This is a genomic window from Microbacterium sp. P5_B6 (assembly GCF_056400345.1).
Genome location: NZ_JBFULL010000007.1, coordinates 56,798 through 112,905 on the forward strand (window position 1 = coordinate 56,798; position 56,108 = coordinate 112,905).

At 68.9% G+C, this 56,108-nt stretch carries 56 protein-coding genes and 2 tRNA genes (2 of these 58 running past the window's edge); 18 read left to right on the forward strand and 40 right to left on the reverse strand.

What is annotated here, in order from left to right:
• On the forward strand, positions 1-873 hold the 3' portion of the coding sequence (locus AC1DP3_RS11550) for an FAD-binding dehydrogenase (protein ID WP_477293664.1). 795 nt of this gene lie to the left of the window's left edge; the window shows 873 of its 1,668 coding nt (coding positions 796-1,668); its start codon lies off the left edge, out of view; the stop codon is at positions 871-873.
• 35 nt (positions 874-908) lie between these two features.
• Here the strand turns inward: AC1DP3_RS11550 and AC1DP3_RS11555 are convergent, their stop codons facing one another.
• Both AC1DP3_RS11555 and AC1DP3_RS11560 read right to left on the reverse strand, forming a co-directional pair.
• Positions 909-1,937, reverse strand: a complete 1,029-nt coding sequence (locus AC1DP3_RS11555; RefSeq protein ID WP_477293379.1) for a magnesium and cobalt transport protein CorA — start codon at positions 1,935-1,937, stop codon at positions 909-911.
• Positions 1,938-2,052: 115 nt separating this feature from the next.
• Positions 2,053-2,733 (reverse strand): DUF8185 domain-containing protein, encoded by a 681-nt coding sequence (locus AC1DP3_RS11560; protein WP_477293381.1) that lies wholly within the window; start codon positions 2,731-2,733, stop codon positions 2,053-2,055.
• A gap of 56 nt (positions 2,734-2,789) precedes the next feature.
• On the opposite strand from AC1DP3_RS11560, the gene AC1DP3_RS11565 reads away from it, so the two are divergent.
• Complete coding sequence (locus AC1DP3_RS11565) at positions 2,790-3,680, forward strand: acyl-CoA thioesterase (protein ID WP_477293383.1); 891 nt, start codon at positions 2,790-2,792, stop codon at positions 3,678-3,680.
• Between the two features lie 15 nt (positions 3,681-3,695).
• Here AC1DP3_RS11565 and AC1DP3_RS11570 read toward each other — a convergent pair whose 3' ends face one another.
• The 4 genes from AC1DP3_RS11570 to AC1DP3_RS11585 form a co-directional block, all read right to left on the reverse strand.
• On the reverse strand, positions 3,696-4,223 hold the full coding sequence (locus AC1DP3_RS11570; protein WP_477293385.1) for an acyl-CoA thioesterase: 528 nt from the start codon (positions 4,221-4,223) through the stop codon (positions 3,696-3,698).
• A gap of 72 nt (positions 4,224-4,295) precedes the next feature.
• Positions 4,296-5,975, reverse strand: a complete 1,680-nt coding sequence (ettA, locus tag AC1DP3_RS11575) for an energy-dependent translational throttle protein EttA (RefSeq protein WP_477293387.1) — start codon at positions 5,973-5,975, stop codon at positions 4,296-4,298.
• A 98-nt stretch (positions 5,976-6,073) separates the two neighbouring features.
• Complete coding sequence (locus AC1DP3_RS11580; RefSeq protein ID WP_477293389.1) at positions 6,074-6,643, reverse strand: DUF6993 domain-containing protein; 570 nt, start codon at positions 6,641-6,643, stop codon at positions 6,074-6,076.
• A 40-nt stretch (positions 6,644-6,683) separates the two neighbouring features.
• The gene (locus tag AC1DP3_RS11585) at positions 6,684-7,211 is read right to left on the reverse strand and encodes a single-stranded DNA-binding protein (protein ID WP_477293391.1); all 528 of its coding nucleotides are present in this window, start codon (positions 7,209-7,211) and stop codon (positions 6,684-6,686) included.
• Between the two features lie 244 nt (positions 7,212-7,455).
• Here AC1DP3_RS11585 and AC1DP3_RS11590 point away from each other — a divergent pair, with 244 nt between their 5' ends.
• Positions 7,456-7,719, forward strand: coding sequence for a hypothetical protein (locus AC1DP3_RS11590; protein WP_477293393.1), 264 nt, complete (start codon positions 7,456-7,458; stop codon positions 7,717-7,719).
• Between the two features lie 2 nt (positions 7,720-7,721).
• Here the strand turns inward: AC1DP3_RS11590 and yczR are convergent, their stop codons facing one another.
• A complete protein-coding gene (yczR, locus tag AC1DP3_RS11595) occupies positions 7,722-9,146 on the reverse strand; it encodes a MocR-like transcription factor YczR (protein ID WP_477293395.1) in 1,425 nt (474 codons plus the stop codon).
• Between the two features lie 61 nt (positions 9,147-9,207).
• Between yczR and yczE the strand changes: the two genes are divergently transcribed.
• The gene (gene yczE / locus AC1DP3_RS11600; RefSeq protein WP_477293397.1) at positions 9,208-9,846 is read left to right on the forward strand and encodes a membrane protein YczE; all 639 of its coding nucleotides are present in this window, start codon (positions 9,208-9,210) and stop codon (positions 9,844-9,846) included.
• Here the strand turns inward: yczE and AC1DP3_RS11605 are convergent.
• On the reverse strand, positions 9,806-10,018 hold the full coding sequence (locus tag AC1DP3_RS11605; protein ID WP_477293398.1) for a methyltransferase: 213 nt from the start codon (positions 10,016-10,018) through the stop codon (positions 9,806-9,808). The genes yczE and AC1DP3_RS11605 overlap by 41 nt on opposite strands.
• A gap of 177 nt (positions 10,019-10,195) precedes the next feature.
• Here AC1DP3_RS11605 and AC1DP3_RS11610 point away from each other — a divergent pair.
• The 6 genes from AC1DP3_RS11610 (at position 10,196) to AC1DP3_RS11635 (ending at position 12,298) form a co-directional block, all read left to right on the forward strand.
• A tRNA-Arg gene (locus AC1DP3_RS11610) sits at positions 10,196-10,268 on the forward strand.
• 112 nt (positions 10,269-10,380) lie between these two features.
• Entirely contained in the window at positions 10,381-11,007 is a 627-nt protein-coding gene (orn, locus tag AC1DP3_RS11615) for an oligoribonuclease (RefSeq protein ID WP_477293400.1), read from the forward strand.
• Positions 11,008-11,047: 40 nt separating this feature from the next.
• Positions 11,048-11,123, forward strand: a tRNA-His gene (locus AC1DP3_RS11620).
• Between the two features lie 7 nt (positions 11,124-11,130).
• Complete coding sequence (locus AC1DP3_RS11625; protein WP_477293402.1) at positions 11,131-11,496, forward strand: metallopeptidase family protein; 366 nt, start codon at positions 11,131-11,133, stop codon at positions 11,494-11,496.
• The gene (gene clpS / locus AC1DP3_RS11630; protein WP_477293404.1) at positions 11,496-11,795 is read left to right on the forward strand and encodes an ATP-dependent Clp protease adapter ClpS; all 300 of its coding nucleotides are present in this window, start codon (positions 11,496-11,498) and stop codon (positions 11,793-11,795) included. The genes AC1DP3_RS11625 and clpS overlap by 1 nt, the downstream gene beginning before the upstream one ends.
• A complete protein-coding gene (locus AC1DP3_RS11635) occupies positions 11,792-12,298 on the forward strand; it encodes a DUF2017 family protein (RefSeq protein ID WP_477293406.1) in 507 nt (168 codons plus the stop codon). Before clpS ends, AC1DP3_RS11635 begins: the two co-directional genes overlap by 4 nt.
• 9 nt (positions 12,299-12,307) lie before the next feature.
• On the opposite strand, the gene AC1DP3_RS11640 is transcribed toward AC1DP3_RS11635, so the two are convergent.
• The 6 genes from AC1DP3_RS11640 to gatC form a co-directional block, all read right to left on the reverse strand.
• Positions 12,308-12,901 (reverse strand): nucleoside/nucleotide kinase family protein, encoded by a 594-nt coding sequence (locus AC1DP3_RS11640; protein ID WP_477293408.1) that lies wholly within the window; start codon positions 12,899-12,901, stop codon positions 12,308-12,310.
• A complete protein-coding gene (locus AC1DP3_RS11645; protein WP_477293410.1) occupies positions 12,876-13,196 on the reverse strand; it encodes a hypothetical protein in 321 nt (106 codons plus the stop codon). Before AC1DP3_RS11645 ends, AC1DP3_RS11640 begins: the two co-directional genes overlap by 26 nt.
• A gap of 83 nt (positions 13,197-13,279) precedes the next feature.
• Positions 13,280-14,539 carry a DNA polymerase IV gene (locus tag AC1DP3_RS11650; RefSeq protein ID WP_477293412.1) on the reverse strand — a complete coding sequence of 420 codons (1,260 nt, stop codon included), beginning with the start codon at positions 14,537-14,539 and terminating at the stop codon, positions 13,280-13,282.
• 110 nt (positions 14,540-14,649) lie between these two features.
• The gene (gene gatB / locus AC1DP3_RS11655; RefSeq protein ID WP_477293414.1) at positions 14,650-16,164 is read right to left on the reverse strand and encodes an Asp-tRNA(Asn)/Glu-tRNA(Gln) amidotransferase subunit GatB; all 1,515 of its coding nucleotides are present in this window, start codon (positions 16,162-16,164) and stop codon (positions 14,650-14,652) included.
• On the reverse strand, positions 16,164-17,684 hold the full coding sequence (gatA, locus tag AC1DP3_RS11660; protein WP_477293416.1) for an Asp-tRNA(Asn)/Glu-tRNA(Gln) amidotransferase subunit GatA: 1,521 nt from the start codon (positions 17,682-17,684) through the stop codon (positions 16,164-16,166). The genes gatB and gatA overlap by 1 nt, the downstream gene beginning before the upstream one ends.
• Positions 17,684-17,983 (reverse strand): Asp-tRNA(Asn)/Glu-tRNA(Gln) amidotransferase subunit GatC, encoded by a 300-nt coding sequence (gene gatC / locus AC1DP3_RS11665; RefSeq protein ID WP_477293417.1) that lies wholly within the window; start codon positions 17,981-17,983, stop codon positions 17,684-17,686. Before gatC ends, gatA begins: the two co-directional genes overlap by 1 nt.
• A 55-nt stretch (positions 17,984-18,038) precedes the next feature.
• On the opposite strand from gatC, the gene AC1DP3_RS11670 reads away from it, so the two are divergent.
• A complete protein-coding gene (locus tag AC1DP3_RS11670) occupies positions 18,039-19,739 on the forward strand; it encodes a long-chain-fatty-acid--CoA ligase (protein ID WP_477293419.1) in 1,701 nt (566 codons plus the stop codon).
• A 14-nt stretch (positions 19,740-19,753) separates the two neighbouring features.
• Here the strand turns inward: AC1DP3_RS11670 and AC1DP3_RS11675 are convergent, their stop codons facing one another.
• From AC1DP3_RS11675 to AC1DP3_RS11690, 4 genes are read right to left on the reverse strand one after another with little or no spacing between them, the layout of a single operon-like run.
• The gene (locus AC1DP3_RS11675; RefSeq protein WP_477293420.1) at positions 19,754-20,248 is read right to left on the reverse strand and encodes a DUF4262 domain-containing protein; all 495 of its coding nucleotides are present in this window, start codon (positions 20,246-20,248) and stop codon (positions 19,754-19,756) included.
• A gap of 44 nt (positions 20,249-20,292) precedes the next feature.
• Positions 20,293-22,644 (reverse strand): NAD-dependent DNA ligase LigA, encoded by a 2,352-nt coding sequence (gene ligA, locus AC1DP3_RS11680; RefSeq protein WP_477293422.1) that lies wholly within the window; start codon positions 22,642-22,644, stop codon positions 20,293-20,295.
• A gap of 29 nt (positions 22,645-22,673) precedes the next feature.
• Positions 22,674-23,771 (reverse strand): tRNA 2-thiouridine(34) synthase MnmA, encoded by a 1,098-nt coding sequence (gene mnmA / locus AC1DP3_RS11685; protein WP_477293424.1) that lies wholly within the window; start codon positions 23,769-23,771, stop codon positions 22,674-22,676.
• 9 nt (positions 23,772-23,780) lie between these two features.
• Positions 23,781-24,971, reverse strand: a complete 1,191-nt coding sequence (locus AC1DP3_RS11690; protein ID WP_477293425.1) for a cysteine desulfurase family protein — start codon at positions 24,969-24,971, stop codon at positions 23,781-23,783.
• 59 nt (positions 24,972-25,030) lie between these two features.
• Between AC1DP3_RS11690 and glgX (AC1DP3_RS11695) the strand changes: the two genes are divergently transcribed.
• The 3 genes from glgX (AC1DP3_RS11695) to glgB all read left to right on the forward strand — a co-directional run bounded on the left by glgX (AC1DP3_RS11695) (position 25,031) and on the right by glgB (position 31,460).
• Entirely contained in the window at positions 25,031-27,115 is a 2,085-nt protein-coding gene (glgX, locus tag AC1DP3_RS11695) for a glycogen debranching protein GlgX (RefSeq protein WP_477293427.1), read from the forward strand.
• A gap of 65 nt (positions 27,116-27,180) precedes the next feature.
• Entirely contained in the window at positions 27,181-29,283 is a 2,103-nt protein-coding gene (locus AC1DP3_RS11700) for an alpha-1,4-glucan--maltose-1-phosphate maltosyltransferase (protein WP_477293429.1), read from the forward strand.
• Positions 29,280-31,460 carry a 1,4-alpha-glucan branching protein GlgB gene (gene glgB, locus AC1DP3_RS11705; RefSeq protein WP_477293431.1) on the forward strand — a complete coding sequence of 727 codons (2,181 nt, stop codon included), beginning with the start codon at positions 29,280-29,282 and terminating at the stop codon, positions 31,458-31,460. The genes AC1DP3_RS11700 and glgB overlap by 4 nt, the downstream gene beginning before the upstream one ends.
• Before the next feature lie 48 nt (positions 31,461-31,508).
• Here glgB and AC1DP3_RS11710 read toward each other — a convergent pair whose 3' ends face one another.
• Entirely contained in the window at positions 31,509-32,447 is a 939-nt protein-coding gene (locus AC1DP3_RS11710) for a tetratricopeptide repeat protein (RefSeq protein ID WP_477293433.1), read from the reverse strand.
• Entirely contained in the window at positions 32,444-34,303 is a 1,860-nt protein-coding gene (locus tag AC1DP3_RS11715) for a DUF8094 domain-containing protein (RefSeq protein ID WP_477293435.1), read from the reverse strand. Before AC1DP3_RS11715 ends, AC1DP3_RS11710 begins: the two co-directional genes overlap by 4 nt.
• Positions 34,304-34,466: 163 nt before the next feature.
• Between AC1DP3_RS11715 and AC1DP3_RS11720 the strand changes: the two genes are divergently transcribed.
• Entirely contained in the window at positions 34,467-35,507 is a 1,041-nt protein-coding gene (locus AC1DP3_RS11720) for an AI-2E family transporter (protein ID WP_477293437.1), read from the forward strand.
• A gap of 3 nt (positions 35,508-35,510) precedes the next feature.
• On the opposite strand, the gene AC1DP3_RS11725 is transcribed toward AC1DP3_RS11720, so the two are convergent.
• The 9 genes from AC1DP3_RS11725 to rpsB form a co-directional block, all read right to left on the reverse strand.
• Positions 35,511-36,245 carry an alpha/beta hydrolase gene (locus tag AC1DP3_RS11725; protein ID WP_477293438.1) on the reverse strand — a complete coding sequence of 245 codons (735 nt, stop codon included), beginning with the start codon at positions 36,243-36,245 and terminating at the stop codon, positions 35,511-35,513.
• A gap of 21 nt (positions 36,246-36,266) precedes the next feature.
• Complete coding sequence (locus AC1DP3_RS11730) at positions 36,267-36,551, reverse strand: hypothetical protein (protein WP_477293440.1); 285 nt, start codon at positions 36,549-36,551, stop codon at positions 36,267-36,269.
• A 4-nt stretch (positions 36,552-36,555) separates the two neighbouring features.
• Entirely contained in the window at positions 36,556-37,287 is a 732-nt protein-coding gene (locus AC1DP3_RS11735) for an aggregation-promoting factor C-terminal-like domain-containing protein (protein ID WP_477293442.1), read from the reverse strand.
• Positions 37,288-37,365: 78 nt separating this feature from the next.
• On the reverse strand, positions 37,366-37,944 hold the full coding sequence (locus AC1DP3_RS11740) for a DivIVA domain-containing protein (RefSeq protein ID WP_477293444.1): 579 nt from the start codon (positions 37,942-37,944) through the stop codon (positions 37,366-37,368).
• Positions 37,945-37,947: 3 nt separating this feature from the next.
• Complete coding sequence (locus AC1DP3_RS11745; protein WP_477293446.1) at positions 37,948-38,988, reverse strand: phosphatidate cytidylyltransferase; 1,041 nt, start codon at positions 38,986-38,988, stop codon at positions 37,948-37,950.
• 8 nt (positions 38,989-38,996) lie between these two features.
• The gene (frr, locus tag AC1DP3_RS11750; RefSeq protein WP_477293448.1) at positions 38,997-39,551 is read right to left on the reverse strand and encodes a ribosome recycling factor; all 555 of its coding nucleotides are present in this window, start codon (positions 39,549-39,551) and stop codon (positions 38,997-38,999) included.
• A 50-nt stretch (positions 39,552-39,601) separates the two neighbouring features.
• Positions 39,602-40,321 (reverse strand): UMP kinase, encoded by a 720-nt coding sequence (pyrH, locus tag AC1DP3_RS11755; protein WP_477293450.1) that lies wholly within the window; start codon positions 40,319-40,321, stop codon positions 39,602-39,604.
• Between the two features lie 122 nt (positions 40,322-40,443).
• On the reverse strand, positions 40,444-41,271 hold the full coding sequence (tsf, locus tag AC1DP3_RS11760; protein ID WP_477293451.1) for a translation elongation factor Ts: 828 nt from the start codon (positions 41,269-41,271) through the stop codon (positions 40,444-40,446).
• 126 nt (positions 41,272-41,397) lie between these two features.
• The gene (gene rpsB, locus AC1DP3_RS11765) at positions 41,398-42,372 is read right to left on the reverse strand and encodes a 30S ribosomal protein S2 (protein WP_477293453.1); all 975 of its coding nucleotides are present in this window, start codon (positions 42,370-42,372) and stop codon (positions 41,398-41,400) included.
• A gap of 329 nt (positions 42,373-42,701) precedes the next feature.
• On the opposite strand from rpsB, the gene AC1DP3_RS11770 reads away from it, so the two are divergent.
• Complete coding sequence (locus AC1DP3_RS11770) at positions 42,702-43,268, forward strand: murein hydrolase activator EnvC family protein (protein WP_477293455.1); 567 nt, start codon at positions 42,702-42,704, stop codon at positions 43,266-43,268.
• A 16-nt stretch (positions 43,269-43,284) separates the two neighbouring features.
• On the opposite strand, the gene AC1DP3_RS11775 is transcribed toward AC1DP3_RS11770, so the two are convergent.
• From AC1DP3_RS11775 to AC1DP3_RS11790, 4 genes are all read right to left on the reverse strand, one after another.
• Complete coding sequence (locus AC1DP3_RS11775) at positions 43,285-44,190, reverse strand: tyrosine recombinase XerC (RefSeq protein ID WP_477293457.1); 906 nt, start codon at positions 44,188-44,190, stop codon at positions 43,285-43,287.
• Between the two features lie 120 nt (positions 44,191-44,310).
• Complete coding sequence (gene dprA, locus AC1DP3_RS11780) at positions 44,311-45,513, reverse strand: DNA-processing protein DprA (RefSeq protein WP_477293458.1); 1,203 nt, start codon at positions 45,511-45,513, stop codon at positions 44,311-44,313.
• A complete protein-coding gene (locus tag AC1DP3_RS11785; protein WP_477293460.1) occupies positions 45,510-47,039 on the reverse strand; it encodes a YifB family Mg chelatase-like AAA ATPase in 1,530 nt (509 codons plus the stop codon). Before AC1DP3_RS11785 ends, dprA begins: the two co-directional genes overlap by 4 nt.
• A complete protein-coding gene (locus AC1DP3_RS11790; protein WP_477293462.1) occupies positions 47,036-47,398 on the reverse strand; it encodes a YraN family protein in 363 nt (120 codons plus the stop codon). Before AC1DP3_RS11790 ends, AC1DP3_RS11785 begins: the two co-directional genes overlap by 4 nt.
• A 143-nt stretch (positions 47,399-47,541) precedes the next feature.
• Between AC1DP3_RS11790 and AC1DP3_RS11795 the strand changes: the two genes are divergently transcribed.
• A complete protein-coding gene (locus AC1DP3_RS11795; RefSeq protein ID WP_179438353.1) occupies positions 47,542-47,865 on the forward strand; it encodes a DUF2469 family protein in 324 nt (107 codons plus the stop codon).
• Positions 47,866-47,880: 15 nt separating this feature from the next.
• Here AC1DP3_RS11795 and AC1DP3_RS11800 read toward each other — a convergent pair whose 3' ends face one another.
• The 4 genes from AC1DP3_RS11800 to AC1DP3_RS11815 form a co-directional block, all read right to left on the reverse strand.
• Complete coding sequence (locus tag AC1DP3_RS11800) at positions 47,881-48,540, reverse strand: ribonuclease HII (protein WP_477293464.1); 660 nt, start codon at positions 48,538-48,540, stop codon at positions 47,881-47,883.
• Positions 48,537-49,316, reverse strand: coding sequence for a signal peptidase I (lepB, locus tag AC1DP3_RS11805; RefSeq protein ID WP_477293466.1), 780 nt, complete (start codon positions 49,314-49,316; stop codon positions 48,537-48,539). The genes AC1DP3_RS11800 and lepB overlap by 4 nt, the downstream gene beginning before the upstream one ends.
• A 174-nt stretch (positions 49,317-49,490) precedes the next feature.
• Positions 49,491-49,841, reverse strand: coding sequence for a 50S ribosomal protein L19 (gene rplS / locus AC1DP3_RS11810; RefSeq protein WP_477293468.1), 351 nt, complete (start codon positions 49,839-49,841; stop codon positions 49,491-49,493).
• A gap of 172 nt (positions 49,842-50,013) precedes the next feature.
• Positions 50,014-50,532, reverse strand: coding sequence for an MFS transporter permease (locus AC1DP3_RS11815; protein WP_477293470.1), 519 nt, complete (start codon positions 50,530-50,532; stop codon positions 50,014-50,016).
• 111 nt (positions 50,533-50,643) lie between these two features.
• On the opposite strand from AC1DP3_RS11815, the gene map reads away from it, so the two are divergent.
• On the forward strand, positions 50,644-51,426 hold the full coding sequence (map, locus tag AC1DP3_RS11820; RefSeq protein WP_477293472.1) for a type I methionyl aminopeptidase: 783 nt from the start codon (positions 50,644-50,646) through the stop codon (positions 51,424-51,426).
• Between the two features lie 65 nt (positions 51,427-51,491).
• On the opposite strand, the gene treZ is transcribed toward map, so the two are convergent.
• The 3 genes in view from treZ to glgX (AC1DP3_RS11835) are tightly spaced (at most 5 nt apart) and all read right to left on the reverse strand, a layout consistent with a single transcriptional unit that may run on beyond the window.
• Positions 51,492-53,231 (reverse strand): malto-oligosyltrehalose trehalohydrolase, encoded by a 1,740-nt coding sequence (gene treZ, locus AC1DP3_RS11825; RefSeq protein ID WP_477293666.1) that lies wholly within the window; start codon positions 53,229-53,231, stop codon positions 51,492-51,494.
• Positions 53,225-55,603 (reverse strand): malto-oligosyltrehalose synthase, encoded by a 2,379-nt coding sequence (gene treY, locus AC1DP3_RS11830; RefSeq protein WP_477293473.1) that lies wholly within the window; start codon positions 55,601-55,603, stop codon positions 53,225-53,227. Before treY ends, treZ begins: the two co-directional genes overlap by 7 nt.
• Before the next feature lie 5 nt (positions 55,604-55,608).
• A protein-coding gene (gene glgX, locus AC1DP3_RS11835; protein WP_477293475.1) for a glycogen debranching protein GlgX crosses the window boundary here: on the reverse strand, positions 55,609-56,108 show its 3' portion. It continues 1,714 nt past the right edge of the window; the window shows 500 of its 2,214 coding nt (coding positions 1,715-2,214); its start codon lies beyond the right edge, outside the window; it ends in the stop codon at positions 55,609-55,611.

Below are 56,108 nucleotides of genomic sequence, written 5' to 3' on the forward strand. Positions count from 1 at the left end.
GTGGTCACCGAGGCGACGGGTGCGCGGCTCATCAACCGTGACCGCATGTGGCACTACGTCGAGGGCATCCAGAATTGGAATGCGGTGTGGCCGGATCACGGCATCCGGATCCTGCCCGGCCCTTCCTCGATCTGGCTCGATGCGACAGGCAAGCGACTGCCGGTGCCCCTCTTCCCGGGCTTCGACACGCTGGGGACGCTCGCCCACCTGCGTGGGACGGGCCATGACCACTCCTGGTTCGTCCTCTCGCAGAAGATCATCGAGAAGGAGTTCACGCTCTCTGGCAGCGAGCAGAACCCTGATCTGACCGGCAAGGATGTGCGGCTTCTCGCGAAGACCCGGCTGGGCAAGGGAGCCGGCGCACCGGTGCAGGCCTTCATGGACAAGGGCGCCGACTTCGTCGTCCGCGACACGCTCGAGGAGCTCATCGCCGGGATGCAGGCGCTGCCCGGCGGCGACGTGCTGGATGCGGAGCGGGTGCGGCTCGAAGTCGAGGCGCGCGACCGCGAGATCGACAACGACTTCACCAAGGATGCCCAGATCGCGATGCTGCGCTCGGCGAGGGACTATCGCGGCGACAAGCTCATCCGCACCGCGACGCCCCATCGCATCCTCGACCCGAAGTCGGGGCCGCTCATCGCGGTCAAGCTCCACGTGCTCACCCGCAAATCGCTCGGCGGCATCGAGACCGACCTGTCCGGTCGTGCGCTCGGCGCCTCGGGCGAGCCGATTCCCGGGCTGTACGCAGCCGGGGAGGCCAGCGGATTCGGCGGAGGAGGAGTCCACGGCTACCGGGCGCTCGAGGGCACCTTCGTCGGCGGATGCCTGTTCTCAGGTCGCGTGGCGGGCCGCGCTGCAGCAGCCGCCGTCTAGGGTGGTGCGCCCGGCCGGCGCCGGTGTCCCCGGCGTCAGAGCCACTTGCGCGCGCGGAACACGAGATAGAGGCACAGTGCCGACGCCAGCATCAGGAAGAGCGCGAACACGAACCCCCACCGCCAGGTGAGCCCGGGGATTCCGACGAAGTTCATGCCGTAGACGGCCGCGACCAGTCCCGGCGCGAAGATGATGGCCGCCCACGCCGAGATCTTCTTGGAGTGCTCGCTCTGCGCGAGACTCGTCTCGGTGAGCCGGCGCATCTCGTCGTTCTGCTGCTGTGCGACGAGCGTGGCGTGTGTCTGCAGCGCGTTCGCGAGCGTCTGGCGGAACTCCTCGACCTTCTCCGTGATGGAGATGACGTGGTCGAGGACGTCACGAAACGATCGCCGGAGCTCGAGTGCGTGCGGATCGTCGTGGTTCTCGGCCTCGAGGTCGTCGCGCAGCGTCGTGACGATCTTGACGAGAGGGCGGATGGCGCGCTGCAGCTCCATCACCTCGCCGGACAGGTCGTAGATCCGCTTGGCCACGGCACGGTCCCCGGAGAAGAGCTGGAACTCGATCTCGTCGATGTCGTTCTCGAGACCCGAGACGACCGGCTCGTACTCGTCGACCACTTGGTCGACGATCGCGTACAGCACGCCGAGCGGCCCGCGTTCCAGGAGTTCGGGGGTCGTCTCGAGGCGCGCCCGCACCCTCTTCAGGTCGGGCGACTCTGCCTGGCGGATGGCGATGACGAAGTTGGGACCCACGAAGACGTGCACCTCGCCGAACTCCACGGATTCGTCGGCATCCATGTAGCGCGCGGGTCGGAGGACGACGAACCGCGTCTCGCCATACCGATCCAGCTTCGCGCGCTGATGCCCGGTGAGGGCATCCTCGACCGCGAGTTCGTGCAGCCCGAACTCGGCCGCCGCAGCCGCGAGCTCGGCCTCGTCCGGTCGATAGAGCCCGATCCAGGCGAACCCGCCCATCCGGCCGACGGCCTCGAGGGTGCCCGCCAGCCCCGCGGGTGTCTCCACCCTGCGGCCGTCGACGTAGACCGCGTCATCGATAAGTGTCACGCGCGACAGTCTGGCAGTCGAATGTGTCGCCCGACGCGGGCATGACTCTCGACGCGCAGATGACGGGTCGCTTCACACGCCCGGATGCGCTGCTCCCGCCGAAGCGATCGGGCGGTCAGTCCTCCCGCGTGCCGCCCGTCGCGCGCACCGGCCCGAGGCCGATCCGCTGAGGACCGCGCACGAGGATGTGTCCGCGCGCGAGGGTCAACCGCGACCAGGGTCCCGCGGTGAGGAGCCGGGCATCCTCCTCCCCCACGATGAATCCCAGCGCGAAGGCGGCGAAGGCCGCGCCGAGGGGAAGGCCGGCCAGCTGGTCGTCGGGCGCTCCCCAGACCGAGGCCCGGACGGTGCGGACCACATCTTCTCCGGGGTCGGCCGGCATAGCCTCCGCCACCGAGGCGATGCCGAACTGGGCGCGCGCGGCGAGCACCGCGGCGCGGAGCGTCCCTGCGGCCTCCCAGCCGCCCTTGGGGGGCGCCACGCCGGCCCATGCCGGCGACACGGCGACTTCCGGCAGGATGATCGCCCGCTCGTCGTCAGGCGCGGCGACGAGGAGGGGAGCCTCGACCACCAGGTCGCAGACCAGCTCCGGGTCTACCGGAAGAGCCCGCAAGGCGAGCACGGTCGGTGTCGCGTCGAGCAGCCCGCGCGGCGCGAGCGGTGCGGAGGTCATGGCAAGTGTGCCGTTCGCCGCCTGCAGACGCACCCCACTGTCACCGAGCCGTGAGGTGCGGCTCGCGAAGGTCAGAGCATCGGCGGCGGCTTCGGCATCGGGGAAGATCAGGCGCTGCGACATCCGCCCTAAACTACCAAGCGTCGCGGGATCCCTCCCGCAGAAGTCGGGAGGATGCTGTGACAGACGCCGCCGAGAAGCCTCTGGACGTCGATCCCGTCGCAGCGCTCCTCAACGTCTTGAACCTCGCCGACTCCACCGCGCGGACCACCGAGGACATCTTCACGGGCGTCTCGCAGCCGATGCCGTTCGGCAGGATCTACGGCGGGCAGGTGCTCGCGCAGTCGATCATCGCTGCCGAGCGGACGATCCCTGTCGGCCGTGCCGTGCACTCGATGCACGGCTACTTCCTCCGACCGGGAGACTCCTCCAAGGGGCTGACGTTCGCCGTGGACCGGATCCACGACGGTCGCTCCTTCTCGACGCGCCGCACGCAGGCCTTCCAGGATGGAGTGCCGATCTTCTCGATGATCGCCTCCTTCCAGGACGACGATGAGGGCCTCGAGCATCAGGACCCGATGCCCACCGGCATCCCTTCCCCTGATGACCTCCCCGATCTCGAGGACCATCTCACAGGCATCCACCCGATGAGCAAGCGGCTCTTCCTCGATCGCCCGGTGGACCTCCGGCACGTGCCCTCGCCGATCTATGTGTCGGTCGAGGGCGCGCTCGAGCCTCGACAGGCGGTGTGGATGCGCGCCCGCAGACCGCTCCCGGACGACCCCGCCGTTCACCGTGCGGCGCTCGCCTACATCAGCGACCTGACGATTCAGGAGTCCATCCTGCGCGCGCATGGCATCGCCTGGACGCGTCCTGACCTCAAGGTGGCGAGCCTCGACCACGCCATGTGGTGGCATCGCCCCGGACGGATCGACGACTGGCTGCTCTACGTGCAGAAGTCCCCGAGCGCGCGCGGCGGGCGAGGCCTTGCGACGGGCAAGATCTACACGGCAGACGGGATGCTGGTGGCCAGCGTGGCCCAGGAGATCATGGTCCGCGTTCCGGACTGAATGCCGGGCCGGCCCTCAGGCGCGGTGCGCGTAGACGATCGGGGCGCCGAGATACGGGGTCCACGCGGCGCGTTCCTCGGCCGAGAGCCGCAGGGGCCTTCCCGTCGCCGCGTCGACCTTCACCACGACGGTGGTCGCGCGCGCGTAGACCGTCTGACGGCCGTGCTCGCCGGCGGTCTCTCGAGGACTGCAGACCTCGTAGCAGACCTCGATGCTCGAGCCGCCGAGCTTGCCGAACCACATCTGCACATCGAGCGGATGCCGCTGATAGGGAACGGGCGCGAGGTATTCGATCTCCTGACGAGCGATGAGGGTCAGCACGCCGCTGTGCAGGCTCGACTCGAGGACGGCCGTGGGCGGCGCGGTTTCGCCCGGATCCGGGAGCCAGAACGCGCGCACACGAGACTCTTCCAGCAGCTTGAGCATCGATGTGTTGTTGACGTGATTGAACGCATCGAGGTCGCCCCAGCGCAGGGGGATCGGGATGTGGAGGCGCGCCCCATCCGGCGTCGCCTCCACCTCAGCGACCGGCGTGTCAGTCACGGGTGCTCCTCACTGCGTTCGTCGGCACGCCTCCATGCCGTCTGCGTCCGAGCACGCTCGGGTGCGTTCGCCTCAATCGCGTGTGAGCTTGCGATACGTGGAGCGGTGCGGCTTGGCCGCGTCGGCCCCGAGGCGCGCGACCTTGTTCTCCTCGTACGCCTGGAAGTTGCCCTCGAACCAGTACCACTTGTCTGGATCTTCGTCGGTGCCCTCGTACGCCAGGATGTGCGTCGCGATGCGGTCGAGGAACCATCGGTCGTGGGTGATCACGACGGCACAGCCAGGGAATTCGAGAAGAGCGTTCTCGAGCGATCCGAGCGTCTCGACATCCAGGTCGTTCGTCGGCTCGTCGAGGAGGAGCAGGTTGCCGCCCTCCTTGAGAGTCATGGCGAGGTTGAGACGATTGCGCTCACCACCGGAGAGCACACCCGCCTTCTTCTGCTGATCCGGACCCTTGAAGCCGAACTTGGAGACGTACGCGCGGGACGGAATCTCGATCTTGCCCACCGTGATGATGTCGAGGCCGTCCGAGACGACCTCCCACAGGGTCTTCGTCGGGTCGATGTTGGCCCGAGACTGGTCGACGTAGCTGATCTTGACCGTCTCGCCGATCTTCAGGTCGCCGCCATCCAGCGGCTCGAGCCCGACGATCGTCTTGAAGAGTGTCGTCTTGCCCACGCCGTTCGGGCCGATGACGCCGACGATTCCATTCGGAGGCAGGCTGAAGCTCAGTCCGTCGATGAGCGAGCGGCCCTCGAAGCCCTTCTGCAGCTTCTTCGCCTCGAGGACGATGCCGCCGAGGCGTGGCCCTGGGGGGATCTGGATCTCATCGAAGTCGAGCTTGCGGGTCCGGTCGGCTTCGGCCGCCATCTCCTCGTAGCGCGCCAGACGCGCCTTCGACTTGACCTGGCGACCCTTGGCGTTCGAGCGGACCCAGTCGAGCTCATCGGCGAGGCGCTTGGCGAGCTTCGCGTCCTTCTTGCCCTGGACGTCGAGGCGCTCGCGCTTCTTCTCGAGATAGGTCGAGTAGTTGCCCTCGTAGCCGATGAGGCGCCCCCGGTCGACCTCGGCGATCCACTCCGCGACGTTGTCGAGGAAGTACCGGTCGTGGGTGATGGCGATCACAGCGCCGGGGTACTTCTGAAGGTGCTGCTCGAGCCAGAGCACGCTCTCTGCGTCGAGGTGGTTGGTGGGCTCGTCGAGGAGCAGGAGGTCCGGCTTCTGCAGGAGCAGCTTGGTGAGCGCGACGCGACGCTTCTCACCGCCCGAGAGCGGGGCGATCTCGGCATCGCCGGGCGGAGTACGCAGCGCGTCCATGGCCTGCTCGAGCTGCGAGTCGAGGTCCCACGCGTCGGCCGCGTCGATCTCCTCCTGCAGGACTCCCATCTCCGCCAGCAGCGCGTCGAAGTCGGCGTYGGGATCGGCCATGAGGCCCGAGATCTCGTTGAACCGGTCGACCTTCGCCTTGATCGCGATGCCCTCCTGGATGTTCTCCAGGACGGTCTTCGTCTCGTCGAGCACGGGCTCCTGCATCAGGATGCCGACGGTGAACCCCGGGGTCAGCTTCGCCTCGCCGTTGGACGGGTGGTCGAGGCCCGCCATGATCTTCAGGATCGTCGATTTGCCGGCACCGTTGGGGCCGACCATGCCGATCTTCGCTCCGGGGAGGAACGACATCGTGACGTCATCGAGGATCAGCTTCTCGCCGACCGCTTTGCGGGCACGGACCATCTGGTAGATGTACTCAGCCATAACCGGTCCAGTCTAGGGCCGTGGCCTGCCCGGTCCCGCCGATGGCCAGGAGTCGGTGCCGGCTCCCGCGCTGCGCAGTGTGCGCCGAGCGGATCAGGTCACCAGTCGATGGGCCGCGTATCGCCGATCAGGCACTCACCGGAGCCCACGGTGCGCAGCACCACCGCAACCGGCGATCCTGTCGCCGGGCCGACCTGCCCGACGAGGCACTCGCCGGCCCAGAGCACCGCGAACTGAATGCTCTCGGCCGGGTTTCCCACCGTCGACTCGTCATTGGTGACCTGCATCGCGGCCTTGTCGAACCCGCCCGCGGCGAGCGCATCGATGTAGGCCCGACCGGACACGTTGTCCGGACCGGCCCACACCGCGGCGACGATGGAGCTGAAATACGGCAGGTTGTCTGCTGCTGTCCCATCCGCCTTCAGCGCCGGCGCCGATTCCGTCGGGGCAGGGGACGGAGACGTGTCGGACGGACTGCCGGACGGGCTGGCCGACGTCGTCGGCATGGAAGTCGGGCCGGACACATCGGGACCCGACGCCACGCACCCCGCGAGCATCGCCACGATCAGCAGACCGGCGAGACCGGCCGCGGCGCCTCTGGTGGCCCACTTGCCCGTTCGCGTGGTGGGCCGACGGCCGGGGCGCGAGGGGGGCTCGGGTCGGAACACAGGGAGAGTCTAAGCGTGCGCCGCCGAGCCCCCGCCGTGCTCAGAACGGCGGATCGCCCGCCTCGAATGACTCAGCGCCGTCACCGCGCAGATCGGCTCCGACGAGCGCCGTCTCAGGTTCGCCTGCTCCGGGAACCGCCCAGCTGGCGGAAGAGTCCGACTCCGTCCAGGTGGAGTCGACGTTCTGTGCAGCGCCGACTGCGGGGAGAGGGGCGGCATCCTTTTCAAATCGGGACGTGCCGAACAGAAGATCATGACCGATGGAATCAGCATCGATCTCCACCGCGATGCCCTTCTTGGTGCCGGTATCCCACTCCCGCACGCGCAGGCGGCCGGTCAGGACCACCCGGTCACCCTTGTGCAGCGAGGCCATCGCGTGGTCGGCGAGTCGCCTGTAGGTCGACACGTTGTACCAGTTGGTGCCCGAGTCGGTCCAGCTGCTGGTCGCGTTGTCGTATCGCCGCTGTCCGCTTGCGACCCGGAAGGTCGTGATCGCCACTCCGGCGGCCGTGCGCCTCTGCTCGGGCGGCGTGGCGATGTTGCCGGTGACGGTGATGGTGTCGGTCATTTCGCATCCTCTCTCGCGCCCGAGGCCGATCCTCGGGCCGCGCTGCCGCCCGAGTGCCCGTCGGGCGGCAGCGCCTGATCCAGGTTGCTTCGACCACCTCCGCGAGCGAGCGCCGATGCGACGCTTGGGGACAGTTCGTCTGCTGTCGTCGCATGGGGAGGAATCGGCAAGCCCGCCCGCGTCCTGCCCTCCGTGCGGAATGTCGGAGGTCGTACATATCTTCGAGAGTGACGAAGGAGGGACCATGACCTCACTCACCCAGACGACGACATTCGCGCCGCCCCTTCTGCGCGGCGGCACTCCGGTTCGCCTCGCACAGGCCGCTGCCGGGCTGTGGCGCGTGATCGACCCCGACGGCCGGATCATCGGGCATCTCGAGGCCCGAGCCGAGCATCAGGGGATCCGCTATCGAGCGCGCCGGTTCCATGCGCCGAGTCGCGCGTTCCGAGATCTCGGCGCCTTCTGGTCTGCGGACGATGCGGTCGAGTGCCTGCGGCTCGGCCGGTGAAGTCACACCACCGATTCGAGCTGGTGGTACGCGGCGACGGGAGCGCCGCCGCGCACCTGAGGCCACGCCTCGGCGAGGATCCCCACCGCACGCCGCAGGTTGTCGGCGGGGGCGGTGAAAGGAAGTCGCAGATGACGGTCGTGGCCACCGTCCACCGAGAACCGGGGGCCGGCAGAAAGCAGAAGCCCGCGAGAGCGGGCATCCATGACGATCGCCGAGCTGAGCGGAGCATCCAGCTCGATCCACAGCGACACTCCGCCCCGCGGACGCGGCACGGACCACTCAGGAAGGGCGGAGCGCAGCGCATCGACCGCCGCGTCCCGACCTTCGCGGAGAACGTGAGACCGCTGGGCGACGATCTCGCCGAATCTCGGAAGGAGCTCGGCGGCGACCGCCTGCTCGAATTCGGGCGTGCCGAGGTCGTGGGTGGATCGGGCAGCGATCAGTCGGCGCACCAGATCGGCACTCGCACGGATCCATCCGACCCGGAGTCCACCCCAGACCGTCTTTCCGAGAGATCCGATGCGGACGACAGAGCCGGAGTCCGCGTCTACGAATCCGGGCGATACCGGACCCCGGTCGATATCCAGGTCAGCCGTCGTCTCGTCAAGAACGAGCAGGGTTCCCGACCGCTCGGCGGCCGTGAGAATGACCGCGCGGTCCTCGCCCGTCATGGAGTGACCGGTCGGGTTGTGGAAGTCGGGCATGAGGTAGGCGAGGACAGGGAGCGTCCGGGCGAGCGCCTGTTCGGCCCTGTCCAGGTCCCAGCCGTCGGACGTCGTGACCGGAAGTCCCACCAACCGGGCGCCGGCGCTTCGAAAGGCGTCCGCCGCGTGAGGGTAGGTAGGTGTCTCGATGAGCACCCGATCACCCCGCCCGAGCAGCACCGAGGCGAGGAGGTGGATCGCCGATTGTGCGCCCGTCGTCACGACCACCTCGCTGGGATCGGTCGGGATGCCGCGCTCGGTGTAACGGTCGGCGATGGCGGATCGCAGGTCGGTGCGGCCGAGCACGTCATACCCACTCCGAGTGACGAGTGCCGCCGATCGACTCGCCACATCGACCATGACCCGGGCAAGACCCGGCCATGCGGGAGGGCTCGCCTGCTGGAGATCGATTCCTCCCTGGGCATCCATCGAAGTGCCGGGATCATGGCGACGCAGCGGCAGCGTGACGCTGCCCGACCCACGCGTGCTGGCGATGTGCTCCGAGTCGCGAAGACTCCGATACGCGGCCGCGACAGTGCTGCGGCTCACACCGAGTGCGCCCGCCAGTTCTCGTTCGGCGGGGAGGGTCGTCCGCGGAGCGAGCCGGTTGTCGAGGCAGAGCAGACGGATCGCATCGGCCAGCGCCTCGTATGCAGGCTCGCTCGCGCGCCACCCGCCCAACGCCGAGGTCAGGGCGCGAGCAGACATTCGGGAATACATGGGGCCAGATTAGCAAGATTGGACTGCATGGGTCATGCCAATATTGCGATTGGATCTAGTCATGACCCGCCGCGTCGTTCAACTCCTCATCGGACTCGTCCTCTATGGCTTCGGCTGCGCCCTGACGATCGAGGCGGGGCTGGGTGTCGACCCGTGGACCGTCTTCGCGCAGGGCGTGTCAATCCATACGGGCATCGGAATCGGCTGGGTGACCAACATCGTGGGCTTCCTCGTCCTGCTGCTCTGGATTCCACTCAAGCAGAAGCCCGGCATCGGCACGATCGCCAACATCCTGCTCGTGGGGACGAGCATGCAGTTCGCTCTGTCGGTACTGCCGCCCGTGAGCGGCGTCGTCGCGCAATTCGGCACCCTCTTCGGCGGCATCCTGACGGTCGCCGTCGCGTCAGGGCTCTACATCGGCGCCCACTTCGGGCCCGGTCCGCGCGACGGGCTGATGACCGGACTCCACGTCCGGCTCGGCTGGCCCGTGTGGCTCTGCCGCGGCTCCGTCGAGGTCACGGTGCTGCTCGTCGGCTGGATGCTCGGCGGCACGGTCGGAACCGGCACGATCCTCTTCGCGGCCCTCATCGGGCCACTCGTGCACCTCGCGCTGCCGCTCCTCGACGCGACGCGTCCCCGGCGAGAAGTCTCGCCCGAGGTCAGTGCTCGCGGAACTCAGGCCGGTCCGAGCCCGGCTTGAGGTGTGCCACCAGCGCGCTCTTGGCGACCTCGAGGGCGGGGTAGACGCCGATCGCGGATTCGGCCCCCACCATCTTCACCGAGAAGGCGTCATCCGCGGACTTCTCGATTGTTCCGACGGCACCTGACGGCCCGTACGCCACCCAGAGGCGGCGAGTCTGCGTGTCACCCATGTCGAACTCCTTCCGGCCGGTACCTTCCTGACGCTACGCCCGGGGGTGTCTTCTGGCCAGCGCTTCACGGGCGGTTCACGGGAATCGCCGATGGGGATCTGTGCCTCTGGCGGCGAGGCGGGGAACCTCATCGATTCCGCATCGTCGGCCCTGGCCCGGTAGCCTGATACCACCCATCCCTCCGTAGCTCAGGGGACAGAGCGAGCGGTTTCTACCCGCAAGGTCGGGGGTTCGAATCCTCCCGGAGGGGCTGTCAGGCTGAGTCGCCCACCGACCGCGTGGTTGCCGCGGGCGGCTGGCGCCCTTGGCACATCGTCGCGGGCCAGACCGGCATGTCGGGGCCCGTCACTAGGATGGTCGACATGGTGGGCGCTTCCGAGAACGATCGACTCGTATGGATCGACTGCGAGATGACGGGCTTGGATCTCGACCAGGACGAACTCGTCGAGATCGCGGTCGTTGTGACCGATTTCGAGCTTCGGGCGCAGCATCCGGGATTCCAGATCGTGATCAAGCCTGACGACTCGGCGCTCACTCACATGAGCGAGTTCGTCCGTGAGATGCACACCCGATCAGGACTCATCGATGAGATCCCGAACGGTGTGAGCCTCGCGGATGCCGAGTTCCAGGCACTCGAGTACATCCAGCAGTTCGTTCCCCTCGAAGGCAAGGCCCCGCTCGCCGGCAACACCATCGGCACCGACCGCATGTTCCTCGCCAAGTACATGCCGCGCATCGACCACTGGCTGCACTACCGCAACGTCGACGTCTCGAGTGTCAAAGAGCTGTCTCGCCGCTGGTATCCCCGCGCCTACATACACGCGCCGGTCAAGGGCGGAGGGCATCGCGCGCTCGCGGATATCCAGGAATCCATCCGAGAACTGGCGTACTACCGTCAGGCCGTGTTCGTTCCGCAGCCGGGTCCGACGAGCGACGGCGCGCGCGCCGCTGCGGCCTCTGTCGTGTCCACTTTCGCTCCCGGGGTGTGAGAGAATCGTCTGGTTGCCCGCTCAGGCGGGAGACAACATGGTGGGTATAGCTCAGTTGGTAGAGCACCTGGTTGTGGTCCAGGGGGCCGCGGGTTCAAGTCCCGTTACTCACCCCAATGCGCGATGCGCGGTACGACGGTGATCGAGATGGATGTCGAGACCTTCGAGGCTCTCGTCGTCGATGAGCTCGATCTGCTGCCCGACGACATGATCGACGGGCTCGACAACGTGGTGTTCGTCGTTGAGGACCGTCCCGAAGACGGAAGTCTCGACCTGCTCGGCCTGTACGACGGATGGGCGCTGACGGAGCGAGAGCGCTACGGCGTCGGCGAGCTTCCGGATCGCATCATCGTCTATCRCGAACCGCACCTGGCTGCCTGCGCCAGCGAGGAAGAACTCCGCGACGAGGTCCATACGACGCTGGTGCATGAGATCGCTCACTTCTACGGCATCGACGACGACCGCCTGCACGATCTCGGGTGGGCCTGATGCTCGCCGCGACCATCCCGGGGACGGGCGAGCGTGTCGAGCTCGAGACCACATCGGCCCCCCACCGCGTCTGGCAGACCGTCGTCTGGAACGATCCCGTCAACCTCATGAGCTATGTGGTGCACGTCTTCCGCGAATACTTCGGCTTTCCACGAGAGCGGGCGGAGCAGCTCATGCTCCAGGTGCACAACGACGGTCGAGCCGTCGTGGCAGAAGGCGCGCGCGAGCAGATGGAGCTTCACGCCAGCGCGATGCATGACTACGGGCTCTGGGCAACCGTGAGAGAGGCGCCCCAATGACCGATCGACTCGTCGTTCTCGAGATCACCCGCATGGAGGCAGTCCACCTCGCCGGACTGATCACCCAGTTCGCCGACCTGCTGAGCGAGACGACCGATGCGACCCGTACGAGCCCCGATGACCCGGCGCTCGCACGACTGGTTCCCGACGCCTACGCGGACGACCCCGAGGCGTCGCGGGAGTTCCGTGAACTCACCCAGCGCGACCTGCTGGACCGGCGGTCGACGGATGCCGCCACCGTCCTCGCGAGCCTCCACGGCATTTCAGGACCGACGCTCGTCACCGATGATGCAGAGGCGCTCACCAGGATCGCCATCGTCGAGCTGGACGCCGAGACTCTCGGATGCTGGCTCCGCACCCTTGCGGCGCTCCGCCTCGTCCTCGCCTCGCGATTGGGCATCGTCGACGAAGCCGACCACGACGACAGCGACCCGCGGTTCGGCATCTATGACTGGCTGGGCTATCGCCTGGACGGATTGGTCCAGGCGGCCGAAGCCGACTGACGCCGGGCTTCAGGGGACCGCGAAGAGGTGGGTCGCAAGGCTCCGCGGGTCATCCCGGGCGATATGGCGCTCCTCCTGCTCCGCCCAGCGATCCCAGTGCGGACGATAGGTCTCGCCGTCCCGAGCCAGGGCCCGGTGCTTCCGAGACGTCGACGGCGACTCCAGCCAGACCCGGATGTCGCCCAGCTTCGCCGTGGCCGGAGTGAGGAGGCCGGAGCCTTCGACGATGAGCGGCAAGGAGGGATCGACGGCATGGGCCTCGGCGGGAGACCCGGCATCCCAATCCCAGCGCTGCCAGACACCGATGAGCCCGCGCGCGTGCGGGTGGAGGATGAGGCTTCGCGACGCTTCGACCCCGTCCGCCATACCGTCCCACCCGGGGTACAGATTGTCGAGCGCCACGAGCTGCACCCGACCGCGAATGGGCCACCGCGCGACGAGCTCTCGCGCGAGGCTGGACTTGCCTGCACCGCTGCGGCCGTCGACCAGCACCACCGGGTTGGTGGCGCCGAGCTCACGGACCGCCAGGACGACCTTGCCTGCGGCGGCTCGCAGCGCTGCGGAGACGGGGTCGGGGTTACTTCTTGAGGGCGCGGACGACACGGCTCAAGGCTCGACCGGCCACCCAGACGAAGGGGATGCCGACCGCGAGGAGCGAGACGATGTTCGGCTCGAACCGCACATCGCCGCCCCGGCGGATGTAGGCGCCGAGCGGCACCGCCCATCCGCCGCCGCCACCACCGCCGTTGCCGACATCATCCGACCCGCCGCCGAATCCGGTCCACGACAGCGAGACCGGGATGAGCTGCACTCCCCCGATGTCGCGCTGTTCGCCGTACGCGCTGTTGACTCCGAGGGATGCCGACTGCTTGCCGAGCTCGAGTGCGATATTTGGCATGACCCCACGCTACCCGCCCGACCCGCACCTGCCCAGGCCGAGATCACCCCGTTGACACGAGGTCTCGGGCCGGTTCGGCCGCTTCACTCCCGCGGCGGTGCGGGCGGGTGCGACGGAAGCGCCCTCCCGCCGCGAGAGCGGCCGAGCAGCGTCGCGCGAGTCACGGAGCCCTTCCCGAACCTCGCCGCAGCGTCATCGAGCGCCTCCTCGACGCGCTTCCATTCGGCATCGTCATCCCACAGGGTCAGGATCTCGTCCTGCCCCTGTCGAAGCTTTTCGGCGCGGACTCCCACGAGACGGACAGGCAGCGGCCGCTCGACCGCATCGAACAGCTCGATCGCGGCATCTCCGATCCGCTGTCCGACGGAAGTCGGCTCGCCGAGGGTCTGCGACCGGCTGAGGGTGGTGAAGTCGGCGAACCGCAGCTTGACCGAGATGGTCGATGCCACCCAGCCGTGCGTGCGCAGGCGCCCGCCGACGCGGTCGGCCAGTCGCCGCAGCTCAGAACGGAGGACAGCCGGATCGTCGATGTCGCTGTCGAAGGTCTCTTCGTGGCCGACGGTCTTCTCGACGCGCCCCGTATCGACAGGTCGAGCATCGAGGCCGCGGGCGAGGTGCCAGATCCGGTCGCCCATCGCTTGTCCGAGGGCGCGATCGAGGACAGACCGGGGTGTGTCGAGCACGTCGGCGACGGTGTGGATGCCGCGGGACTCGAGCGAGTCGCCGGCTTTGGGGCCGATTCCCCAGAGCGCGCGGACCGGCCGTGCGGCGAGGAACTCCGCCGTGTCGGGCTCCGCCACGATCAACAGCCCGTCGGGTTTGCTGATGGTCGAGGCGATCTTCGCGACGTGCTTCGTCGCCGCCACGCCGACGCTGCACGTGAGTCCGGTCTCGCTGAGGATCCTCGCCCGCAGGAGCACGGCGATCCGACCGGGACTCCCCCACAGCCGACGGGCGCCGCTCACATCGAGGAACGCCTCGTCGATCGACAGCGGCTCCACGCTGGGTGTGAACTCGTGGAAGATCTCCATCACGCGCCTGGACACCGCGACATACCGATCGAAATGCGGAGCGACGACGGTCGCGCCCGGACAGAGCCGCAGCGCCTGGCCCATCGGCATGGCCGAGCGGACGCCGAAACGCCGCGCCTCATAGGTCGCGCTCGAGACGACGCCGCGCCCCTCCACCCCGCCCACGATGACGGGCCTGCCCCGGAGCGAAGGATCGTCGAGCACCTCGACGGCCGCGAAGAACGCGTCCATGTCGACATGCAGGATGCCGGTGCCTGTGTCGTCCGCACCCTCCGGTGAGACGATCCGGCCCGTGCCGTCGCCGCGTCCCATGCGTCCATTCTCCCGGGAGCCCGGGACATCCGGTGCACGGAGGGAAAGACCGCGCGGAACGGCCACGGGCAGGACAGCCGAAGCCATCCTGCCCGTGGTCTTCGAGCGAGCTACTGTGCGGCGCGCTCCAGGACGAGTTCACGGACGCGCGCGGCATCCGCCTGTCCCTTCATCGCCTTCATGACAGCGCCGATGACGGCACCGGCGGCCTGGACCTTGCCATCGCGGATCTTCGCCAGCACGTCAGGCTGCGATGCGAGTGCGTCGTCGATCGCCGCGATGAGAGCACCGTCGTCCGAGACGACCGCGAGTCCACGAGCGTCGACGACCTCCTGCGGGGACCCTTCGCCGGCGACGACCCCCTCGAGCACCTGGCGGGCGAGCTTGTCGTTGAGCGCCCCGGAGTCGACGAGGCTTTGAAGTGCCGCGACATCGGCCGGGGTCACCAGATCCGACGCCTCGCGCCCTTGGGCGTTGGCGATGCGCGTGAGCTCGCCGGTCCACCACTTGTGCGCGGCCGCCGGTGTCGCTCCCGCCGCGACCGTCGCCTCGACCTCCGCGACCAGCCCGCCGTTCACCACGTGCTGGTACTCGAGATCCGAGAATCCCCAGTCGGTCTTGAGCCTGCGACGCCGGACCGCGGGAGCCTCCGGCAGTGCGGCCCGAAGCTCTTCGATCATCGCCATGCTCGGCGCCACGGGGAGCAGGTCGGGCTCGGGGAAGTACCGGTAGTCGTCTGCGTCGGACTTGGGCCGGCCCGGAGAGGTCGTGCCGGTGTCTTCGTGCCAGTGACGCGTCTCCTGGATGATGGTGCCACCGCCGGCGAGGATCGCCGCCTGGCGCTGGATCTCGTAGCGGACGGCACGCTCCACCGAGCGCATGGAGTTGACGTTCTTGGTCTCGGTGCGCGTTCCGAGCTTCTCCTGGCCGCGCGGACGCAGCGAGACGTTGGCGTCGCAGCGCAGGTTGCCCCGCTCCATGCGCGCCTCGGAGATGCCCAGCGAGATCACGATGTCGCGGATCGTCTGCACATACGCCTTCGCGATCTCCGGCGCGCGGTGCTCGGCGCCGAAGATCGGCTTGGTGACGATCTCGACGAGGGGCACGCCGGCACGGTTGTAGTCGACGAGCGAGTACTCGGCTCCCTGGATGCGACCGGTCGCTCCGCCCATGTGCGTGAGCTTGCCGGCATCCTCTTCCATGTGCGCGCGCTCGATCGGAACCGTGACGATCGTCCCGTCGGTCAGCTCGACGTCGACCGAACCCTCGAAGGCGATCGGCTCGTCGTACTGCGAGATCTGGTAGTTCTTGCCGAGGTCGGGGTAGAAGTAGTTCTTCCTCGCGAACCTGCTGGACGGCGCGATCGAGCACCCGAGCGCAAGGCCGAGGCTGATCGAGTACTTCACGGCCTCGGCATTCACCGTCGGCAGCGAGCCCGGAAGCCCCATGTCGACCGGTGCGACGAGGGTGTTCGGCCCCGCGCCGTGGTTGTCGGCGTGCGCGGGGTTGGCGGCACCGGAGAACATCTTGGTCTTCGTGTTCAGCTCGACGTGCACCTCGAACCCGAGCACGGGCTCGAAGATCTCGAGGGCCTTGTCGAAGTCCATCAGCTTGTCTCTGCCCATCAGCGCACAGCTCCCTTCGCACCGAGCACGGGCGCCCTGTCGAGCAGCGGTCCACCCCACGAATCGATGAGCGCGGCTTCGAGGGCCGCACCCACGCGGTACAGGCGCGCGTCCTCACGTGCGGGAGCGAGGAACTGGATGCCGACCGGCAGCCCGTCTTCGTCTGCGAGGCCCGACGGGATCGAGATCCCGGGCACGCCGGCGAGGTTCGCCGGGATCGTCGTCACATCGTTGAGATACATCTGCAGCGGATCGTCGATCTTCTCGCCGAGCTTGAAGGCCGTGGTCGGAGCCGACGGAGTCGCGATGACGTCGACGCGGGTGAACGCCTCGTCGAAGTCGCGCTGGATGAGCGTGCGCACCTTCTGCGCCGAGCCGTAATAGGCGTCGTAGTAGCCCGCCGACAGCGCGTACGTGCCGAGGATGATGCGGCGCTTCACCTCGGGGCCGAAGCCTGCGTCGCGCGTCGCAGCCATGACGTCCTCGACGGTGCCGCCGGGCACGTCGACACGCATGCCGAACCGCACCGAATCGAACTTCGCGAGGTTGCTGGATGCCTCGGCCGGGAGCACGAGGTAGTAGGCAGCGACACCGTACTCGAAGTGCGGCGCGCTGATCTCGACGATCTCGGCACCGTGCGCCTCCATGAGTGCGAGCGCGGAGCGGAACGAGGCCGAGACGCCTGCCTGGAAGCCGCTGTCGGGCAGCTCGGAGATCACGCCGACGCGGAGGCCCTTGAGCACATCGCCGCGCGCGCCCTCGCGGGCCGCTTCGGCGAACGAGGGCCAGACGTCGGTCAGCGAGGTGGAGTCGTGGGGGTCGTGCCCGCCGATGACATCGTGCAGGAGCCCGGCATCGAGCACGGTGCGCGTCACGGGACCCACCTGGTCGAGGCTCGACGCGAGAGCGATGGCCCCGTAGCGGCTGACGCCGCCGTACGTCGGCTTCAGGCCCACGGTGCCGGTGACGTGCGCAGGCTGACGGATCGACCCGCCCGTGTCCGATCCCAGAGCCAGCGGAGCTTCGAAAGCAGCGACGGCTGCGGCCGAGCCGCCGCCCGATCCGCCCGGGATCCGGGAGAAGTCCCACGGGTTGTGGGTGGGCCCGTACGCCGAGTGCTCGGTGGAAGAGCCCATCGCGAACTCGTCCATGTTCGTCTTGCCGAGAGGCACGAGGCCGGCCGCCCGCGAACGTGCGACGACTGTCGCATCGAACGGCGACATGTAGCCCTCGAGGATCTTCGATCCGCTCGTGGAGGGCATATCCGTCGTGACGAGCACATCCTTGATCGCCAGAGGGACGCCGGCCAGCGCACCGAGCGCCTCACCGGCGGCGCGGCGGCGGTCGATGTCGCCCGCGACCTCGAGCGCGTGCTCGCTCACGTGAAGGAAGGCGTGCACATCGCCGTCGACCTCTGCGATGCGGTCGAGGTGGGCCTGGGTGGCCTCGACGCTCGACACCTCGCCGGCAGCGAGCTTCTCGGCGAGCGCCGAGGCGCTCAGTCGGATGAGGTCGGTCATCACTGCTCCTCCCCGAGGATCGCGGTCACCCGGAAACGGCCGTCCGCGGCATCCGGAGCATTCGACAGCGCCTGTTCGGGCGTGAGCGCATCGCCCACCTCATCGGCCCGGAAGACGTTCTCGAGAGGGATCGGGTGGCTCGTCGCGGGGACGTCCGGCGTCGCCACCTCCGACACCTTCGCGATGTTGTCGACGATGACGTCGAGCTCGCCGGTGAGGCGCTCGACCTCCTCGTCACTCAGCTGGATCCTGGCGAGCACACCGAGATGGCGCACGAGATCGGGGGTGATTTCAGACACCAGGACAGTCTAATTGGGCGCGGTGCGCCGCCTTGGCCGGGCGTAGTCTGAGCGCGTGACGACCTATGACCCGCCTCGTCCGTGGATCGCAAGCTACGCCGCGGGAGTGCCTGCTGACATGGAGCCTGCGACCGGCTCCCTGGTCGACATCGTCGAGGCGTCGGCGCGCGATTACCCGAATGCCGTGGCCCTGCAGTTCTTCGGCCGTGAGACGACGTACCGCGAGCTGCACGAGGCGATCGACCGGGCGGCCGCCGGCCTCAAGGAGCACGGCGTCAGTGCGGGCGACCCGGTGGCGATCGTCCTTCCGAACTGCCCGCAGCACATCGTCGCGTTCTACGCGGTGCTGCGCCTGGGAGCCGTCGTCGTCGAGCACAACCCGCTCTACACGGCTCGGGAACTCCGCAAGCAGTTCGAGGATCACGGCGCCAAGCACGCCATCGTGTGGAGCAAAGTCGTCGCGACGGTGCAGGACTTCCCTGAAGACCTGCGCGTCACGACGCTCGTCGCGGTCGATGTGACCAGAGCCATGCCCCTCCTCACCCGGCTCCTGCTGCGCCTGCCCATCGCGAAGGCGCGGGAGTCCCGCGAGGCTCTGCACGAGAAGGTCAGCGGAGCGACCTCCTGGGACGAGCTCGTCGCCGCCGACCGCCTTCCGTCGACGCATCCGAAGCCGGCGACCGACGATCTGGCGATCATCCAGTACACGAGCGGCACGACGGGCACTCCGAAGGGCGCCGCGCTGACGCACCGCAACCTGCTCGCCAACGCCGCGCAGGCGCGCGCGTGGGTGCCGTCCATCACACGAGGCGACGGGTGCGTCGTCTACGCGGTGCTTCYGATGTTCCACGCCTACGGGCTCACGCTGTGCCTGACCTTCGCCATGTCGATGGGGGCGCGGCTCGTGCTGTTCCCCAAGTTCGACCCGGACATGGTGCTCGCAGTGTCGAAGAAGCATCCCGCGACCTTCCTGCCGCTGGTGCCGCCGATCGCCGACAAGCTGCTCAAGGCATCGCAGGAGAAGGGCATCCCGCTCACGGGAACGAAGGTCGCGATCTCGGGCGCGATGGCGCTTCCCCACGAGCTGGTCGTGCCGTTCGAAGCGGCGAGCGGCGGCTATCTGGTCGAGGGCTACGGGCTCTCGGAGTGCTCGCCGGTGCTGATGGCGAACCCTGTCGCCGAGCACCGCGTGCCCGGTACCGTCGGGCTGCCCCTGCCCGGCACCGAGTGCCGCGTGGTGGATCCGGACGATCTGACGGCGGATGTCGCGCCCGGCGATCGGGGCGAGCTCCTCGTGCGCGGACCCCAGGTCTTCCGGGGGTACTACGGCAAGCCGGAGGAGACCGACGCGGTCTTCGTCGACGGCTGGTTCCGCACGGGCGACATCGTCACGATCGACGAGGGCGGCTTCGTCCGGATCGTCGATCGCATCAAGGAGCTCATCATCACGGGCGGGTTCAACGTGGCCCCCACCGAGGTCGAAAACGCCCTGCGTCAGCACCCGGATGTCGAGGACGCCGCCGTCGTCGGCCTCCCCAGCTCGCGCTCCGGCGAGGAGGTCGTCGCCGCGATCGTCCCGGCCGAGGGCCGGGATGTCGACGTCGAGCAGCTCCGCGAGTTCGCGCGTGGCATCCTGACCCCGTACAAGGTGCCCCGGCGCATCTTCGTCGTCGATGAGCTGCCGAAGTCGCTCATCGGCAAGGTGCTCCGCCGCGAGGTACGGGATCGGCTGCTCGCACTCACGTCGGGCTCGTAGCGCCGCGCCCGGCCTCACCACGCAGTGAAGCTGCCCGATCGCGGCTGGATCCACGCGGCGTTGACGTATTCGTCGTCCCACGGGAAGCGTCCGTCGCGATCGTCATACGTCATCTGGAGGAGTTCCACCGAATACTCGTCGGGACGCCGGTAGAACCGGTTCGCGGCGAAGGCGATCTGCGCGGGGTTCGGTACGGATTCGACGGTGACCCGGTGACTCCACCCGGCGAACTCGAGCACCTGCCCCGCCACGATGTCGTGACCTGCCTTGACCCGATCGGCCACGTCGTTCAGGAGCAGGCTCGTGGTGCGTGGGTCGAGTCCGAAGACGAGCAGCTCGGGGTGTCCCATCCCGAACAGACCGATCGTGTAGGCGAAGGATGTCTCGCGCCGACGCATGTCACCCCCGACGTACTCGATGCTCACGCCGTGCTTCCGGATGGTCTGTGCGGTGCGCTTGTCTTCCTGGTCGAGCCAGGCGATCAGGGCGGGATCGGGGGTCAGTGTCATCAGGGGCGTCCTCTCGTCGAAGGACTTCCGACGTTAGAACATACCTACGACACTGCGTCCGGGCCGTCGTCACCCGGTACGGACGCCTGGGACTCGAGCGCCTCAGGGCCCTGTTCGACGAGAATGCGGAACTGGGCGGCGTCGATGATCCGCACCCCCAGCTCCTCCGCTTTGGCGAGCTTCGAGCCCGCGCCCGGGCCGGCCGCCACGAAGTCGGTCTTCCGGGAGACGCTCGACGCCGCCTTTCCCCCGGCGTGGATGATCGCTTCCTGTGCGCCCTCCCGCGAGTACCCCTCCAGTGAGCCTGTGGCCACGACGGTGAGCCCCTCGAGCACCCCGCCTGCGGCGGTGGCCGCGCCCGGGCCGGGGTGCCCCGGGGTCGCGAGCTGCGCCCCCGCCGCCTCCCAGCGCTCGACGATCTCGCGGTGCCAGTCGACCTCGAACCAGTCGATGAGCGCATCGGCGATGATTCCGCCCACGCCCTCCACGGCGGCCAGCTCCTCACGGGAGGCGGCGCGGATCGCGGCCAGCGAGCCGAACCACTGCGCGAGGGCACGGGCGGCGACGGGACCGACGTGGCGGATGCTCAGCGCGACGAGGAAGCGCCACAGGTCCTTCGTCTTGGCCTTCTCGAGCTCCTCGATGAGAGTGACCGCCTGCGCCGAAGGCTGGGGGCCGGTGAATCCGGACTTCTTCTCGGCGACGCTCGGATTGCGGCGGAAGGGTGCACGGCGCACCTGTTCGCCGGTCTTCTCGTCGACCTTCGTCTCACCCGTCTCGGCGTCGCGGACGACGACCTCGATCGGGACGAGTTGGTCGAGCGTGAGCTCGAACAGCCCGGCCTCCGTCACGAGGGGCGGCACCTCGGGGACCGAAGGCTGCGTGAGCGCCGCCGCCGTCACCTCGCCGAGCGCTTCGATGTCGAGCGCTCCGCGCGAGCCGATGTGCTCGACCCGCCCCCGCACCTGTGCCGGGCAGGATCGCGTGTTGGGGCAGCGCAGGTCTACGTCGCCTTCTTTCGACGGTGCGAGCGGGGAGCCGCACTCGGGGCAGTCCTTCGGCATGACGAACTCGCGCTCGGTGCCGTCACGCAGTTCCACGACGGGGCCCAGCACCTCGGGGATCACATCGCCCGCCTTGCGCAGCACGACGGTGTCGCCGATCAGCACCCCTTTGACCCGTACGACGTCCTGATTATGCAGCGTCGCCTGCCGCACGACGCTTCCGGCGACGCGCGCCGGAGCCATGACCGCGAACGGCGTCGCCCGGCCGGTGCGTCCCACCGACACCACGATGTCGAGCAGCTTCGTGTTGACCTGCTCAGGCGGGTACTTGTAGGCGATGGCCCACCTGGGTGCACGGCTGGTCGCCCCGAGCTCATCGTGCAGCGCGAGCTCGTCGACCTTCACGACGATCCCGTCGATCTCATGCTCGACGTCGTGCCGGTGCTCCCCGTAGTGCTCGACGAAGTCGATGACGCCGTCGATGGCATCGGTCGTGCGGAAGTAGGGGCTCGTGGGAAGCCCCCAGTCCGCGAGGAGCGCGTAGACCTCGCTCTGCGAGGCGACCGGCGGGTTCTGCCAGGCGCCGATGCCGTGCACGAAGAGGCGAAGGGATGCCACCCGGGCCTCGCCGGCCTCGAGCTCCAGGCCGTCCTTCTTCTCGAGCTGCTGGCGCAGGCCACCGCTCGCGGCATTGCGCGGATTGGCGAAGGCGGGGAATCGGCGGTCGGCCGACCGTCGCGCTCGCTCGTCGTCGGCGCCGCGGGCGCGGGCGTCAAGGAACACCCGCTCGCGCAGGCGCGCCTGCAGGGCGTTGAGCTCTTCGAAAGCCGCGACCGGGATGAAGACCTCGCCACGCACCTCGACGAGCGGCGGATGGCCCGTTCCGGACAGGCGATGCGGGATCCCGGCCACTCGGAGGGCGTTGACCGTGACGTCTTCGCCGACGCGTCCGTCACCGCGGGTCGCCGCCGACGTCAGCACGCCGTTCTCGTAGCGCAGACTGATTGCGAGGCCGTCGATCTTCAGCTCTGTCAGCCAGCGCACGCGCCGGCCCGCGCCGTCCTGCGCCTTGCGGCACCAGTCCCGCAGCTCCTCATCGCTGAACACGTTGTCGAGGCTCAGCATCCGCTCGGCGTGCTCGACCGGGGCGAAGAGCGTGGCCGACGCCGCACCGACGGTCAGCGTCGGCGAGTCCTGGCCCTGGAGCTCGGGATGCAGCCTCTCGAGCTCGTCGAGCCGGTGCATCCAGGCGTCATAGGTGGCGTCGTCGACGAGCTCGGCATCGCGACCGTAGTAGGCGTCTCGCGCGCCGATGATCTGCTCGATGAGGGTCTGGACCTCGGTCCGCGCCGCGTCGAGCGAAAGGGCTGCAGACTGCTCGGCATCCGTCACTCCGACAGTCTAGGGAGGGCCCCCGACACTCACACCCGGGCGGGAACCGCGGAGACGGTGCGGTCGATCGTGAACTGGCCGATGACGCGGGTGGAGTCGTACAGGACCGCCGTCTGACCGGGCGCCACGCCGTCGAAGGGCGTCGCCGGCCGTACTGTCAGAACCCCGTCCTCGAGCAGGGCACGCGCGGGCACCGGGTCGGCGTGCGCACGGATCTGCACGTCGCAGGCGAACTCGGCCGTCTCGGGCTCCCGGCCGGACCACGTGTATCGCTCCCCCGCGATCTCGGCGGTGGCGAGCGCCTCCTTCGGCCCGACGACGACGGTGTTCGACCCGGGTCGCACCTCCAGCACGAACCGCGGCTTCCCGTCGGGTGCCGGCACGCCGATCGACAGCCCGCGACGCTGGCCCACGGTGAAGGCGTGCGCCCCTTCGTGGGCACCGACGACGGCGCCGGACCGGTCGACGATGTCGCCCGTCGCGGTGCCGACCTTCTCGGCCAGCCAGCCTCGGGTGTCGCCGTCCGGGATGAAGCAGATGTCATGGCTGTCGGGCTTCTGCGCGACCGTCAGGCCGCGTTCGGCCGCCTCGGCTCTGACGAGCGCCTTGGACGGAGTCGCGCCCAGGGGGAAGTACGTGTGGGCGAGCTGCCCGGCCGTGAGCACGCCGAGCACATAGGACTGGTCCTTGGCGGCATCCGAGGCGCGGTGCAGCTCCCGGCCGTCCGGTCCGTCGACCAGCGACGCGTAGTGGCCGGTGCACACGGCGTCGAAGCCGAGCTCGATGGCACGCTCGAGGAGGGCCGCGAACTTGATCTTCTCGTTGCACCGCATGCACGGATTCGGCGTGCGGCCGGCACGGTACTCGGTGATGAAGTCCTCGATGACGTCGTCACGGAAGCGCTCCGAGAAGTCCCAGACATAGAACGGGATGCCGATCAGATCGGCGGCGCGGCGGGCGTCCATCGCGTCCTCGATCGTGCAGCACCCGCGGCTGCCCGTGCGCAGCGTGCCGCCGGCGCGAGACAGCGCGAGGTGGACGCCGACGACGTCATGGCCCGCCTCGACCGCGCGTGCCGCGGCCACGGCGGAGTCCACTCCGCCACTCATCGCCGCAAGGATCCGCATGGCTCCAGTCTACGAGCGGGCTCCTGGGCGGGTCCCGGATGCCGCTGCCCGCGCACGTTCGACGGCTGCGGGCAGCGCGGCGAGCGCCGCCTCGACGTCGGCCTCGGTCGAGGTGCGCCCGAGTGTGAGCCGAAGGACCTGTCGGGCCTCGGCATCCGTCCGCCCCAGCGCGAGCACGACGTGCGACGGCTCCGCCACGCCCGCCTGGCAGGCCGAGCCCGTCGAAACGGCGATCCCGGCCTGATCGAGGAGGAAGAGCAGGGTCTCGCCGCTGGCGCCCGGGAAGAGGATGTGCGCATTTCCGGGCAGTCGGCGGTCGGGGCTGCCGAGGAGCTCGGCGCCGTGGACGGAGGCCAGGATGCCGCGCACCAGCCGGTCGCGCAGCCCCGAGAGTCGGTCGGCCTCGGCGTCCAGCTCGGCCACCGCGAGCTCGGCCGCCGCTGCGAACGCCGCGGCACCCGCCACATCCTGCGTGCCGGCCCGCAGCCCTCTCTGCTGACCACCGCCGTGCACGAGGGCGGCGAGGGACGCCTGCCGTGCGACGACCAGCGCTCCGACACCGGCGGGACCGCCGACCTTGTGCGCCGAGACGCTCAGCGCGACGAGGCCTGCCGGCCCGGCGGCATCTCCGCGCCACCGGGAGAAGGAGACGGGCACATGGCCGAATGCCGAGACGGCGTCGAGGTGCAGCGGGATTCCGGCGCGCGCCGCCGCGAGCGCGAGCCCGTCGGCGTCGTTCACCGTTCCGACCTCGTTGTTGGCCACCAGTGCGGTGGCGAGAGCCGCACCGCCCAGCGACGCGGCGAAGGTCTCCGCGGGGATCGCACCGTCGGGGCCGAGGGCCACGGGACGCACCCCGGCGCCTTCGCGGGCGACGAGCCACCCCACGGTGTCGACGGTCGCGTGGTGCTCTCCGTCCGGCAGGACCACGACGTCGGAGCCCGGCATCCGTCCCCACCACAGGCCCTTGATCGCGAGGTTGACGGACTCCGTTCCGCCGGAGGTGAAGACGACCTCGATCGGGTCGCATCGGAGCACCGAGGCGAGCCGCTCGCGCGACTCCTCCAGCAGGCGACGCGCGCTCTGGCCTGCCGCGTGGATCGACGAGGCGTTGCCGAGAGACTCCGTCGCAGCCAGCCAGACATCCCGTGCCTCGGGCCGCAGCGGGGTCGTGGCGGCGTGGTCGAGGTACACGGTCATCCGGTCCGCCCATCACGTCGGTTACAGAGGCGACTCACGTCCTAACTACTGTAGGTCGCATGGCCAATGCCGACCCTCTCGCCGCCGTCGCCCTTCCCGGGCTCCTCAGTGAGGATTTCGACGCGCTCGGTGTCACGTTCTCATCCGGCGCGGGAACGCTCCGCGTCTGGTCCGCACACGCGGACATCATCGAGCTCGTGCTGTTCGACGACAGCGATCTGGACTGGATCATCGACGAGCTCGCGCTCGTGCCGGTGGGCGGTGGAGTCTGGGAGATCACGACTCCCCTGCTGCGCCCCGGCACGCGCTATGCGATCCGCGTCCAGGGCCCGCACGGACCCGGGAACACCTTCAACCCCAAGACGCTCCTCATCGAGCCCTACTCGAGAGGACTCGTGTCGGGCGGATTCGGGGATTGGCGGTCGGTGGCCATCGACGGCTCCTTCGACTGGGGCGGCGTCGCGAAGCCGGCCGTCCCCCTCGATCGGACGGTCATCTACGAGGGTCACCTCAAGGGGCTGTCGAAGCGGCATCCGCTCGTCCCACCGGCCCTCCACGGAACGTACGCGGGTCTTGCGCACCCCGCCATGATCGATCATTTCCTGACGCTCGGGGTCACGACGATCGAGCTGCTTCCCATCCAGGCCTTCGTGACCGAGCCCCGTCTGCTGCAGCACGGCCTGGCGAACTACTGGGGCTACAACTCCCTGAACTTCTTCACGCCGCATGCGCCCTACGCGACGGAGGCCAGCCGGTCCCAGGGGCCGGAGGCGGTTCTGCGGGAGTTCAAGGGAATGGTGAAGCTCCTCCACGAGGCCGGGCTGGAGGTGATCCTCGACGTCGTGTACAACCACACGGCGGAGGAAGGCATCGGGGGTCCCCGATCGAGCCTGCGCGGGATCGACAACCGGTCGTACTACCGGCAGCACGACGACGGTGCGTACATCGACGTCACCGGGTGCGGCAATTCCCTGAATACGTCGACGGATGCCGCAGCCCGCCTGGTCCTGGACTCGCTGCGCTACTGGGCGAACGACGTGCAGGTCGACGGGTTCCGCTTCGATCTCGCGGTGACCCTCGGGCGCGATGCCGACCACGTCTTCACCCCCGACCACCCGCTCCTCCGGGCGATCGTCGACGATCCGCTGCTGCAGGACGTCAAGAAGATCGCCGAGCCGTGGGATGTGGGCATGGGCGGGTGGCAGACAGGGAACTTCGGCGAGGGCTGGCTCGAGTGGAACGACCGCTACCGCGACCGCGTGCGCAACTTCTGGCTCAGCGACGTGGACTACGCGCGGCGCGCCTCGACCTCGCCCGTGGGGATCGGCGGATTCGCGACGCGCCTCGCGGGGTCCTCCAACACCTTCCATGCCGAGCGCGGCCCGCTGGCGGGCGTGAACTTCGTCACGGCGCACGACGGGTTCACGCTGCGCGACCTTGTCTCGTACGACGTCAAGCACAACCTCGGCAACGGCGAGCACAACCGCGACGGCGCCGACACCAACCGCTCGTTCAACCATGGAGCGGAGGGCACCACCGACGACGAGACCATCCTCGCCACGCGCAGGAAGGCCATGCGCAATCTGATGGGGACCCTCCTGCTCTCGGCCGGCACGCCCATGATCACGGCCGGCGACGAGTTCGGCCGCACCCAGCGCGGCAACAACAACGCCTACTGCCACGACTCCCCCCTCACCTGGGTTCCGTGGGAGCACACCCCATGGCAGCGCGACCTGTTCGCGCACGTGCAGCGGCTCACCGCCCTGCGACGCGACAACCCGGCGCTGCGGCCGCAGAACTTCGCCCGCCTCGACGAGCACACCGCCTCGGCATCCGTCATCGACTGGTACGACGAGCATGGCCAGACGATGTCGGGTGCGCGGTGGTCGGACCCCTCGCACCGCACGATGCAGTACGTCGCGGCATCGACGCCCGAGACTGAGCGGTTCAATCGCATCCTGCTGGTGGTCCACGGCAGCGAGCGGCCGATCGAGGTCACGCTTCCCGAGATCGACGGAGTGAAGCGCTTCGTGTCGCTGTGGTCGAGCGCGGACGAGGCTCCTCGCGACGATCAGCAGCTGTTCGCACCGGGTGATTCGCTCACTGTCGGCGGCACCACCATGCATCTGTTCCGCGCGGAATGATATCCCCGAAGGCGCCCGGGCGCGGCTGACTGTCGCGGCTCTCGGGGGCACGGTAGGTTCAGAGCGTGGTCACGTCGAAGCGCGCCTCGCAGTCCCGTCCAGCCCCGGCGTCTCCTCCCTGGCGGAGCTCGTCGCCCATCCCTCCGCGCCCGGCGGAAGCCTGGCAGCCCCACCACGAGACGGTGACGGGTCGCATTCCGCTCGCGCTGCCGTCGCCGATCACCCCCGGGGACCTGTTCCGCCCGAAGGCCTACGCGGGCGAGGTCGTCCCCTTCCGAATCACGGCGTTCCGTGAGGGGCACGATCTGATCGGCGTGCATGTGCGGCTGTTCTCGCCCTCCGGCGACGAGTCTCTGCACCGGCTTGCTCCGCTCCACGACGGTTTCGATCGGTGGTCGACCCTCATTTCGCCGCTCGAGGAGGGCGTCTGGTCGTTCCGGTTCGAGGCCTTCGGCGACGACTTCGCCACCTGGGAGCACGCCGCCGATCTCAAGATCGAGGCCGGGGTCGATTCGGCCCTCATGCGCGAGATGGGAGCGCGGCTGTTCGAGCGCGCGGTCGCCGAGAAGGCGAGGCCGCTGGCCCAGCGCCGCGTCCTGACGAATGCCGCCGCCCGCCTGCGTGACAGCGCCGTGTCCGACGCGGCCGCACTCGAGATCGTCCGCGACCACGCGATCGCCGAGTACTTCGCCGACCGCCCGCTCGCGTCGCTGGTGACGCTCGGCGAGACCCGAGAGCTGCTGATCGAGCGCGAGCGCGCGGGGGTCGGAGCCTGGTACGAGTTCTTCCCTCGGTCCGAGGGCGCCAAGCTGCAGAAGGACGGCACGATCAAGAGCGGCACCTTCCGCACGGCGGCGAAGCGCATCCCTGCGGTCGCGGCGATGGGTTTCGAAGTGCTCTACCTCCCTCCGATCCACCCGATCGGGCGCCTCAACCGCAAGGGACGCAACAACTCGCTCGACCCCCAGCCGGGCGACCCAGGGTCGCCGTGGGCCATCGGATCGGCCGAGGGAGGCCACGACGCCGTCCACCCCGACCTCGGCACGCTGGCGGACTTCCGCGCCTTCGTCCGGGCCGCCAAGGCGGAGGGCATGGAGGTGGCGCTGGACCTCGCCCTGCAGGCCGCTCCGGATCACCCCTGGGTCGCCGCGCATCCGGAATGGTTCACCACCCTGCCCGACGGGTCGATCGCCTACGCGGAGAACCCTCCGAAGAAGTACCAGGACATCTATCCGATCAACTTCGACAACGACCCCGCAGGCATCAGCGCCGAGGTGCTCCGCATCGTCCGCCACTGGATCGCCCAGGGTGTGAAGATCTTCCGCGTCGACAATCCGCACACCAAGCCCCTGCAGTTCTGGGAGTGGCTGATCGGGAGCATCAACGCCGAGCACCCGGACGTCGTCTTCCTCGCGGAGGCCTTCACGCGGCCCGCACCTCTCGCGGGCCTTGCGACCGCCGGGTTCCAGCAGAGCTATTCGTACTTCACCTGGCGCAACACCAAGGCCGAGCTGGAGGAATTCCTCCGCTGGGTCTCGACCGACACGGCCGACTACATGCGGCCGAACCTCTTCGTGAACACCCCCGACATCCTCACTGAGTACCTGCAGTTCGGGGGGCGCCCGGGATACCGGATCCGCGCTGCCATCGCGGCCACGGCGGCGCCGCTCTACGGGGTCTACGCCGGCTACGAGCTCTACGAGAACGTCGCGCGCCCCGGGTCGGAAGAGAACATCGACAACGAGAAGTACGAGTACAAGATCCGGGACTGGGTGGGCGCGGCCAGCCGCGGCGACTCGCTGGCGCCGTACCTCACACGGCTCAACGAGATCCGGCGCGAGCACCCGGCGCTCCGCCAGCTGCGCAACTTCAGCGCCCACTGGAGCGACGATGACGCGATCCTCGTCTACTCCAAGCACCTCGGCGCCGACGTGTCGCCGACCGGCCGCAGCGACACGATCATCGTCGTCGCCAACGTCGACCCGCACTCCGTGCGCCAGACGATGGTGCACCTCGACACCACCGTGTGGGGCATCCCGCCGGGCGGCGCCTATGAGGTCGAGGACCTCATCACGGGCGAGCAGTGGACCTGGTCCGATCACAATTTCGTCCGGCTCGACGCCTTCGCCGAACCGGTCCACATCCTCCACGTGAAGGAGTCGCGATGAGCGCGCTCGATGACCAGCTGCTCGACACCGTCGCGGCCGGCGCCTATCACGACCCGCACTCGGTGCTCGGCATCCATTCGGGTACCGACGCCCGAGGCGAAGCGGAATGGACCGTGCGTGCCCGACGTCCGCTGGCCAAGAGCGTCACCGCCGTCTTCGCCGATGGCACCGAGGTGCCGCTCGAGCACGTCCGCAGCGGCATCTGGGAGGGAGTGCGCGCCGGCGACGCCGGCCGCTACCACCTGGTGACCACCTACGACGAGGGCCCCGACTACGTGGCCGACGACCCGTACCGTCACCCGCCGGTCCTCGGCGAGATCGACATGCACTTGATCCGCGAAGGACGCCACGAGCAGCTGTGGAAGGTCCTGGGGGCCCACGTGCGCGAGCACGACGGCGCGTGGGGCACGTCGTTCACGGTCTGGGCGCCCAACGCACGTGCGGCTCGCGTGGTCGGGGACTTCAACGGCTGGGACGGCAGCAGCCACTCCATGCGATCGATGGGGTCGAGCGGCGTGTGGGAGCTCTTCATCCCAGCCGTGGGCCCCGGCTCCACGTACAAGTACGAGCTGCTCACCCGCCACGGCGGCTGGATCACGAAGGCCGATCCGCTCGCCCAGTACGCCGAGATCCCGCCGGCCACGGGCTCGGTCGTCGTCCAGTCCCAGTACTCCTGGAAGGATGCCGACTGGCTCGCCCGCCGGGCGAGCACGCAGCCCCTCTCGAGCCCCATGTCGGTCTACGAGGTGCATTTCGCGTCGTGGCGCCCCGGCCTGTCATACCGGGATGCCGCCGACCAGCTGATCGACTACGTGACCGCACAGGGCTTCACGCACATCGAGTTCATGCCGCTCGCGGAGCACCCGTTCGGCGGCTCGTGGGGCTATCAGGTCACCGGATACTTCGCAGCCACCAGCCGCTTCGGCCACCCCGACGACCTGCGCTACCTCATCGATCGGCTTCACCAGGCCGACATCGGCGTCATCATGGACTGGGTTCCGGGCCACTTCCCGAAGGACTCCTTCGCGCTCGCCCGGTTCGACGGCGAGCCGCTGTATGAGCACCCGGATCCCCGCCGCGGCGAGCACCGCGACTGGGGAACCTACATCTTCGACTACGGGCGGCGCGAGGTGCGCAACTTCCTCGTCGCCAACGCCCTGTTCTGGTTCGAGGAGTTCCACATCGACGGGCTGCGCGTCGACGCGGTCGCGTCGATGCTCTACCTCGACTACTCCCGCGAAGAGGGCGAATGGACGCCGAACGTCCACGGCGGGCGCGAGAACCTCGAGGCGATCTCGTTCCTCCAGGAGGTCAACGCGACCGCGTACAAGCTCTACCCCGGGATCGCGATGATCGCCGAGGAATCCACGAGCTTCCCGGGGGTGACCGCGCCCACCAGCGGCGCCGGACTCGGCTTCGGGTTCAAGTGGAACATGGGCTGGATGAACGACTCCCTGCAGTACATCAAGCGCGATCCGATGTACCGCTCCCACCACGAGGGCGAGCTCTCGTTCTCGTTCGTCTACGCCTTCAGCGAGAACTACGTGCTGCCCATCAGCCACGACGAGGTCGTGCACGGCAAGGGGAGCCTGTTCTCTCGGATGCCGGGCGACCACTGGCAGAAGCTCGCGAACATGCGCGCCTTCCTCGCCTATATGTGGGGGCACCCGGGCAAGCAGCTGCTGTTCATGGGCCAGGAGTTCGGGCAGATGTCCGAGTGGTCCGAAGGACGCGGCCTTGACTGGTGGATGCTGGACCAGCCGTCGCACGCCCAGCTGCACTCCTTCGTCGGGGTGCTGAACCGCACGTATCGCGCGCACTCAGCGCTGTGGGCCCGCGACTCCGATGGGGCCGCCTTCTCTCGGCTCGGCGGGCCGACGTGGAATCCCAACGTCATCACGTTCTCGCGAAAGGACTGGCACGGCAACACGATCGTGGTCGTCGCCAACTTCTCCGGGACGCCGGTCTACGACTACGAGCTCGACATGCCGGAGGCCGGTGTCTGGTACGAGGCGCTCAACACCGACGCGCAGGAGTACGGCGGTTCCGGCGTGGGCAACCTGGGAGTCGTGCACGCGAACGATCAGAAGCGGGCGCGCATGGTGCTGCCCCCGCTCGGCGTACTGTGGCTCCGTCACGAGCCGGAGGCGCACGTCCCGTCGGTCACCCGGGGCTGACCGGCCCGCGGGGATCGCACCCGGGGCGGGAAGAGAACCGGTCTCGGGTCAGAAGAGCAGGGACGCGAGGCGACTGCGCGCGGCGAGGGATCGCGGGTCGGTGTCTCCCACCACTCCGAACAGCTCGAGCAGCCGTTCGCGGACGGGGGCACGCTCCTCCGCAGGCAGTGCGGCGAAGAGGTCGAGGATGCGCGCGAACGCGTCCTCGACGTGACCGCCGGCGAGGTCGAGATCGGCCACCAGGAGCTGTGCCTCGATCCCGGTGGGGTCGGCCGCGGCGGCCGTCCGCGCGGCCTGGAGGTCGGCATCCTGAATGCGGTTCAGCAGGCGCACCTGACCGAGGCCGGCCTTCGCTTCGGCGTCCTTCGGGTTCTCCGCGAGCGCCTTCTCGTAGGCCGCGATCGCCCGCGGGTAGTCGCCGGCCTCGATGGCGTCGTACGCCTCGGCGTGCAGCGGGGGCAGTGGAGGCTCCGCGGGCTCCTCGTCGGCCTGCTCGCCGGGCTGAACTTCGAGCCGGCCGGTCACGCCGTTCTGCGCGGCGAGCTGCAGCAGCTGGGCGAGCACCTCGCGCACCTGCTGCTCGGGAACCGCGCCGGTGAACAGCGGCACCGGCTGCCCGCCGAGGAGCGCGACCACCATCGGGATGGACTGGGCGCGGAAAGCCTGCGAAAGCTGCGGGTTGGCGTCGACGTCGACCTTGGCCAGGACGAGCCGGCCGTCGAGCTCCGTGACGACCTTCTCGAGGATGGGGCTGAGCTGCTTGCACGGCCCGCACCACTCCGCCCAGAGGTCGACGACGACGGGGACGGTGCGCGACAGTTCGAGCACCTGCCCGAAGGTCTCATCGGTGACGTCCATCACGAGCGACGCGACGCTGCCCACGGGCGCGCTCTCTTCGGCAGGCGCCGGGGGTGCGGCGGGGCGGTTGCGCAATGCAGAGAGGTCGACCGCGCCGCGGAGGACGGCGCCGGGTGCCGGATCGGTCACTTGATCACTTTCGCGTCGAGGATGTCGGAGGCGTAGCCGAGCAGCCGGATCTTCTCGGTCGAACCCTGGCTCGGCACGTAGAAGAAGAGCTGATCGCTGAAGGTCGTCGTGAATCCCGTCGCCGACTGGTCGGCGCCTGCCAGTGTCTTCACCGTCGGATTGTCTCCGACTTTGATGACTGCTTCCGCATTGGTCGGCTTGACGGTGTCGGTCTCGGTGAGGCTCACGGCGACGATCGCGCCACTCTCCAGCGTAGTCAGCGCGAGAGGCGCGGTCGCACCCGCGGCCGACTCGAACGTGAGGCTGCCCGTCTGTGACGCCGTCGTGTTGAAGGCGTCGAGGCGCTTCTGACGGTCGGCTGCGACACCGGTGCGGAACTGGTCGCCCGCCGATTCGAACAGGTTGGCGTACTCGCTGCCGTCACCCTTGTTCAGGATGTCCGCGTAGGCGGCCGCCACGTCCTCAGGCGGCATCACCAGGAACGGCGAGTCGGGCTGGACCCCGGGCGCTCCGATGTAGGCCGGTGCGAGATCCGGCATCTTGGTCTCGGCCTCGAGGCTCGACAGGTAGGACAGCTTGTAATCGGCCCACTGATCCTGCTGCGTCAGCATCATGATGCTCGCGGTCTTGTTGGCCTCATCGGCGACGACCGCCATGACCGTCCGCGGCCAGCCGTCGTACGCCTGCGGAAGAAGCGGGAAAACCGGCTTGGCGGGGATGGCCGCCGGCGCCGCGTAGTCGCCGATGGAGGCCCGCAGCTTGTAGTTCGTCTCGCGCTCCGCGAGCGGGGTCCCCTCGAGCCGGGTCGCGGCCAGCGCGAGGTCGGAGTTGGCGTCGGCATCCGCGACCGTCGCGGAGATGCGATCCAGGATGCGGGTGGCCTGCGCCTCGGTGACGGCAGGCGCCTGCTCGCCCTCCTGCACGAGGACCGTCTCGGTCGGCGTGGGGGTCGGCGAGCCGGCGAGATCCGGCCACGAGTCGGCGGAGCAGCCCGCGAACAGCAGAGCCGACACGGCGACGGCGGGCACGATGATGAGCGACCGTCGTCCGCCCGAGAGGGCCCGACGACTGGGCGCACCGGCGCTGATCACGCCCTTGCTCTCGCCCTCGACCGCGAGGTCGATCGGCTGGGTCGCGTCGAGCGGCAATCCCTTCCGGCGCGGTCCGCGCGAGCGGCGGACGTGCCGGATGCCGAGGATGTACAGGACGATCCCGAACGCCATGATGAGCCCGCCGAGGACGATGAGCGGCCCTGCCCACGGCGTCGAGCTCGTGGTCTTCCAGGTGACGGAGAGATCGGTGGGGGCCGGCGCCGTTCCGTCCGTCGCGACGATCACGCTCATGGTCGGCGGAAGCTCTTCGCGGATGATGAGCAGGTCGTCCTGGGAGTACTCGTCGAGCCACAGATCGGACCCGGCGGGATTGCGGCCGGCGGCGGCCGCGGGCTCGGTCGGCGCGGGAGTGGCGGCAGCATCGGAGGGGGCCGGCGTCGCGGCGGGATCGGCAGCAGCATCCGTCGTCTCGTGGGAAGCCTCAGGCTCGACCAGCGTCGTCTCGACCTCGCCGTCGCCATCGACCGAGACGGCGTTGTAGGTGGCATCGGAGAGCCACGCCTCGAGGTCTGCGGTGCGGCCGTATGCCGCGAACACGGTGCCGTCTGCCGCGGCCCGGATCGTCTGGGTGCCGGGCATGGTGTTCAGAACCGCCCCCTCGATGAGGGTGAACGGGGCCTCGTCCTCGACCGAGATCTCGGTCGTCTGAGCCGTCGGTCCCTGGAAGACCGTTCGCTGAGCGATTCCCGCCCCGATCATCACGGCCGCCAGCACGAATGCCGCTACAGCCCACACGAAACGCACGAGATGAACACCTTCCTGGGTCCGCCCGGAGGGAAGCGCGGACCGATTCGACATTTCAGACTAGCGAAAACGACCTGAAAGACGCCCGGGAGGGGTTCGCTCCCGGGCTTGATGACCCACCCTGCGTAGTGTGGCCGGAACAGCACATGCCCAGGGAGGTCCCGTGAAGCTTCACAACCCGTTCCGCGTCGCCTTCGTCGCCACGCTGGGCGTGGGCCTCGGACTCCTGCTGATCACGAGCATCCAGACGCTGTCGACGATTCTGCTCTACGTCGGCACGGCCCTCTTCCTGTCGCTGGGCCTCGACCCGATCGTGGGATGGCTCGAGCGGCGGAAACTCCCCCGCTGGCTCGCTGTGCTCATCACCCTGCTGACGGTGCTGCTCGCGTTCGGCGGGATCATCGTGATGGTCCTGCCCATCATCATCGACCAGGTGACCCAGCTGGTGAATGAGGTCACGAAGCTCCTCAACCGGCCGACCGTGTGGGACGACGTCGAGGCGTGGGTCAACAGCATCTTCCCGAACCTGGATCTCAACGCGGTGTTCGAGCAGGCCCAACAGTGGGCGATCGAGAACGTGGGTGCGATCACCGGCGGGGTGATCGGGGCCGGCATCGCCTTCGCCTCGGGGCTCACCGGCGCCTTCATCATCCTGATCCTGACCATCTACTTCACCGCTGCCACGCCGGCGCTCAAGCGCTCGGTGTACCAGCTCGTGCCGGCGTCCAAGCGCCCGCGGTTCATCGACCTGAGCGAGCAGATCACCGACTCGGTCGGCTACTACGTGATCGGCCAGCTGAGTCTCGGTGTCATCAACGGCGTGCTGAGCGCGGTCTTCCTCACGATCATCAAGGCGCCCTTCCCCGCCGTGCTGGCCGTCATCGCGTTCTTCTTCTCGCTCATCCCGCTCGTCGGAACCCTCACGGGTTCGACGATCATCGTGCTGCTGTGCCTCCTCGGCTCCCCGCAGACAGCACTCATCGCCGCGATCTACTACCTGATCTACATGCAGATCGAGGCATACGTCATCTCGCCGCGCATCATGAATCGCGCGGTGTCGGTGCCGGGCGCTGTGGTCGTGATCGCCGCTCTGGCGGGCGGCTCCCTGCTGGGCCTGCTGGGAGCGCTCATCGCGATTCCCGTGGCGGCCAGCATCCTGATCATCTACCGCCAGGTCGTGATCCCGCAGCAGAACGAGCGCTGACTCTCAGCCGGCGGACGGCGCGGCGGCCGTCCCGTGCCACTCGTCCGGTAGGGGCAGTGCGTCGGCGTTCACTGCCGCGACGATCTCGGTGAGCACCCGACGGGTCTGGCTCTCCCCCACCCACAGGTGCTTGCCCCCCTCGACCGGGATGAGCACGGCATGCGGGATGCGCGAGAAGCGCTCGGCCGCTTCCTCGGGGCGAAGGTAGTCGTCGAACTCGGGCACGAGCACGATGACCGGTCGTCCGTCCTCCGCCCACGCTTCGATCTCCTCATCGGTGGCGCGGTGCAGGGGCGGAGAGAGGAGGATGATCCCCTCGATGGCGTGGTCGCGCCCGTACTTGAGGGCGAGCTCGGTACCGAACGACCAGCCCACGAGCCAGGGGTGGGGCAGTCCGCGCTCCCGCACGAAATCCACCGCCGCGGCCACGTCGAATGCTTCCGCGCGTCCTCCGTCGAAGGATCCCGCGCTCGTTCCCCGCGACGAGGTGGTGCCGCGCGTGTTGAATCGCAGCACCGCGAGATCGGCGAGGGCGGGCAGGCGGGCGGCGGCCTTGCGGAGGATGTGCGAATCCATGAACCCACCCGCTGTGGGAAGCGGATGCAGTGTCACAAGGGTCGCGACGGGTTCCGCGTCCAGGGGCAGAGCGAGTTCGCCCACCAGGGTCAGTCCGTCGAGCGTTTCGAGCTCGACGTCCTCCCGGCGCGCCGGCAGCATGAGCGGTCCGCGGATCTCCATGTCAGTTCGTGCTCCGACTCATCAGCTGATCCTCCAGCAGTGGGTGTGCCAATGTCTGCGTGCTGCCAGGTCTGCCTGCTCGCCGAGGACGCCGTCGGCCCGCCACGCGACCAGATGCGCGACGCCCGGCTCGATGGTGCGCCCGCAGCCGGGGCAGACATACGGCTTCTGCCCGCGGGCGGCCGCGACCGGCTGAACGGTCCATTCGATGCCGCGGCGCAGTTCGGTGCGCTTCCAGCCCGCCAGGAGCCGGTCGAAGGAGTCGTCGCCGTGGGGTTCGGGTCGCTTTCGCCTGGACCTCGGCATGGACTCAGTACCAACCGGTGCTCTGCGAGTGCGACCAGGCGCCGCAGGGAGTGCCGTACCGCCCGCCGACGTAGCCCAGGCCCCACGCGATCTGCGTCGCGGCGCTGGTCTCCCAGTCGGCCCCCGCCGAGCCCATCTTGCTGCCAGGAAGAGCCTGCGGGATGCCGTACGCACCGCTCGACTTGTTGAAGGCGTTGACCCGCCATCCGGATTCTCTGTTCCAGAGCGCGACGAGGCACGAGAACTGGTCGTCGCCCCATCCGCGCGCCCTGACCATGTCGTAGGCGATCGCCTGGGCGGATCCCGGATCGGGAGTCACGAAGGGCGGAGTCCAGCCGGACTTCCCCGCCGCTTTCGCGACGGGGGTCGGTGTGGGTGTGGGCTTCGGCGTGACGTAGACGGTGTAGCCGCCGCGGTCGAAGCTGGCGGCTTCGGGATCGCCCTCACCCGCCACGAGCTCGAGAGACTGGATGTCGCCGAGTCCGGTCGCGTAGAGGGTCACCGGAACGGGCTCGTCGGCCTTCGCCTCGGAGAGGGCGGACCCCGTCGGACCGATGTACGAGGCCACGAATCCCACGGCGGCGAGGGCGGCGAAGACGCTCAGCACACCGCGGCGCCGGGACCACCGAGGCGGGATGGGCGCGGGTCGGACAGCGACGGGGGCCGCGGGAGGTGCCTGTTCGTGACGACGCATCCGTCGGGACGTCACGGGGGTCATCTCGTTTCCGGAAGTCACAGTTCCCCGAGTCTACAGACGGTGCGAGGACGCGGCCATTCCGCCTGCGACCCCGAAACGGCGTGGAAGTCGGGCTCGTCAGATGACGGCCAGCATCACTTCGACGACGGCATCGAGGGCGGCATCCACCTGCGTCTCGCGGTATCCGCCGCGCTGCATCCGGAAGGCGACAGAGCGGATCTGCTCCACGGTCACCTCGTCACCCGACTCGAGGTATGCGGCGATCTTGTCGGCCACCAGATCGACCTCGGCGACCCGGTACCCGTACCGCAGGATGCTGACCCGGTCGAAGCGACCGCCCTTCGGACGGGAGAGCCGATCGAGCACCTCCTGCGCCAGCTGCTTCGACTGTCCGACCCACTCCCTCGCGCCGGCGCGGGTGACGACCGCCTGCCGCTCGCGCGCCGCGAAGGCGTCCTCGATGCGCCCCAGCGCGGAATCCACCGAGGGAATGGCGTATCCGCGCTTCACGAGCGGAAAGGCCACCTGACGGATCTCAGCGGCGGACAGCGCGCCTTCTTCACCCACCGGGCGATCGAAGGAGTCCTTCGCCCGACTGAGGAACGCGTCGACGGCGCGCTTGTCGTACCCCATGCTGCGTCGCGGAGCCTCGGGGAAGGGAGAGACCGGGCTCGCGGTCGCTGCTTCAGATGTCATGGATCAAACAACCAGGGGGATGAAGAGGTAGTACAGGGCGAGGGTCGCGATGATGGAGAGCAGGATCGAATCGAGGCGGTCGAGGACGCCGCCGTGGCCCGGAAGCCAGGAGCTCATGTCCTTGATCCCGAGGTCCCGCTTGATCATCGATTCCGCGAGATCGCCGACCGTTGCGGTGATGAGGATCACTGCGCCGAAGATGAGGCCCGCCCACCACGGCAGTCCGATCATGAACAGTCCGAGGAGGACGCCGGCGAGGAGGGCCGCTGTCGCCGCACCCGCGAAGCCCTCCCAGGTCTTCTTGGGACTGATCCGAGGCGCCATAGGGTGCTTGCCGAAAGCCAACCCGGCCGCGTACGCACCCGTGTCGGCCGCAACAGCGGTGATGATGAAGGCCAGAATCCACCACTCGCCGYCGTCCTGACGCAGCACGACGAGGCACAGGCTTCCGAGGAAGGGCACGTACAGCTGCGCGAATCCCGCGACGAGGGCGTCACTCAGGACCGCCCCATAGGTGCGGCCGTCCCGGGCCGCCATCTGGGCGATGAGCCGCCACACGATCACGATGGCCACTGCGACGAACGTCGCGACCCAGTGAAGCCACGGATCCACGAAGTAGCCGGCGAGAACGAGCAGGGCGCCCACGCCGATCTGCGGCACGAGGTCGACCTTGCGGCCCGAAGCGTTCAGCGCGCGACCGAACTCGAACAGACCGAGCACCACCGCGGCCAGCGCGAAGACCACGAAGAGCCACTTGACGAAGATGAGCGATCCGATGAGGACCGCCCCCAGCGTCAGCCCGATGAGGACCGCGAGGATGAGGTTGCGGCCCGTGCGCTGCTTGATGCGCTCGTTCGCCTCGTCGAACTCCGCGCGCGCGTGCGCGACCTGGTTCTCGAAGTCATTGCGGGCGGCACGAACCTGTGCCTGGAAGTCCGAGCCGCCCTCGGGGGCAGCACCGTCTCTCCGCGCCCGGGCCGCGTCGCGCCGGCGGTGTGGTTCGCGGGATTCCGTGGGCGACGGTCCACCGGATGCATCCGACATGAGGGCGCTCAGACCTCGAGAAGCTCAGCTTCTTTGCGCTTGAGCGCGTCGTCGATCGCGTCGACGTGCGAACGCGTGAGGGCATCCAGTTCTTTCTCCGCGCGGGCCAGCTCGTCTTCGCCGAACTCGCTCTTCAGCTCGTCCAGGTCGTCCTTGGACTTCCGGCGGATGCCCCGCACGTGCACTTTGGCGTCCTCGCCCTTGGAGCGGACGATCTTGACGTACTCGCGGCGTCGCTCCTCGGTCAGCTCGGGAAGAGTGACGCGGACGAGGTTGCCGTCGTTCGTCGGGTTCGCCCCGAGGTTAGGCGTGTCGCGGATCGCCGTCTCGATCGCCTTCAGCGCGGACTTGTCATACGGCGTGACGACAAGCGTCCGCGCTTCGGTGTTGTTGAGCGATGCCAGCTGTGCGAGCGGCGTCGGGGTGCCGTAGTAGTCGACCAGGATCTTCTGGAAGAGCTGCGGATTCGCACGGCCCGTCCGCACGGTGGCGAAGTCATCCTTCGCACCCTCCACGGCGCGATCCATGCGCGTTGCGGCATCGGACAGAACGTCGGCGATCACTGTAACTCCTCGTGGGCTGGAAGATCCTCAGTCTAGTCGGCCGGGTCTCGTCACACCGTGACGAGCGTGCCGATCGTTTCACCGAGCAATGCGCGCGTCACACTGCCGGCCGGCTCCATGCCGAACACCCGCATGTCGATGCCGTTGTCCATGCAGAGGCTGAACGCGGTTGAGTCCACGACCTTGAGTCCCCTGAGGAGAGCGTCGGAGTAGGTGAGCTCGTCGATGCGGGTAGCGGTGGGGTCCTTGTGGGGATCGGCGGTGTAGACGCCGTCGACCCCGTTCTTGGCGACGAGGATCTCGTCGCACTTCGTCTCGAGCGCGCGCTGCGCCGCGACGGTGTCGGTCGAGAAGTAGGGAAGGCCCGCGCCCGCACCGAAGATGACGACCCGGCCCTTCTCCATGTGGCGCTCGGCTCGACGCGGGATGTACGGCTCTGCGACCTGGGTCATCGAGATCGCCGACTGCACGCGCGTCGCCGCGCCCGCCTGCTCGAGGAAGTCCTGGAGCGCGAGTGCGTTCATCACCGTGCCGAGCATGCCCATGTAGTCAGCCCGGCCTCGGTCCATGCCGCGCTGGCTGAGCTCAGCCCCTCGGAAGAAGTTGCCTCCGCCGACGACGATCGCGATCTCGACACGGTCGACGGCGGCGGCGATCTCTCGCGCCATCTGGCCGACGACGTCCGGGTTGACGCCGAGCTGGCCGGCTCCGAATGCTTCACCGGAGAGCTTCAGAAGGACGCGTCGGCGTCCGGGGGCTTCTTCTGTCACGGGGGTCCTCTCGTCGCGAATTGCAGACTATCGAAAGCAGAGCCCGAGCAATCGCCCGTGCGGTGCCGTCAGGTCATGGAAAAGGCCCGCATCGGCAATCGATGCGGGCCTCTCCGGTGTGGCTAAGCGCCGACCTTGAAGCGGGCGAAGTCGGTGAGCGAGAGTCCGGCGTTCTTCGCGACCTGCGCAACGGACAGCTTGTTGTCCTTCGCGTAATCCTGGTCGAGCAGGGCGACCTGCTTGAAGAACGCATTGACACGGCCCTCGACGATCTTCGGCAGGGCAGCCTCGGGCTTTCCCTCGTTGCGCGAGATCTCGGTGACGATCTGACGCTCCTTCTCGACCTCGTCGGCCGGGACGTCTTCGCGCGTCAGGTACGTGGGGTTGGCGAACGAGATGTGCTGCGCAAGGCTGCGCGCCGTCTCTGCGTCGTCACCCGAGTACGCGAGGACGACGCCGACCTGGGGCGGGAGGTCCTTGCTGGTGCGGTGCAGGTAGATCTCGAAGTTGTCGCCCGAGAGCGTGCGCACGCGCCGCAGCTCGACCTTCTCACCGATGATCGCCGCCTCGTCGGAGATGAGCTCGGCGACAGTCTGGCTGCCGGCGGGCGCCGCGAGGGCAGCCTCGGCCGACTCAGCGCCGACGGCGGCTGCAGCCTCGAGCACCTTGGCGGCGAGGGCGATGAAGCGCTCGTTCTTCGCGACGAAGTCAGTCTCGGTGTTGAGCTCGAGGATCGTGACCTTGCCGTCACGCTCGACGGCGGTGACGAGACCTTCGCTGGTCGAGCGGTCGGCGCGCTTCGCGTTGCCCTTCGCGCCCTTCAGGCGCAGGATCTCGACGGCCTTCTCGAGGTCGCCGTCGGCCTCCTCGAGCGCCTTCTTGGTGTCGACCATGCCGGTGCCGAGCTGCTCGCGCAGGGCCTTGATGTCGGCGATCGTGAAGTTTGCCATGGGTGGCGGCTCCTTGGTTGTGAGTTCTCGTGGATGCCTCGACGGGACCACCGCATGCCACGGGCATGTGCGGCCCCGCCGAGACGGAATCCTGCAGGACGAACCTGCGTGCGGGTGAAGAGGGGGTTACTTCTCGGCGCCGGCGGGCTCGGCCTCGACGGCCGGCTCGGTGGCGGCCTCTTCGGCGACGGGCTCTTCGGAGACGGGCTCCTCAGCGGCCGCTTCCTCAGCAGCCGGCTCGTCAGCCTCTTCGGCCGCGGGCGCCTCAGCGTCGACAGCCTCTTCGGCGACGGGCTCCTCAGCGGCCGCTTCCTCAGCAGCCGGCTCAGCCTCGGCCTGACCGCCCTGCTCGAGCAGCTCGCGCTCCCAGTCGGCCAGGGGCTCGGCGTCGGCCGACTCGTCGGTCGGCTGGTGACGCTTGATGAGGCCCTCGGCGGCGGCGTCGGCGATGATGCGCGTGAGCAGGCCCACGGAGCGGATCGCGTCGTCGTTGCCGGGGATCGGGTACTGGAACTCGTCCGGGTCGGCGTTCGTGTCGAGGATACCGATCACGGGGATGCCGAGCTTCGACGCCTCGTTGATCGCGAGGTGCTCGCGCTTGGCGTCGACGACCCAGATCGCCGAAGGCGTCTTCTGGAGGTTGCGGATGCCGCCCAGCGACTTGTGCAGCTTGTCGAGCTCGCGCTTCTTGAGCAGCAGCTCCTTCTTGGTGAAGCCGCTGTCGGCCGGGTTCTCGAAGTCGAGCTCCTCGAGCTCCTTCATGCGAGCGAGGCGCTTGGAGACCGTCTGGAAGTTGGTGAGGAGTCCACCGAGCCAGCGCTGGTTGACGTAGGGCTGGCCGACGCGGGTCGCCTGCTCGGCGATGACTTCCTGCGCCTGCTTCTTCGTGCCGACGAAGAGGACGGTGCCGCCGTGGGCGACCGTCTCCTTGACGAACTCGTAGGCCTTGTCGATGTAGGTCAGCGACTGCTGGAGGTCGATGATGTGGATGCCGCTGCGCTCGGTGAGGATGAAGCGCTTGACTTTCGGGTTCCACCGGCGGGTCTGGTGTCCGAAGTGGACGCCGCTGTCGAGCAGCTGGCGAATCGTGACGACGGCCATGGCCGTTCTCCTGTTCTGGCGCTTGCGCGCCGCTTTCGGTTGTTCGCGCCTGACCGTGCGGCCGGCGAGCCTGGTGCCCGGCACACGCCCGCCCACAGCAGTTGGACTGTGAGACCTTGGGAGTGGATGCCGCGCAGCTCGCTTCGAAGGCTCGGAAGCCGATCACGAAGTTCGCCGCGCTCTGGGCACGCGGAGTCACCCTGACGAGCAGAGTGCCTCACCAGTGTATCAGCCGCCGCCTATCCTCCCCAGCGAGGGCAGCCGCCCGGATGCCCGCGGAAGTCGGCTGCCGGCGTGCGAGTGGCGCGGCCCCCGCCGAGAGTGGATGGATGCTTCGCCACCGGGCTGCGCCGTTCGTCGCCGTCGCCATCCTCGCAGGACTCGTCGCCTCACCCGCCGCCGCGCTCGATGCCGATCAGGGCAGGACCGCGCTCGCCTCGGCCGGGACCGCCTCGCGCGGGACGGCCGCCGCCGGCATCGCCGCCGCCGGACGATGGGAATGGCCGGTCGACAGGTTCCGGCTGGTCGCGCCCTACGTCCAGCCCGCCGACCGCTACAGCCCAGGCCATCGGGGGCTCGACCTGCAGCCGATCGGCGGCGGGGCAGTCCGGGCGCCGGCCCCGGGCATCGTCGCCTACGCCGGGACGGTGGCGGATCGCCCGCTGATCACCATCGACCACGGTCACGGTCTGATCACCACGCTCGAGCCCGTCGCGGCATCCGTGCAGGTCGGCGAAGCAGTGGCGCGAGGTGACGCTGTGGGCGAGGTGTCGATCGGCGGGCACACCACTCCGGGCGCATTGCACTTCGGGGTGCGCTACGAGGGCGAGTACATCAATCCGCTCGTCCTGCTCGGCGGGGTTCCGCGGGCTGTGCTGCTCCCCTGTTGCGACTGAAGCGCTCGCCGCCGAATCACGCCCGGGGATGCGCCAAGCGATATGACGCAGCCAACCGCTCGCTCGATACGTGGGTGTAGATCTGGGTGGTGCCCAGACTCGCGTGTCCCAGCAGCTCCTGCACGCTCCGCAGATCTGCTCCCCCGTCGAGAAGGTGCGTAGCGGCGGAGTGGCGGAGCGCATGCGGCCCCACGGTGGCCCGCGCCACGGGGCCGAGCGTGCGGGCGACGATGTCGTACGCCGCACGGGGGCCGAGACGACCTCCCCTGGCTCCCAGGAAGATGGCATGCTCACCGGCCTGGTCGTCTCGTCGCGCGAGAAGTCCAGGTCGACCACGAACGAGGTACGCCTCCAGCGCACGACCTGCGGCGCCGCCGAACGGCACGACCCGCTCCTTCGATCCCTTTCCGGTGACGCGCAGCGTCCGCCGCTCGCGGTCTGCATCGTCCAGGTCGAGCCCGCAGAGCTCCGAGACGCGCACGCCTGTGCCGTACAGGAGTTCGAGGACGGCGTGGTCGCGGAGCGCGAGCGGATCCCCCGAGCGCGCGCCCGCCCCCAGCTGGTCGAGAAGCTGCCCCAGCGCGTCTGCCTGTGCGACAGCGGGGAGCGTTCGTCCCCGCTTGGGTGCGACGAGTCGCAGGCTGGGATCGGCTGTGATGGCACCCTGCTCGAGGGCCCAGCCGAAGAAGCCCCGGGCAGCGGCCGTGCGCCGCGCGATGGTGGACCTGGCATCGCCCCGCTTGGTGGCGTTCCACAGCCATTCGCGCAGATGCTCGAGCTCGACATCCGCCATCGTGTCGATCTCCACGGATCCCGCGAAGTCGGCGAGATCCGAGCGATAGGCCCGGACTGTGGCAGGCGAGAGCCGCCTCACGTCACGCAGATGCGCGGTGTAGGCGGCTGCCGCGTCGTCGATCCGCATAGAGCCAGCATGCTCCCCAGGTGACTCCAGGCGCTCACAACGCTCCGTACGACGGCTGGACCGCGTCGGGCGGATCGGCTCGGCTGACAGCGCCGGCTGGATCCCGTCGGGTGCACCGCGTCAGCGGGAGCCCGCCGACACCCGCCGCCACCCGACGAGGCTCTGCTCGACCTCACCGCCCAGCATGAGCAGCCCCAGCACGGCTTCGACCTCCTCGTGGGACATGCCGCTTCGTCGAGCGACGTCGTCGGTCGCGCGCCACACGCGCATGCTCAGCGCATCTCGCACCCGGGTGGTGTCGTCGGTGCGTGGGCGATCTGCGTCGGCCGAGGTCGCGCCCATGGTCGGGGACGACTCGCCCAGCAGCTCGCGGACGTCGTCAGCGCTGGTGATGCAGGTGGCACCGAACTCCCGAAGCAGTCGGTGTGAGCCTGTCGAGGCGGCGCTCGTGATCGGACCCGGGACGGCGCCCAGGGGTCGTCCCATCGCCACCGCATGGCCCGCCGTGTTCAGCGAACCGCTGCGCCATCCGGCCTCGACGACGACGGTGGCGTCGGCGAGCGCCGCGATCAGCCGATTCCTCTGAAGGAACCGCCACTTGGTCGGAGCGGACCCGGGCGGAACCTCGCCGATGACGGCACCGGACGACGTGATCCGCTCGATCAGGTCAGCGTGGCCGGCCGGGTACGGACGATCCACCCCGCCGGCGAGCAGCGCGATCGTGGTGCCGCCCGCCGCAAGTGCGGCGCGGTGCGCCGCGCCGTCGATGCCGTACGCGGCGCCCGACACGACCACGATGCGGGAGGCGCTGAGCTCCGCCGCGAGATCGATCGCGACATGCTCTCCATAGGAGGTGGCAGCCCGCGCTCCGATCAGCGCGACCGAGTGCTCCGCCGTCGAGGCTGCCCCGACGTCTCCTCGCACCCACAGGAGGTGGGGGGCGTGAAGATCGAGATCAGCCAGCTTGGCGGGCCACTCTTCGGAGCCGGGCGCAAGCAGCTTCAGGCCGATACGCGCTGCGAGTTCGAGCGAATCGCGCACAGCGTCGCGCGAGAGCCTCGGCATCCACCGCTTGCGCGCTCCCCGAAGGTGTGCGGGCTCGACCCCTGAGGAGACGCCGACCGCGCCCCGGGCGACCAGGCCGAGCGCCTCCCCCGCTCCGAGTTCGCCGATCAGCAGTCCTGCGACAGCGTCGCCGGGTTCGGTGAGGTGGCTCCACACGACGCGGGCGAAGAGATCGTCGATATCCGCGGGGTCCCGGTCGCGCGGGTGGAGCCGCCGGAGCAAGGCGATCTCATCGGGCGAGGGTCGGAAGTCGGTCATGGAGTGATCCCCTTCTTGAGGTACAGCGCCCGCCCGATGTCGTCGAGCGCGAGATGGTCGTGCCCCGCCAAGTCGGCGACGCTCCACGCGACTCTCAGCACGCGGTCATAGCCCCGAAGGGTCAGCGAACCGCGGTGCAGAGCCGCGTCAAGGGGCCGCCGCACGTTCGGCGCGGGGGCGAAGGGCCCGTCCCGCAGCCAGGTCCCCGCCACCTGCGCGTTGACGGTCCACGGGGTCTTGCGGAGTCGTAACGCAGCCCGCTCCCGCGCGCCGCGCACGCGCTCGCGGGCTACGGCGGACGGTAAGGGAGCCGGACCGGCGGCCCGTGCGTGAGCGACGGACACGCGGGCGAGGGCGAGTTCGATGTCGATGCGGTCGAGGAGAGGGCCCGACAAGCGCCCGAGGTACCGCCGGATCGACATGGCCGGGCAGACGCAGGCGCCGCCCACCACGCCGTAGTTGCCGCACGGACACGGGTTGGTGGCGAGCACCAGCTGGAACCGGGCCGGAAACGCCGCGGAGGCGCCTGCGCGATGGATGACGATCGATCCGCTCTCGAGCGGCTGCCGAAGCGCATCGAGCACGCTCGCGGGGAACTCGCCCGCCTCATCGAGGAACAGCACTCCGTCGCTCGCTCTGGCGATCGCGCCGGGTCGCACCTGCCGCGTTCCGCCTCCGACGAGCGCGGCCATGCTCGCCGAATGGTGCGGTGCCTCGAAGGGCGGCGTGCGGGAAAGGAGCGTGACCGGCTCGCCCGCGAGCGAGCGAATGGATGCCGTCGCCAATGCCGCGCGGTCGTCGAGGTCGGGAAGGATCCCGGGCAGCCGACGCGCGAGCATGGTCTTGCCGGCACCGGGCGGCCCGGTCATGAGCAGGTGATGCCCACCGGCCGCGGCGACGACGAGGGCATCGACCGCCTCACGCTGACCGATGACCTCGCTGAGGTCGGACGGCGGCTGTGGTTCGAGCGTCGATCCTGATCCTGCAACAGGCTGCTGGTCGCCGACCTCGACATCGAGGCCGTGCCACCGTGCGACCTCGGCGAGGCTCACCGCGCCGAGCACCGTCATCCCTTCGACGAGTTCGGCCTCTTCGCGGTTCGCCCAGGGCACGACCACCCGACGGATGCCCGCCTGCGCGGCCGCCGCCACGGCGGGAAGCACACCGGGCACTGGACGCAGGCGACCATCGAGACCGAGTTCGCCCAGGTGGACGGTCGCCGCGACGGATGCGGCGTCCATCGGGGATTCCGTCGCCAGTGCGGCGATCGCGATCGCGACGTCGAACCCGGCGCCGTGCTTCGGCAGGCTCGCCGGTGACAGATTGACCGTCAGGCGTCGGCGCGGGAGCGCCAGGTCGCTGTTCGCGCAGGCGTTGTGGACGCGCTGGACCGCTTCGCCGAGCGCCTTGTCGGGAAGGCCGATGATCTTGAAGTCGGGCTGCTGATTCGAGAGATCCGCCTCGACTTCGACGAGCGCACCCTCGAGCCCCGACAGCGCGACCGCCCATGTCCGGGCGAGCGTCACAGGATTCCCGCCAGATGCTCGAGATCTGCCGTCGCGGGGTCAGGCCCCAGGATCGCGATGGCGTCGATACGGAGCGAGCGCCCACGTGCCGCGTCGGGATGTGCGGCGATCCATGCCATCGCCAGCCGCCACAGCCTCGACCTCTTTACGGCCCCGACCGCCTCGAAGGGGTGGCCGAAGCGCTCGGAGCGGCGCGTCTTCACCTCGACCACGATCAGCTCTTGCGCCGAGGCGACCACGAGGTCGAGCTCACCCTCCCGGCAGCGCCAATTGCGATCGAGGACGACGTAGCCTCTCGACTCCAGATACCGCGCGGCCCGTTCCTCACCCGCGCGTCCCAGGACATCCTTCTCTGCCATCCCGGAATCGTCCCCCGCCCGAGGTTCCGCAAGGACGCCGCGCTCGGCATCCGTTCATCCCGCTCTCGGGAGGCTGCTTCGGGAGGAGAGGACGGGGTCGACGCGTCCGCCGCGCAAGCCAGGCTGTCTAGGATGGAAGCACCATGGATGACGAAGTCTTCGAGGACTACGACCGCGAGCTCGAGCTCGCGCTCTATCGCGAGTATCGCGATGTCGTATCGCAGTTCCAGTACGTGATCGAGACCGAGCGTCGCTTCTACCTGGCAAACGAAGTCAACGTCGTCCGTCGCGACACGGAGCACGACTTCTATTTCGAGATCTCGATGACCGACGTCTGGGTCTGGGACATCTACCGGGCCGACCGCTTCGTCAAGTCGGTCCGCGTCCTCACTTTCAAGGACGTGAATGTGGAGGAGCTCTCGCGCCGGGACTTCCACCTTCCGGAAGAGCTCTCGCTCGACACCTGAGCGTGCAGGCGGGCGCTAGAACAGCGTCGGCGCCTCCATGATCGACCAGGATGCGCGATGGTGACGGCTGATGCCGTGCTCGCGGATCGCATCGCGGTGCTCGGGACTGGCATACCCCTTGTTGCTCGCCCAGCAGTACGCGGGCAGCTCATCGTGCAGTCCGGTCATCAGCGCATCTCGTGCGACCTTGGCGATGACGGATGCCGCGGCCGCGCTCGCGCAGTCGCGGTCGGCCTTGATCACCGGGCGGATGACGAGTCCCTCGGCCCCTGCCGGGGTGATGTAGTCGTAGTTGCCGTCGAGCAGGACGATGGCCTCTTCGGGGACGATCCCATGAGTGCGGAGATCCCCGAGAGCACGGATCGTCGCGAGACCGAGCGCTCGCATGATGCCGATCTCGTCGATCTCGTCGTTGCCCGCCCACCCCACGGCGCTCGCGACCACCCAGCCCGCCGCACGCCGCGCGACCTCGCCCCGGCGCGCCTCGGGCACGAGTTTGGAGTCGCGCAGGCCCTGCGGAACCCGCTTGCGCGCCTCGGCCGACGTGACCACCACCGCGCCGACGGCGACCGGGCCCGCGAGGGCGCCGCGGCCCACCTCGTCGCACGCGATCACGAGCGGCCGCTCCTTGAGCAGACGTCGCTCGAGAGTCAGGCGCGGCTCGACGACGGTCACGGCCCGGCGTCCTCCGGCTGAGCCGGGTCGGGAATCCCCGCGAAGACCTCGTCGTGGAAGTTCAGCACGCCGAACCGCTCGAGCGGCCAGGTGATGAGGAACGCGCGGCCGACCACGTTCTCGACGGGCACGAAGCCCTTTCCCGGCTGGTCCTGGTTGTAGCGCGAATCCTTCGAGCGGTAGCGGTTGTCGCCGAGCACCCAGAGGCTGTCGTCCGGGACGACGACATCGAACGGATCCCCGGATGCCGCCGTCTCGCCGGTCGGAAGCTTGAGGTAGTCGGTCTCGTCGATGGGCACATCGTTGACGGTGATCTGACCGATCGCATTGCAGCACACGACGTGGTCGCCGGGCAGGCCGATGAGGCGCTTCACCAGATGATCGTCGCTGTCGGGTGCGGAGAGCCCGACGAGGGACAGCATCCAGTCGACCGCCTCGATGATCGCGGGGCGAGGCTCGGGAACGGACGGCGGAAGCCAGCCCCCCGGATCGCGGAACACGACGATCTCACCGCGGTCGTAGCCGGTGAACCGAGGGGTGATCTCGTCCACGAGGATCCGGTCGTTCACGAGCAGCGTGTCTTCCATGGAACCGGACGGGATGTAGAACGACCGGATGAGGAATGTCTTGACGAGGAACGACACCAGCACCGCGATGAGCACGATGACCAGCACGTCGCGGAGGAAGAGCAGCCACCCCCGTCGACGCCGCGGCTCACCCGCGGGTACGTGAGGGGTCGGCGTCGGCTCCGCGGATGCCGTGTGCTCGGTCGTCATGTGGGGTCCTCACCAGGCTCGCCGCAGATTGTTCGCGTGGGCCGCATGTCAAGGTTCGCATACTCGCGGCCGACCGTCCGCGCTGAAGGCCGTGTCATCCTCCCCCAGCCCGGATGATCGGATCCGGAGACGACGATGCCCCGGGACACAGGCCCCGGGGCATCGACGAAAAGGTCAGCGGCTGTCGCGCTTCTCCTTGATCTTGGCCTTCTTGCCACGCAGGTCGCGGAGGTAGTAGAGCTTCGCACGCCGGACGTCACCGCGGGTGACGACCTCGATGTGGTCGATCACGGGGCTGTGGACGGGGAACTTGCGCTCCACGCCGACCTGGAAGCTGATCTTGCGGACCGTGAAGGTCTCGCGGACGCCATCGCCCGAGCGGCCGATGACGACGCCCTGGAAGACCTGGATACGGGAGCGGTTGCCCTCGGTGATGTTCACGTGAACCTTCACGTTGTCACCGGGGCCGAAGGCGGGGATGTCGGAGCGGAGCGAGGCCGCGTCGACAGAGTCGAGGATCTGCATGATCGTCACTTCCTGCGGCCGCCACAGGTCGACCGCAAAAGAGGGAAAAGGAAAGTCGTGTGCCCGAGGCCACAGGAATCGCTTCCGTGCGGCGGGCTCCCCTGAGGCAGAACCTGGTCAGGGCACAAACATCTATTCTGCCATGGATGCCGCGACCGGCCAAACCACGGGATCAGCGCCCGTCGGACTCGCGCTTCTCGGTGATGACGAACACTTCACCGTCGGCGGTGGGAGCGGTGCGCTGCCCGGACGGGGTGCCCGCCGCATCTTCGGCCGGCAGGTAGGCGACGCCTTCGGACGTGTACATCACCATGCGTCCAGGCTTGGCCTCACGCCACAGCTGCCACAGCGTCAGCCACAGGAGCCCGATGCCCACGAAGATCGTCGTGACCATCGCCGGCGCCCACCAGGACTGCTCGAAGAATCCGAGCGAGATGACGAGCAGGTGCCACACGGTGAACCCGAGCACGTCCCACCAGGACACGGCTCGTTCGGCGCGGACAGTTCCTCGCGCCCTGACGAGCATGGTCAGTACGAGCTGGCCGATGAAGACGGCCGGAATCGCGAGGAAGAGCACCCAGACGAACGCCCATCCACCCGCTCGGAACACCGCCCAGCCGACCAGAAGCCACGCCGGCAGCAGGAACGCAGCGGGGATGAGCCAGGCATAGTAAAGGCGTCGCAGCCACATGGCTCGATCGTACGCCGTCCGCGCCCACCCTGCGGCGGGTGGGCGGCGCCGGGGAATGCTCGCAGCCTCACCCGGATTGATCCGACAGAATGAATCGATGAGAGGAGCACGATGATCGAGCTGCGCACGCCCGCCGAGATCGAAGCCATGCGACCGGCAGGACGGTTCGTCGCGGAGGTGCTGGCGACCCTGCGGGACGAGACGAAGGTGGGCACCAACCTCCTCGCGATCGATCGCCGCGCGCACGAGCTGATCCGTCGCGCCGGCGCCGAGTCCTGCTACATCGACTATCACCCGTCCTTCGGAGCGAGCCCCTTCGGCAAGGTGATCTGCACCTCGATCAATGACGCGGTGCTGCATGGCCTGCCTTTCGACTACTCAGTGCGCGACGGCGATCTGGTGTCTCTCGACTTCGCGGTCTCCATCGACGGATGGGTCGCCGACTCGGCGGTCTCGTTCGTCGTCGGCACCCCCCGAGACGAGGATCTCGCGCTCATCGACACGACCCAGCGGGCCCTGGATGCCGCGATCGCGGCCGCCGTGATCGGCAACCGCATCGGCGACATCTCGCACGCGATCGCCCAGGTGGAGCACGCGGACGGCTACGCGATCAACACGGACTTCGGCGGACACGGGGTCGGCCGGGTGATGCACGGCGACCCGCACATCCCCAACGACGGGAAGGCCGGTCGGGGCTACCCCCTTCGTGCGGGCCTCGTCGTGGCCCTCGAGCCGTGGCTTCTCGCACACACCGACGAGCTCATCACCGACCCGGACGGGTGGACCCTCCGCAGTGCCGACGGGTCGCGCGGAGCGCATTCGGAGCACACCGTGGCGATCACCGAAGACGGTCCGATCGTGCTGACCGATCGCTCCTTCCTCGGCGTCGACTGACCCCACAGCGGGCCGCTGGTTCGCTGTGGCGATCGCGAGCGGAAGGCGCCGCACGAGCGGCCGGGCTACTCGGCCGCCAGCTGGACGACGGCCGCTGAATCGGGCGGCAGGACGAGGGCGTCGCCCGACAGCGCGGTCGCGGCATCCGTCGCCAGAAGAACGTGAGCGACACGGTCGAACGTCTCTGCCGTGTCGGTGAGGTTGACGAGCACCTCCAGCGTGCCACGGCGAAGCCGGTACGACCGGTGAGCGGGGTCGGCTCCCAGGTTCGCTCGCGCGGCGAGATGGGCGGCTGACGGGTCGGTGAGCTCGGGATGCCGGCGGCGCAGGCGCGCGAGCGCGCGATAGAGCGCGAGGAGCCTCGCATGCTCGCCGCCCTCGCGCTCTTCCCAGCGCAGGATCGCGCTGCGGAAGGTCGCGGGATCCTGGGGGTCGGGGACCTGCAGCGGATCCCATCCCATGCGGGCGAACTCATCGATGCGACCCCTGGCCGTCGCCTCGGCCAGGTCGGGTTCGGGATGCGATGTGAAGAACGGCCAGGGTGTCGAGGCGCCCCATTCCTCGCCCTGGAAGAGCATCGGCGTACCGGGTGCCGTCAGGGTGAGGACGGCAGCGACCGCCAGGCGGCCGAAAGGGAGCGACTGCGACAGCCGATCGCCGGCAGCCCGGTTGCCGACCTGGTCGTGATCCTGGGCGAAGGTGATCAGGCGCCACGTCGGCACCTCGGGGGGGATCGGGAACCCGTGCTCACTTCCCCGGAACGACGAATACGAGCCGTCGTGGAAGAACCCTCCCGTCCAGACCTTCGGCAGCGACTCGACGGCTGCGAAGTCCGCGTAGTACCCGACCGTCTCGCCCGTGAGGGCGACATGGACAGCGTGATGCCAGTCGTCGCTCCATTGCGCGGCAAGCCCATAGCCGCCCGCCTCGCGAGGGAGGATGAGCTTCGGGTCGTTCATATCCGACTCGGCGATGAGCGTGAGGGGCCGGCCGAGGTGGGTCGACAGTGCGTCGGCCGTCTCTGCCAGCTCCTGCAGGATGTGGATCCGGCTGTCGTCCTTCAGCGCGTGGACCGCATCCAGGCGCAGTCCGTCGACGTGGTAGTCGCGGAGCCACATCACGGCATTGTCGAGGATGTGCCCGCGGACGGCGGACTCGTCGAGATTGACGCTGAAGCCCCACGTGTTGCGGCTCGCGTCACGCAGGTAGGGGCCGAACTCCGGCAGATAGTTGCCGCTCGGCCCGAGGTGGTTGTAGACGACGTCCTGCACCACCGCGAGCCCGACGGCATGGGCGGCGTCCACGAACCGCTGATAGGCGGCCGGGCCGCCGTACGCCTCGTGCACGGCGTACCAGAGCACTCCGTCGTAGCCCCAGTTCCACTGCCCGTTGAAGTCGTTGACCGGCAGCAGCTCGACATGCGTCACGCCGAGCTCGACCAGGTGGTCCAGCCGGCCGATCGCGGCATCCAGGGTTCCCTCGGGAGTGAACGTGCCGATGTGCAGCTCGTAGACGAGTCCTCCGGCGAGCTGGCGGCCGGTCCACTCGCTGTCGGTCCAGGCGAAGCGCGTGGCGTCGAAATGCGCTGACGGCTCGTGCACGCCCCGGGGCTGTCGCCGAGACCGGGGATCGGGACGCACCGCGTCAGACTCGCCCAGGAGGAACCCGTACTCCTCGCCGTCTGCGAGTGCGAGATCGGCGCGCCACCAGCCGCCGTCGCGCCGCTCGAGCTCGGCATCCGGTCCGCCGCCGCTCCGGCGGAGACGGACGCGGTCAGCGGAAGGCGCCCACACCTCGATCACGATTCCTCCTCGGTTGCGAGCAGTGCCACGGGATAGTCGGCGAGCAGTTCGGCCAGGCGCACGCTCGACCCGGCGAAGCGGCGACCCGTGAGCACGTCCACGGCCCTGCCGGAATGGCGCAGGAGCACGGTGTCACCCCAGCCGCCGCGCCGCGCGAGCGCCACCGGAAGACGGGTTGCGACGGCGAGCGCGCCTCCTCGGTCGAACGCGATCGCGTGATCGGAGGCCTCGCCCACCACCGTGATCGGGGTATACCGCGTGTAGAGGTCAGGCCGGTCGCGGCGCAGCCGCAGGGCCCGCGAGGTCACCAGGAGCTTGGCCGCTCCGGTCTTGTCGACGGCCGGAAGCTCCCCCCGGGCGAACCCGGCGTCGAGATCGGCGAGGAGGGAAGCCCGCGCCGGGAAGTCGACCGGTCGGCGGTTGTCGGGATCGACGAGCGAGGTGTCCCACAGCTCCGTGCCCTGATAGACATCGGGCACGCCGGGCCCGGCGAGCTGCAGGAGCTTCGCGCTGAGCGAGTTGGACCATCCGAAGGCCCGGATCTCGCGCACGAAGTCGTTCACGCGCCCCACGGCCCGCCCGAAGGCCGCGTCGATGACGTCGTGCATCCGCTCCTCGAACGCAGGATCGGGGTCCCACCACCCCGTCGCCTCCCCGGCCTCGCGGGCCGCCTTCTCGGCGTAGGCGTGCAGGCGCTCCGGAGTCGCGGGCCAGGCGCCGATGATCGCCTGCCACAGGAGACTGTCGAAGGGTCCATGACCGGTCGACGCGATGTCCCGAAGTCCGTCGAGAGCCTCGCCCCAGCGCTCCGGGATCTCGGCGAGAACGCTCAAGCGGGCGCGCACATCTTCGGCGCGCTTGGTGTCGTGCGTGGAGAGCGCGGTCATCGCGTGCGGCCACGCGGACTGCCGTCGGGTGGACGCGGAGTGGAATCCCTCGACCGACAGCGCGAACACGCCGGGGTCTCCTCCGACCTCGGTGAGGGTGCCGAGGCGCGTGTGACGGTAGAACGCCGTGTCTTCGACGCCCTTGGCCATGACCGGACCGGTCGTCTGCTGGAAGCGCTGCGACGCCTCCAGGGAGGGGTCGGCGAGCAGGGGAACCAGGCGCTCGATCGCCTCGGCGAGGTCAGGACGTCGGAGGGATGCCTCAGCCCCGGCTTCCTCGAGGTGCTCCCGCCCCGCGGGAAGATACGAGCGGTACACCGGGAAGCACGCCAGCAGCTCAGCCAAGGCATCCTCAGCCTCTGCAATCGGGTGTGGCAGCGCGCGGGCCAGCCGGCGCACCTCCGCCACCTGGATCGTGTCGGCCACGGAGCGCTTGGTGGTGTGGATCAGATCGGCGTAGGAGACAGGGCGGGCGAGACCCGTTTCGCGCCGCAGCCGGGCGTCGAGGTCGTCGAGAGCACGCTCGCCCTCGGGGTCGACGAGAACCCGGTCGATCTCGGCCATGGCGTCGTAGCCCGTCGTGCCTTCGGTCTTCCACCATGACGGAAGGGCCTCGGGATGTGCAGTGGCACTGTGCTCGAGAATCTTCTCGACGACGACGTACGCGCCGTCCGTCGCTGCGGAGAGCCGCTCGAGGTATCCGCCGGGGTCGAGCAGGCCGTCGGGATGATCGATCCGGAGTCCGTCCACGAGGCCCTCGTGCACCCACCGCACGATCTCGGCGTGAGTCGCATCGAACACCCACGGCAGCTCGACCCGGATTCCAGCAAGCGTGGTCACGACGAAGAAGCGCCGGTAGTTGATATCGGCGGACCCGCTGCGCCAGAACATCAGCTGCCAGTGCTGGCCCTCGAGGATGGAGCGCAAGGCGGCGGCATCCGTCGTCGCGTTCTCGGGCGTGGTGCCCTCGGCGAGCGGCAGGACGTGGTCGTAGTAGCGCAGCTCGCCGAACGGCGACCGATCGCTCGGACGCGGATCCGCCCGCACCTCGCCCGCGGTCAGCGCGACCTCGAGGTCGGAGCCGAGAATCGGCAGACGCACGCGACCGTCGCCGAAGTCCCAGTCGATGTCGAACGCCTCCGCGTACCGTGACGCGCGCCCGCGCAGCAGGACGTCCCACCACCACGGGTTCTCACGGGGGTCGGCGATGCCCACGTGATTCGGGACGATGTCGACGAGAATCCCGAGGCCGGCGCGACGCGCGGAGTCGACGAAGCGCTCGAACCCCTCCCGGCCTCCCCGGGCCGGGTCGATGCGTGAAGGGTCGACGACGTCGTAGCCATGATCCGACCCTTCCGCCGCCTGAAGGAGCGGTGAGAGGTAGGCCCACCCCACGCCGAGGTCGCGAAGGTACTCGGTGACGCCGGCCGCGGCATCCAGGTCGAACGTCTGCCTGATCTGCAGACGGTAGGTCGAGGACGGACGCATCTCGGCTACTTCCGGTGTTCGGCCCTGGGTGCCGCTCCCGGCACTTCATCGATGGAGGTCGTGAGCGAGGCGGCGACGGATGCCGCGACCGAGCGATCGGTGTCGGCCTCCACCTCGGCGTGCTGCATCAGGATGACGAGGCCCTTCGCCTGGACGAGCACGGTGCCGCCGGGTGGAATCGGACCCTCTCCCGCCTGCTCGCCCGCCGTATCGACGACGAGGTCCCAGGTCGGGCTGTAATCCACCTGGGGGATCGTGAAGTCGATGGGGTCGTCGCCCGCGTTGAACAGGATGATGAAGTGCTCGTCGTCGATCGGCTGTCCGCGCCGATCGCGCTCGCGGATCCCGTCGCCGTTGAGGAAGACGGCGATCGCCCTGCCGAAGCCGGAGCCCCAGTCCTCGTCCTGCATCTGAGAGCCATCGGGCCGGCCCCACGCGATGTCGGGAACCGACACCCCGGCCTCCCGCGGGAGCGGACGGCCGTCGAAGAACCGCTGGCGGCGGA

What these genes read in the sequence shown, in the direction of transcription:
- AC1DP3_RS11560 (WP_477293381.1), bottom strand. Translation starts at nt 2,733, where the DNA reads ATGTCGCAGCGCCTGATCTTCCCCGATGCCGAAGCCGCCGCCGATGCT.
- AC1DP3_RS11585 (WP_477293391.1), bottom strand. Translation starts at nt 7,211, where the DNA reads ATGACCGACACCATCACCGTCACCGGCAACATCGCCACGCCGCCCGAG.
- AC1DP3_RS11590 (WP_477293393.1), top strand. Translation starts at nt 7,456, where the DNA reads ATGACCTCACTCACCCAGACGACGACATTCGCGCCGCCCCTTCTGCGC.
- yczR (WP_477293395.1), bottom strand. Translation starts at nt 9,146, where the DNA reads ATGTATTCCCGAATGTCTGCTCGCGCCCTGACCTCGGCGTTGGGCGGG.
- yczE (WP_477293397.1), top strand. Translation starts at nt 9,208, where the DNA reads ATGACCCGCCGCGTCGTTCAACTCCTCATCGGACTCGTCCTCTATGGC.
- AC1DP3_RS11605 (WP_477293398.1), bottom strand. Translation starts at nt 10,018, where the DNA reads ATGGGTGACACGCAGACTCGCCGCCTCTGGGTGGCGTACGGGCCGTCA.
- orn (WP_477293400.1), top strand. Translation starts at nt 10,381, where the DNA reads ATGGTGGGCGCTTCCGAGAACGATCGACTCGTATGGATCGACTGCGAG.
- clpS (WP_477293404.1), top strand. Translation starts at nt 11,496, where the DNA reads ATGCTCGCCGCGACCATCCCGGGGACGGGCGAGCGTGTCGAGCTCGAG.
- AC1DP3_RS11635 (WP_477293406.1), top strand. Translation starts at nt 11,792, where the DNA reads ATGACCGATCGACTCGTCGTTCTCGAGATCACCCGCATGGAGGCAGTC.
- AC1DP3_RS11645 (WP_477293410.1), bottom strand. Translation starts at nt 13,196, where the DNA reads ATGCCAAATATCGCACTCGAGCTCGGCAAGCAGTCGGCATCCCTCGGA.
- AC1DP3_RS11650 (WP_477293412.1), bottom strand. Translation starts at nt 14,539, where the DNA reads ATGGGACGCGGCGACGGCACGGGCCGGATCGTCTCACCGGAGGGTGCG.
- gatB (WP_477293414.1), bottom strand. Translation starts at nt 16,164, where the DNA reads ATGGGCAGAGACAAGCTGATGGACTTCGACAAGGCCCTCGAGATCTTC.
- gatA (WP_477293416.1), bottom strand. Translation starts at nt 17,684, where the DNA reads ATGACCGACCTCATCCGACTGAGCGCCTCGGCGCTCGCCGAGAAGCTC.
- AC1DP3_RS11675 (WP_477293420.1), bottom strand. Translation starts at nt 20,248, where the DNA reads ATGACACTGACCCCCGATCCCGCCCTGATCGCCTGGCTCGACCAGGAA.
- mnmA (WP_477293424.1), bottom strand. Translation starts at nt 23,771, where the DNA reads ATGCGGATCCTTGCGGCGATGAGTGGCGGAGTGGACTCCGCCGTGGCC.
- AC1DP3_RS11690 (WP_477293425.1), bottom strand. Translation starts at nt 24,971, where the DNA reads ATGACCGTGTACCTCGACCACGCCGCCACGACCCCGCTGCGGCCCGAG.
- glgX (WP_477293427.1), top strand. Translation starts at nt 25,031, where the DNA reads ATGGCCAATGCCGACCCTCTCGCCGCCGTCGCCCTTCCCGGGCTCCTC.
- glgB (WP_477293431.1), top strand. Translation starts at nt 29,280, where the DNA reads ATGAGCGCGCTCGATGACCAGCTGCTCGACACCGTCGCGGCCGGCGCC.
- AC1DP3_RS11725 (WP_477293438.1), bottom strand. Translation starts at nt 36,245, where the DNA reads ATGGAGATCCGCGGACCGCTCATGCTGCCGGCGCGCCGGGAGGACGTC.
- AC1DP3_RS11730 (WP_477293440.1), bottom strand. Translation starts at nt 36,551, where the DNA reads ATGCCGAGGTCCAGGCGAAAGCGACCCGAACCCCACGGCGACGACTCC.
- AC1DP3_RS11740 (WP_477293444.1), bottom strand. Translation starts at nt 37,944, where the DNA reads ATGACATCTGAAGCAGCGACCGCGAGCCCGGTCTCTCCCTTCCCCGAG.
- tsf (WP_477293451.1), bottom strand. Translation starts at nt 41,271, where the DNA reads ATGGCAAACTTCACGATCGCCGACATCAAGGCCCTGCGCGAGCAGCTC.
- rpsB (WP_477293453.1), bottom strand. Translation starts at nt 42,372, where the DNA reads ATGGCCGTCGTCACGATTCGCCAGCTGCTCGACAGCGGCGTCCACTTC.
- AC1DP3_RS11770 (WP_477293455.1), top strand. Translation starts at nt 42,702, where the DNA reads ATGCTTCGCCACCGGGCTGCGCCGTTCGTCGCCGTCGCCATCCTCGCA.
- AC1DP3_RS11775 (WP_477293457.1), bottom strand. Translation starts at nt 44,190, where the DNA reads ATGCGGATCGACGACGCGGCAGCCGCCTACACCGCGCATCTGCGTGAC.
- dprA (WP_477293458.1), bottom strand. Translation starts at nt 45,513, where the DNA reads ATGACCGACTTCCGACCCTCGCCCGATGAGATCGCCTTGCTCCGGCGG.
- AC1DP3_RS11790 (WP_477293462.1), bottom strand. Translation starts at nt 47,398, where the DNA reads ATGGCAGAGAAGGATGTCCTGGGACGCGCGGGTGAGGAACGGGCCGCG.
- AC1DP3_RS11795 (WP_179438353.1), top strand. Translation starts at nt 47,542, where the DNA reads ATGGATGACGAAGTCTTCGAGGACTACGACCGCGAGCTCGAGCTCGCG.
- lepB (WP_477293466.1), bottom strand. Translation starts at nt 49,316, where the DNA reads ATGACGACCGAGCACACGGCATCCGCGGAGCCGACGCCGACCCCTCAC.
- rplS (WP_477293468.1), bottom strand. Translation starts at nt 49,841, where the DNA reads ATGCAGATCCTCGACTCTGTCGACGCGGCCTCGCTCCGCTCCGACATC.
- AC1DP3_RS11815 (WP_477293470.1), bottom strand. Translation starts at nt 50,532, where the DNA reads ATGTGGCTGCGACGCCTTTACTATGCCTGGCTCATCCCCGCTGCGTTC.
- map (WP_477293472.1), top strand. Translation starts at nt 50,644, where the DNA reads ATGATCGAGCTGCGCACGCCCGCCGAGATCGAAGCCATGCGACCGGCA.
- treY (WP_477293473.1), bottom strand. Translation starts at nt 55,603, where the DNA reads ATGCGTCCGTCCTCGACCTACCGTCTGCAGATCAGGCAGACGTTCGAC.